Below are 44,661 nucleotides of genomic sequence, written 5' to 3'. Positions count from 1 at the left end.
ATTATTTTGGTTTTCATTTTTCCCTCAGCCGGTCAACACATTATTCTGCACGGCATCTAGAAAAATAACGCGCAGGAAATTCTCCATATATTTTGCGAAACATAGCAATTAAGCTATTCATAGTCGAGGTAACCCAAAGAAAATGATAGACCGCTCCAGCTAGAGCCTTTCTTTTCAATAATTTTCTGCGGATATCCACCATGCAGAAGTTTGTACTTTACTCATTGTAAACGACTAATCATGGCCTCTTAAGGCAACATTAGAAAACCAACCGTATTCACAATCCATAACTCCATAACTCATAGTTACACCGATGTATATCTAAGTGAGCTGAAGCTTCATTGCCCATCCAGTGCCCTTTGCATTTTTATAGCAAGGTAGCCAAGCACCATTTTATTACGGACCATTGCTGCCTGCGCTAATGCTTTTGTTTTGTATCGTAACTGATTTGCTTACTGACGTTCTTTAGTTGCACTCCTACCTTATTAAATGCCTTTTGAATAGTTGTGGAAACATGCTGGCGGCCCTCTCCTTCAAAAAAGTTAGCTCGATCTTGCTTCGTTTCGAATACACAGACTATTTCTAAACTTTGTGGAAAAGAAGAGAATTTGACGGTATGAGTCACCCAAAGAAAGCCATCGTAGCCTTTTAGCGTATCTTCACAAACTTCGGTCAACACTTCTCTAATTAGATTCTCGACCTTCTTATCTGATTTGCGCATGAATTAAACTGCCTTCCTATCTAACGCCTTTAATTAGGTCTCAGTCTACATTGTCTTAAACAGTATTTGGCAGTGGTATTTAGTCAATAGCCTGTAGATGAGGTTATTCGCACGAAGATTTACCGACCTACTCGCTTCGAACTACATCTTACGCTGTTAAAAATAAGCGCTTTGCAACTCTACAAAACGCTTCTAACTTATTAGATTATTTTAAGTGTGTTTCAAGGAATGCAGAAACCTTGTCCATTGCAATGCCGACTGCTTCTGGATGGTCATACAGTTCATAGTGAGACCAATTTTCCAAATTAACCAGCTGTCGGTCTTTTGATTGAACAGAGCGGCCATAAATTTCCTGCCCATCACGATAAGCACCAAACGCCCCGACTTTTTGCCCTACCACGGCCATAACAGGCTGAGTCAATAACGTTTCGGCAAATGCAAAGGCATCCCAGCTCAGTGTTTTCTGTGCATGTGAAAACAGCATACGAGTTGCACCACCTTCGGTTTGTCCACGTGATGTTTTGTAGTATTCAGTAGCTTCGAACACGTCTCGTTCTGTTAATCCATTTTCTTTTGCAAATTCAATATTTGGAGGAAGAAGTTCATCGATTTTCAGCTCTGAGCCGCGAGCTTCGGCTGTTCTCTGTGCAGCCATAGCTTCAAGATTGGCGATAGGGTCGTACATACTAAAGCCTTCACGGAACAAGCGGCCTAAGTTAACAGGCGTAATACCTACGACAGCTTTCAAGCGCTTTTCGGTTAGGGCTGAATTGATCATGTAACCACCACCGCCGCAGATACCGAGTCCACCAATTCTATTCTCATCGACATATGGTAAAGTTACTGCATAGTCGATAACGCGACTGATATCTTCAACACGTTGACTTGGGTCTTCTACGTAGCGAGGCAATCCTCCCGATTCTCCTTGGAAGCTCGCGTCAAATGCGATCACGACGTAACCTAACTCAGCAAGGGCTTTACCATAGACAGCGCTGGATGTTTGTTCTTTACAACTACCAAAAGGATGAACGCTTATCATTGTTGGGTAGCGTTTCGATTCATTGAAGCCTTCTGGAAATAAAATTAATGCAGACATATCCCAAGCCATATCAGCATTTCTAAAAGTGATTTTTTGCATATTCATAATCAATACCTTAAGAGTAAAAAGCCTTGAGAGCAGAAAGGCTCGAAGCAATTGAGCCTTTCATCGGGAATATTAAAGAGTGCGTTGGAAGAAAGATGCGAGTTGGGATACTGCGTCATCGACGTATTCGGCAACATCATAAAGCGACATATGGTTTGCACCATCAATGGCATACAAGGTTTTATCTGAACTCGCTGCACGTTCTATCAGGTCATCACTCATCCATTTGCTGCCTGCGTCACTACCAACGACAGCAAGAATTGGCTGAGTTAGGAATGCTTCCGCTTTGTGGTACGCATCGTAAGTAATGATCTGGTTTAAGTTACGAGTTAGAGCAAAACCCGGCGCATTTGGATGTTCACAACGTGGTGTGTGGTAATACTCCCAAGCTTCGCGTAGCTCTGCATTTGAGGCATCTTCTTCACGCATCGGAGCTAGAGGAATAGTCGCGAATTCTGTACCATTCGTGTCGGTTGTGCGAGCATTCGAACCAAATTCTAAGTAACCAACAGCGTCAGCATCGTTAACCGAATTATCCCAACCATTACGGAACATTTGGCCAATGTTTACGGCACTAACCATACCCAGTGCTTTGATTCGACGATCATTGATCGCTGCATTTGCACTATAGCCCGCACCAGCACAAATCCCCATTGCGCCAATTTTATCGTTATCGACGTACTCTAACGTTGTCAGATAGTCGACGACTGCGCTCACGTCTTCAGTACTCGTGTAAGGGTTTTCCATTTGGCGAGGCTCACCTGTACTTTCACCTTGATACGAACGGTCAAACGCAATGGCAATTATGCCGCTTTTTGCAAGTTTACTCGCATATAGGCCTGCGGTTTGCTCTTTTACGCCACCACCTGGGTGTGAAACAACAACCGCCGCATATTGTTTACTTGCATCAAAATCTGTAGGGAAGTTGATAACCGCTGAAATCTCAATACCTTGACCATTGAGATTTTTGAAAGTGACTTTAGACATAGCGACATTCTCCATTAGAGGTTAACTGTTCATCTCAGGCTGACCTAAGCTTCGAGGTAATATTAGTCAACACACTGTTTCGGATAAATATCGTTTTATCTACATGACTGTTTAGTTATACTTAACAAATGAGAATAGAACCTTCTTTAATTTCATCACTGACGTGGTTTGCACATATTGCTCGCCATCGCAGTTTCACTAAAGCAGCCTTAGAAATGGGGGTAACCCGTGCTGCCTTATCACAACACCTAAAAGCGTTAGAACAACAGCTACAAGTTCGGTTAATTAATCGAACCACCAGAAGTATGTCGCTGACGGAAGAAGGCCAACGTCTGCTTGATATTTTGCAACCTTCATTGGTGAACATTGAGCAGGTCGTTAACGAATTGAACGACTCTCATCTTGAGCCTTCGGGATTAATCCGTATCAGTGTATCAAGAACCGCTGCTCGGCTGCTTATTGAGCCCTATCTAGGTGAGTTCCTCTCTCGTTATCCTAAAATACGCCTAGAGCTAATCATGGATGATGGGTTTTCTAACATCGTCGCAGAAGGCGTTGACGCTGGCATTCGCTTAGGATTAAGCTTAGATGAACATATGGTTGCGATCCCTATTACTCCGCCGTTAACAACGGCAATAGTGAGCTCTCCTGAATACTTTAGGCAAAATGGACTACCTCAAACTCCTGAGGATTTAGAAGATCACAATTGCCTTGCTTATCGTTTTACCTCTAGCGGAACAATTGATCATTGGTCGCTAACCTCTCCAGATGTTGCAAAGCGCACCCTCGTTTTCGAGCCTAAAGGCAATGCTATTTTTAATGATGACTATAGTATGTTACAAGCTGCAATACAGGGTGTGGGTTTAGTGAAGCATATTGATTTATGGGTGGAAAAGCACATAAATGAGGGAAGATTGACCCGAGTTCTGACACCTTGGTGCAAAGAGTTTCCAGGGTTTTATTTGTATATACCTTCACGAGAGCATATGCCGAAAAAAATCCGCGTCTTGATGGATTTTTTAATCGAAAAGCGCGAAGCTCTGAAACCCAAAGAGTAATTGTCAAATTGCTTTAAGTAAAAAAAGCGAGCACGAGGCTCGCTTTTAACTTTCTGTTTTCGTTATATATTACAATAGCTCAACCGATTGTTTGGCTATCACAAATTCCTCGTTAGTAGGAATAACAAGAGCTTTGGCACCTAACAACTCAGATGTTGCAATAACACCTGCGTTACCAAATCTTGCATCTTCGTTACCTTTCTGATCTTCAACAAAACCTAACAGTTTTAGGTTTTTCAAGATTTCACGACGAATTGGTAGTGAGTTTTCACCAATACCACCAGTGAAGATGATGCCGTCTAATGAATCCAGAGCCGCGAGGTAGGATGTAATGTATTTCGCAACGCGGTAAGTGAAGATCTCAAATGCCAACTTCGCACGTGAATTCCCCGCTTCCATTGCTTCTAGTACGCCACGAGCATCACTTGTCACACCAGATACACCTAAGAAACCTGACTTCTTGTTCATCATCTCGAACACTTCGTCTTTTTCCCAGCCTTTACGGAAAAGGAACTCGATAACACTTGGGTCGAGGTCACCACAGCGAGTGCCCATCATTAGGCCAGCTAACGGCGTCAAACCCATACTTGTATCAACACATTCGCCATTTTTAACCGCACTCACTGATGCACCGTTACCTAAGTGCACAGTGATAAAGCTGCTTTCTTCAACCGGCTTATCTAGCATTTTCGCTGCTTCACGGCTTACGTAGTAGTGGCTTGTGCCATGAGCACCGTAACGACGCACTTTATGCTCTTCGTAAAGCTCGTAAGGAAGTGCGTACATAAAGGCTTTGGCTGGCATTGTTTGGTGGAAAGCAGTGTCGAATACAGCAAATTGAGGCAGTGAAGGGAACGCCGCCATTGCCGCTCTCATGCCTTCAGCGTTCGCTTTGTTATGAAGTGGTGCAAGTTCAGCAAGGCGCTCTACTTCTTGAATAACTGTTTCATCAACTTTCACAGTTCCTTTAAAGGTTTCACCGCCTGCGACAATGCGATGGCCTACAGCGACAAATTTTGAGCTCAAACCTAGAGTTTCGAGTAGTTTTACCACTCGCTCAACAGCGTACTGATGATGGTTACCGCCAGCTGGAATTGCTTCAACGGTTTTTTCTCCCTGATATTTCCAACTGATTTCAGCTTCAGGTAGGCCAAAACACTCACCAATACCTGATACCAAAGCTTCACCGGTTTCAGAATCAATAACAGCAAATTTTAATGAAGAGCTACCAGAGTTGATCACCAGTACAAACGAATTAGACATGAAATAGTTATCCTGTTGTAGAGCAGAGGTTGTAATAGCGCTTGTGCGCTGCGTACTTCTTGTTTGCCCCTCTATTATTCAATAATTTTTTAATCTTTCAACAATCTTTTAGTAAAAGCGATTTGATTGAACAAATTTTGTTGATCTGTAGCAAGTTTTGATTTTATTTGAAGACTAAAAAATATCACTTGTTAAACATAATTTATGAATAGGTCAATTTGTACAAAGTCAGATATATAAGCTACGTTGTTTATTGGGTGAACAAAAATAACAAACCAATCAATAAATCGGGGTAATAATGTGCCCACTATTGCATTTCTATTAGTGATCTTAGGTTTGATTTTGCTCTGCTGGGGATGGTAGATGACAAAAAACATCTGCTCGAAAACTGACGTAACCGGGTGGACTTTCCTATTATTGTTAATCAGCTGTTTCATTTTTGCTTATGCCGTTTTTTTGCACGCTATCATGCAAAAACCTATTACTTCTCTCTTAGAAACGGGGGTTTCTCTTATACTTTTTGGCGGCAGTATCTTTGTCGTGCTGGTGATTAAGTGGAGCAACGATTCGATATTAAAGCTTCATACTGTTGCTGAAAGAGAGAAGCGCAATGCCGTCCATGACGCTCTTACTGGGCTCCCTTATCGTAAATACTACTTTGAGTCTATCGAAGACATGACACAACCTGAAGGCCAATGACTGATTCAAATTATGAGATAACCTCAAAAACGTCGAAAGATTGATAATACGTTTCAAGGTAAGCTGGTTAATTTCTTTTCACAGCAAGCCGCACTGAAGGCTCCCGCTCTATCGTTGAGAACACGATTGCGCTAGCACATGGATTAGGGTATTCGGTCGTAGCAGAAGGCGTTCAAGACATGGACACACTGCATTTTTTGAGAAGTCGAGGCTGTGACATCATTCAGGGTTACTTGTTCTGTCCTGCCCTGCCCTTAGACGAAGTAATAAGTTGGGTAAACAAACACGATGAAAAGCAAAACCGTATTAGACGCGCATAAAAAAGCCGAGCGCTTTGCTCGGCTTTCAATTCTTTGTGTAGCAACTTAAACCGTCGCTTTAATCACTCGTGATTATGCGTCTGTACGACGGCCACGACCGTGACCACGTTCACCACGATGTGCACCACGGTGATCACCACCACGGTTGCGATCGAAACGACGTTCGCCACCTTCGCGATTGCCATCGCGGTTGCCGTCACGGTTACCGCGGAAGCCACCTTCGCGACGACCGCCTTCACGACGATCACCACCACGATTGCCGCCTTCGCGGTTGCCACGGTAACCACCGCCATCACGACGACCACCATCGCGACGACCACCGTCACGGCGACCACCACGAGACTCGCGGAAATCATCGAAGTCACATACTACAGCACCAACATCTTGTTGACGGATACGTAGTTTGCTTAGCTTGTTCGCCGCGTCTGAAGTCATTGCTTTAGGTAGCTGTACGAATGTGTGACCTTGAGCTAGTTTGATCGCACCGATAGAACCTTTACCTAGACCTAGTTCGTTTGCTAGAGCGCCAACGATGTCTTTAACTTGAACGCCTTGCTCACGACCAACTTGAAGCTGGTAAGTATCCCAGTCTTGGTTGTTGAAGTTACGACCGCCGTCGCGACCACCTTCACGGCGCTCTTTACGACGTTGCTTGTCACGCTCAATTGCTTCAACCATTGGGTCTTCGCCAATATAGAACAGAGGACGTTTGCCTTGCTGACGCTTAAGAAGCATAGCAGCAAGTGTTGCAGGGTCGATGTCTAGAGAAGTCTGTAGTTTCTCTACCAACTCAGCAAATTTGTCTAGTGCTTTGTGCTCTTTCTCTGCTTCAAGCTCAGCGCCTAGCTTAGCTAGACGAGCTTCAGCAACTTGGTCACGTAGAGGAAGTTGGATTTCTTCCATAGATGACTTAGTTACACGCTCGATAGTGCGAAGCATACGAATTTGGTTAGTGCGAACTAGAAGGATCGCTTTACCCTTACGTCCAGCACGGCCAGTACGACCGATACGGTGGATGTATGACTCAACATCAAATGGGATGTCGTAGTTGAATACGTGCGTAATACGTGGAACGTCAAGACCACGAGCTACAACATCAGTTGCAACTAGGATGTCAATAACACCTTGTTTGATGTGATCAACAGTACGTTCACGTAGAGACTGAGGAATGTCACCGTGCAGTGCAGCTGCTTTGAAGCCACGTGCAGATAGCCAGTCAGCCAGACGCTCAGTATCTTGACGAGTACGTACGAATACGATTGACGCGTCAGTTTCTTCAGTTTCAAGAAGACGAGACATCGCTTCATCTTTCTCTACACCTTTCACTACCCAGAACTGTTGTTGAACTTTGTCTACAGTGTGGTTTTTACCAGCAACGTCAACCGTTACAGGGTCACGAAGGAAACGTTCAACGATCTTCTTCAGCATTGGAGGCATAGTTGCAGAAAACAGAACGCGTTGTGCTGACTCTGGAGCGTGCTCCATGATCGCAGTTACGTCATCTACGAAACCCATGTTTAGCATTTCGTCTGCTTCATCAAGAACGAAAGTACTAACTTCGTCTAGGTGTAGACGTTCGCGATTGATAAGATCTTGAACACGGCCTGGAGTACCGACAACTACATGAGCGCCACTTTTAAGAGCACGCATTTGGTCGACAATAGATGCGCCACCGTAAATCTCTAGAACTTTCAAACCTTTGATATTTTTACCAAGGTTTTTCATTTCCGCTGCAACCTGAATTGCCAGCTCACGAGTCGGAGCAAGTACAATCGCTTGCGGTTTGCGTTGGTTTAGATCGAGTTTGTTGAGAAGAGGCAGAGAGAACGCTGCTGTTTTACCTGTACCTGTTTGAGCTTTACCCAGCGCGTCAGCACCTTCCAATAGGTGTGGGATTGCCGCAGCCTGAATTGGAGTTGGTGACACGAAACCCATTCCGTCTAGAGCAGAAAGGATAGAATCATTCAGAGATAAATCACTGAATTGAATAACAGAATCTTGCATTGGGATCCTACTTAATTAAACAAAAAAACAGTCCCATATGCTCTTCCAATTCGATACTGATCCATCCAGATACTGATTCCATTCAGACGGGAACACAGCACAGTACACAACCGCGATAAGCCATTAGGGACGACTAAGGGAGGCGGATTATTCCTTAAAAGCATAAAAAAATCCAGAAAAAATTGAATTACATCACAATTTATTCTCAACAATGGTATTTTTAGCATATTTTTCCACCAGCCCTACCATTCCCCGTAGATTCGCGTAACTCACAGATGAGAATTTCATCAATATTTAAGCCAATTTCTCGTGGTTAAATTGGCAAAATTCACGGCGAAATTACGCTCCACAGGTAGTAATAATAGCTCGCAATGATTATAGTGTGCCCAACTCCATAGGTAATTTAAGAAAAGATGTTTCAAGATAACCCACTACTCGCTCAGCTTAAGCAGCAAATCCAAGAAAACCTGCCTAAAAAAGAAGGCTCAATAAAAGCCACAGATAAAGGCTTTGGCTTTTTGGAAGTGGACAGTAAGACGAGCTTCTTCATCCCGCCTGCGTACATGAAAAAGTGCATGCACGGTGACAAAGTCGTCGCCATTATCCGCACCGAAAATGAACGCGAAGTTGCAGAGCCACAAGAGCTGCTAGAACAAGCCGTGACTCGCTTTATTGGTCGAGTAAAAATGTTCAAAGGCAAGCTCAACGTAGCACCTGATCACCCACAGCTTAAAAAGCTGTCTCTTAAAGCGAAACTAAAGAAAGGTCTTAAACCTGACGAGTTCGCCGAAGGTGATTGGGTTGTCGCACATCTTATTCGCCACCCTCTAAAAGGCGATAACTCTTTCTTCGTAGAAATTTCTGAAAAAATCACTGACGCGAATGATAAAATTGCGCCTTGGTGGGTAACGCTTGCTCAAAACGATCTACCAAACTCTGAGCCATCAGGCATCGATAACTGGGAACTGAAAGACGACGCGGAGCTAGAACGCGTAGACATGACTCATGTTCCATTCGTCACTATCGACGGTGAATCGACTAAAGATATGGACGATGCGCTGTACGCGAAGAAAACCGTATCTGGCGATTTCGAACTCACCATCGCTATTGCGGACCCAACCGCCTACATCACACCTGAAGATGAAATGGATAAAGTAGCACGTGAGCGTGGCTATACTATTTATCTTCCAGGCCGCAACATCCCGATGTTACCTCGTGATTTAGCGGACAACCTATGCTCTCTGATTGAAGGTGAAACCCGCCCTGCTATTTGCTGTACCGTAACGGTAAGTAAAGATGGTGTGATTGGCGACAATATTAAATTCTTCGCGGCAAACATCAAATCACATGCACGCCTAGCATACGATCACGTGTCTGATTGGTTAGAAAACGGCTGCTCTGAAGCATGGACGCCATCTGAAGAGATCGCGACCATCGTTCGTGATCTTTATGAGTTCTCTCTTGCTCGCGCTGAATGGCGTGAGAAAAACGCAGTGGTCTTCCCTGATCGTCCTGACTACCGTTTTGAGCTCAGTGAAGATAACGATGTAATCGCTATCCACGCAGACATGCGCCGCAGTGCAAACCGCCTTGTTGAAGAATCCATGATTACCGCAAACATCTGTGCAGGTCGTACATTACGCGATAAATTTGAAACAGGTGTCTTCAATACGCATGCAGGTATCAAGAACGAGAAGATTGAAGAAGTGGTTCAACTTGTCAATCCAGAAGGCCAGTTGGAGTTCACAGCGGAGTCTATTGCTACACTAGAGGGCTTTGCAGCATTGCGCCGCTGGTTGGCTGCTCAAGAAACGTCTTACCTAGATAACCGTATTCGTAAGTTCCAAGCATACAGTGAAGTGGGTAATCAGCCTCTACCTCATTACGCAATGGGTTTAGACATCTATGCAACTTGGACATCACCAATTCGTAAATACGGTGATATGATCAACCACCGTATGTTGAAGGCCGTCATCCTTGGTAAAGAACCTGTACAAAAACCAGATGACCAAGTAGGCGAAGAGCTAGCTCTACATCGTAAACATCATAAAATCGCTGAGCGAAATGTCTCAGATTGGCTATATGCACGCACGCTTGCTGATGAGCCGAGTAAGAAAACTTGTTTCACAGGTGAGATTTTCGATATTAATCGTGCAGGCGCACGTGTCCGACTTCTCGAAAATGGCGCAGCAGCCTTTATTCCTGGTGCACTAATTCTTGATAATAAAGAAAGAATTGAGTGCAATGGCGACAACGGTACCATCTCTATCGATAAAGAGGTCGTATACAAACTTGGGGATACATTGGAAATTGTCCTTACGGACGTAAACCAAGAAAACCGCAGTTTAGTTGCAAAGCCAACCCAGGTATTCGCTGAACAACCAGCAGCACAAACAGAACAGACTGTAAGTGAATAATACCGAATGAAGTTAAAAGGCGCTCTATTGAGCGCCTTTTTTATTTGTTATGTAAAACGATAAGAACGAGTATGCCGAACATTGAGATCATTCGCTTTAATCACTTCACTGCGCGCAAAAGTGAGCGTTACACTGCAACACATAATGGGTTATATATTGTTGAAGAAGGTGCCCTATTAGTTCATCAACCTAATGGTGAGCAATTTGAACTTAAAGCCGGAGATTTCACACTCTATAACTCCGCAGATCTGAGCAGTGCAGAAGCCGTCTCTAATGACGGAGGCTTTAAAGCATTGGCTTTAGTCTTCAACCCAAATATATTCTGTGACTTTAAGAAAGCGCACCCGATGCTACGTTCCAAAACGGAAGAAAGGCGCTTCTATCCTTTTTCAACGCAATCCAGTAGCGAAGTAGCACAATTGAAGGACATGTTGGTTAAGTTAGCGAGTCGCAACGCTCCAGACTACACACAAAGCCATATCGCAATGGCATTGCTGTCGTTGATGGTTGAGGTAGAGCCAAACATCCTATCTATCATAGATGATGCAAGTAGCCTGAGCGACTCTCAAAAAGCCATTAAGTACATTGAGGGTAATATTGAAAAAGACATCACGCTAGAAGGCTTAGCGGCTCATATGAGCATGTCCATCGCGACCTTAAAACGTCGCCTCGCCGCAGATGATCTTTCGTTTTCTCAGATATTAAAGGTGAAACGGATAAACTTCGCAGCAACCCAACTGCGCAAGTCAGAAAAATCAATAACAGAAATAGCGTTTGAGTCTGGTTTTAAAAGTGCAGCGCATTTCAGTACAGCATTTAAATCAGTTTACAACATGACCCCCAAAGACTTTAGAAACCAAGTCGTTAAGCCTAAAGTATAAATCATGTCGGCATTCGCATCCGTTGGGCTCACCCTATTCCCAAAAACACGCTTGAGGATCACGCTCCAATTCGTTGAGTAAGTCCTCAAGCATTCGGCTAAATGGAAGTGGCTTATAAGGCACCCACCTTAACAGCTCGTTGTGATATGTGGGAACATAGAAATACCAAAGTTGGTTGTCCTCATCAAACATGATCTTCGCGACGGGAGAAGTATACTCGCTATGCTGGGAGTCGAGGAGAAAATGCGCCCGATGAAGCTCAACGCCATTTTCTACTAGCTCATAGAGGCACTTGCCCTGTTCGACAGGCAAGTTAGCATTACGCGCAGAGCAGAGCGATTGAACTGATTTGTATAAACGACTTGTCGCCATTTGGGACACTGACATCAACGTTCTCCCGATGGATGATAGTTAGAGCTGTCGATCCTAGTATATAACCTTTACATCATCACCGATGGTAGTTATCTACCTAACTCAAGTATAAGATAGCTATATTATCATTTGCCCAGATTATCATCTCAATCCACTTGGAAACGCTAGCTCCATCACCTCTTGACTAGAAACAATTCCCCTGTTTAGCGCTAACAGTTCACAAAAGTGTAACCTGAACGCAATATCATAAACTCTGCTTTATCCCGTATATGGAGTTTAATATGTTACGTTTTACTGTGGCGACGTTATTGGCCATAGCAGTCTCCCTCCCTACCATTGCAAAAGAAATCAACATCTCAGGGTCAACGTCGGTTGCTCGCGTGATGGATGTACTTGCTGAGGAATACAACAAAACACACCCAGACGATTACGTTGCTGTTCAGGGCATTGGTTCGAGTGCTGGTATCACCATGGTCAATAAAGGAGTAGCCGAAATAGGCATGAGCTCTCGCTATCTGACTGAAAGCGAAAAAGGTGAAGATCTCAATGTATACCCTATCGCTTATGATGGCCTCGCTGTTGTTGTAAACCGTACCAACTCTGTAGAAAACCTTTCTCAGCAACAGCTGTTTGATATTTACAAAGGTAAGATTAAGAATTGGAAAGAGGTCGGGGGCGCAGATCAGCCTATCGCGGTGGTTACTAGAGAAGCGTCTTCAGGTTCACGTTACAGCTTCGAAAGCTTGCTGGGACTGACCAAAATCGTTAATGATCGCCTTGTCTCGGATATCAGCCCAAACAACTTGGTTGTAAACAGCAACAGCATGGTAAAAACCATTGTTAACCATAACACTCGCGCCATTGGTTTTATCTCTGTAGGGTCAGTAGATCGCTCGATCAAGGCGATTCAGTTAGATGGTATTGACCCAACCTCGACAAACATTAGCAATCATAAGTACAAGTTGGCGCGACCATTCCTAGTGCTATACAAAGTAGATAAGATTAGCGATGCAGGTAAAGGTTTTATCGCTTTCCTTCGTTCAGAGCAGGGACAAAAAGCGATTGCAGATTACGGTTATACGCCAGTAAAAAACTTTAATCAGTAAAAATGAAAAAGAGAGCACCTTGATGCTCTCTTTTACTATGTCGTGTTCTATCCGGTTTCGGAATTAGAAATGCAGTTGAATTACAGAGACCACAACCGCACCAGGTCGACGAATACCTTCAATTTCCACTTTAATTTCGCGCTCTATCTCCAAACCTTTTTTGATTGGCGTTACTTTTGTTAACGTGCTGACTGCACGAACATTATTGCCTGCTTTGACAGGGTAAGGGAAACGGACTTGGTTTAAACCCAAGTTAACTACCATTTTAGCTGTTGGGAACATTGGCTTGTCTGGATCGACTGAATCCGTCAGTTTAGGCAGCAATGCTAATGTTAAAAAGCCATGAGCGATAGTTGTCTTAAATGGAGATTCAGTTGAAGCACGCTCTGGATCAGTATGAATCCATTGCATGTCTTCCGTTACCGCACCAAATTGGTTAATACGTTCTTGAGACACATGAACCCAATCACCAGTGTGAATAACTTCGCCAATTTTTTCACTTAACTCGTCATAAAGCTTTTGAGCCTCAGGTGCCATTACGATCGGTGCAGGTTGAGGTGCAACTTCTTCGTTGACGGCTGGCTGCTGGTGATCACGAACTTTTGAGAAAAGAAAGCTATTTTGAGCTTTCCCCAAAAAGTCACTCCAATAATCGCGTAACGTTGGAGACATCCAATTCATAAACTCGGATTGATGAGCAGAAATCGCATCAACTTTGTCTTTAAATAGATTTGTGACCTTCATAAACACCCTTAAGAATTCTAAGCACAACTGGCTATACCAGTTAATTTTGAATTAGTTCACAAAGTCTTGCAAATACTTTCGGGCGAACACATGTACCCTAAAAGCATGTTATGTCTTATATATCAGCAAGATAACAATAAAACACCATTTTATTGACGTGCGCCAATATAAAGTAAAAACTCTATAAATTGGTACTTTTTGTCCCTTTTTCACTCCGTTTTCAAACTGTCCAACATCAGATCAGTGATCATAAAACAAGCAAACAGTACTTCTATTATAATTCAGCACTTTACAAGTCGGACTATGCTCCTTATTATACCGCCCACAACGGAGAGATGGCTGAGTGGTTGAAAGCACCGGTCTTGAAAACCGGCATACGTTAATAGCGTATCTAGGGTTCAAATCCCTATCTCTCCGCCACTTTGTGACGAAAACGGGAACCGAGAATTCGGTTCCCGTTTTTGCGTTTGCAATCAAGTATAGAACGGCCATGTTAGAGCCTTCAAATATCAACTTTTTTGCGCCCTCTACCACCTTCACACTCGTGACTGTTGAAAGCATTAATTGCTTAATCTTCTCAACGTCAGCGTCCATCAGGTATTCCTGCACTGCAACTGCAAAGTCTTGCAGCCTAGCATCACCGAAGTTCTTAACGGGAAAGTTAATTCTAACCGACAACCGAGCCAACTCGTGTTCTAAAGCATCTATTTGAGCGGAGATTTCAGACAGATTTTTGTTTATTCGTTCGTCTGGAGCTAATTCTCCGTCTGCGACCATCATGATTAGACGGGAGTAACGTGTTTCCAAATTGCTTTTTCTTTTGGATAGTCTGCTTTTGTCACTCACCAGTGTTCTATTAGCATCCTTGATACGGAGCCTTGTACGAGTATGGATTTTTTTCAAGTGATCTTCTTTGAGCAATTCACCAATGAACTTTTGCTTTACAACACGTTCGACAATATCGCGCCGAATTCTTTTAGAGGTACATGTGTCTGGCGCGTGTCTAACTTGTTTGCTGCACTGATAATAGCTGTACTTGCCACTTTTACCGCTTGTAACTACCATACTTCCGCCACATACTTGGCACTTCAACAACCCAGTTAATAGACAATGTGACCTAAGCCTTCTTGACTCAGCAGAGAAGATATCTCTTGACTTCAAACCATCCTGTACATTATCGAATTGATTCCTGTCTATAATGGCGGGTATTTTTACTATAATTGGTTCCCTTCCTCCCGAGTTATAAACGAAATCTCCGATATAGGCGGTATTTCTCAATAATCTAGATACAGAATTTCTATTCCATTTAGTCCCTCTTCGATATTGTAGTTTCTTGTTCAACATCTCGGCAATACTCTTAACTCCAAGTGGTTTTCCATTAACTCCTTTTTCAGACAAACTAAATATCTGTTTGACTAGATCGGCCTCTTCTTCAAAAATTTGCAGTTTTTTCCGACACTTAGACGTTACGCCGGAGACAGTAATTGAACAATAACCGTAAGGAACAGGGCCGCCTGTGAAGTAACCTTTTCGAGCGGTGTCTCGGAGTCGATCAGTTACAACCTTTCCATTTTGTATACTATAGTGCTCGTTCATTAACCCTAGAAGAGAAACCATTATAAAGTTGTCTTCTTGATTAGTGGGCAAAGCTTCTGTAGCAGATACCAACGTTATTCCTTTTTTCTCTAATAGTTTTTTAGCTTCTAACTGTCGTAACAAATTTCTACTAAATCTCGAAAGGGAATAAACTATCAATCTATCTGCTTTCACAATGTCATTCTCAAGCTCATGCAACATCAATTCAAACTGATTTCTTTTCCCTTTGAACGCGCTGACACCATCATCTGTATACCACCTTAATATATTGCCACCTTTTGCTTGCACCCAATCTATTATCGACTGCCGTTGTCCATCTATAGAGTCTCCAAGTTCTTTTTGGTTATATGACGATACTCTTAAATATGCTACACAGTTCATTCTAAGTCTCCTTTCTAGCCTTTGATAAATGTATAATCGCCGCACTAATTGAACCATACGTCGTTACTCATAGCCTTCATCCTGCGACGGTTAATAGAACACCCCCAAATACAGTATATTTTATTAAGCTATTCAAACGTTAAATGAGGAAATAAAAATTCAAGATTGTAAAGTGGTAGAGTATTTGGAAGATTTACAAAAGCAGTTACTTTATAAAAGCCCACTTTATCGCTATTAAATAAATTAACAAAGTGCCTTCAGAATATGACTAAACCTCAACGAAACAAAATAAAAACGACACTGGGTTACCACAAGAAAAATACGTTAAATTTAAACCTTAAAATAGATGGTACAACTTTAATATAATAGAAAACTTATGTGACAAGACAATAATCGCTTCAGTTATACTTAACGATTTCAATCCATAGTTGCGGTTTCTGTACTAACTTTCTTTCGTTATTGCTACTCACCCGCCTATCTCCTTTACCATGGAACAGCTAAAGCCCTTATGTGTTGTGCGATCAGCATCGCCTTATCGGGGTTGTCCGTAAGGTAATCTAAGGGGGTCTGGCTATAGAACGGGGCATTATAATTAGCCTTTCTCATAAAACCGCTTTGATTAGAAGGATTGTCAAATACCACCATAAGCATATCTCGGATATGCTCTAAATCTCCCAAATCAACTTTGACTGTGATAACACGAACATGCCTGTCACTTGCTCCCCATGATGACAAAATAACCTGTTTTCTACACATACTAAGTCCTTATTTTCCTATATAGGAAAAATAGCGTCTCAACGTGCACCATTTAGCTATATAAGAAAATGTAAAAGCAATAACAACACGAACGAGGTAGCCTGCAAGTTAATGTTGAAATACAACTATACAATGGTGGACGTATTTGAAACCTCATAAAATCGTTGTTCTTCAATCAGTGTCGAATAGTTGACTTACATTCAACACACCAAAACTTGAGCAATTATCATGACGACAAAAATTACCTTCTGACATAATCATCTTTATAAACCCGTCAATAAAATCATCTGGGATCATATCAGTGTTAACCTCGAAATAAACAAGATCATTTTCGAATCTTAAATCTTTAATCGATTTTGACATAATGACATCTCTGTGACGACCGATAGTACTATTTAATAAAGTACAAAGTAGGTTAGATATCAAACATGTTCTTTTGACAGAGTATAAGCTCAGTTAGCGGTAGTATTATAATGACCAAGTGTGAGCTTCAATATGCTAATCGAAAAACTTAACTTTCAACGCAATGATATAAGAATATTAATCGATTATTGCAGCTCACTATTTTACCACACTCAATTATTCTATTAATTTCAAAAGTTCATTATATTGCCACAAAAAACAAGAATACTTAACTTTTATATAACCTGTAGATATATTAAGAGTAGTTTGCGTTCAAATAAATCTATAGGAAACCGTTAAGAATAGTTACTCTAAACCCATTAGATCTAGTCCAGATCTCAACTTTTCTTGTGTTCTCGCTCTCCCATCCAGCAAGAACTCGTACAACAAAAGCTTCAAAAGTGTATGACCATGCACTTTTTGAGTTAACTACTGCTGTTCACCAAGACCAACAGCTTGCAGTTCAACCAAACTAATAAGAAGAAGCTCTTAAGTATGTCTTAGATCACAGAAAATTTTGTACTAACTCTATACTGTTGTGCGTTTAAGTCTCGTTTTATCATATGGTTAGCTAATGTTTGACAACGGTAAACTAAGCCTTTGGGATGTGTTCAATAACCTATCCATCGGACTAACAACACTTTTAGTCTCCGCGTATCCGGTTTTTTTGTACATTGATTTCGATAAGGTAAAAACGTTTGAGCTGCTTTCAAAGTTCACAACTGTCCTTGTTATTTTACTACCTGTTCTTTTACTTCTACTCGGGATGTTTGTCGATGCCCTATCAAATAGGCTTTGTAACATTCAGAATTCTTTTTATCGAATCAATAGAAGAATCCCTAGAGATCAACCTGAAATAAAGGCAAGAGTTAGAAAGGTCGTCCCAGAAGACATATCAGAAAAAACTATGTTTCGTTACTGTAAAGCTTATGTTCTGCAAAACTGCAACAATACAAATGTAGATATCTTTCTAGCTAGATTTGGTTTCTATAGAAACTTTTCTTTTATTCTATTTGTTGTTTCATTTGTTATCTACATTCCGTCTTCTTCACTTATTCTTTCTCTCGCAATTTTTTTCGTTTCTAGAGAGTTAATGAAGAGGTCATTTCACTTTCATTGCCACTTGGAGTCAGAGGTTTATTACAATTATCTAGTAGCTAAGATTGAGAGGAACTCTTAAATGTTAGATCAATCAATTAGTAAAGCAAATATTAAAAACTTGTCAACAAATACTTGGTATAAGAGGAATTCATCAAAAGATTTTGATACGTTCTTTGAGGAAAGTTTTGAAAGATTGGAGGCAAAGCTGTCAAGGGATAGTTACTCTTTCAGCAACTTTAAACTGTTTAACCTAATGGACAAAGATACATACGATTTTACTTGCCCAGAAGACGAAATTGTATGTAAAAAGCTCAATGATAATATTCGTCGACTTTTCAAGATTTCTACCTCAGATAGGCATTCTATTGTTAAGCAGGTAATTTCTCTACTAAAAGACACTCAACCAATTAAAGTTTTAAGGCTAGATATTAAGGAATTCTATGAGTCAATAGATAGAGAAAAAACTCTGGACTACGTAATTAATGAGTGGCTACTTTCTCACCAGAATAGGTGTATTTTGAAGTGTTGGGATAAGAGCTTGACTAGCTTAAATATTGAAGGTTTACCGCGAGGTATGTCTTTAAGTTCAACTCTATCTGAAATACGAATTCGTCCATTTGACCGTGAGGTAAAGAAACTTTCCAGTGTATATTATTATGCAAGATTTGTTGATGACATACTGATTATGTTCACGGGAGATTCAGACGAGCTAATTTCAAATTTGAAAGAGATACTCCATAAAAACTCTCCTGAGTTGAGTTTTAATCATAAGACAAAGCTGATCAATCTAAATAGCGGAGAACAAGCAAACTCTAAACTTGACTACTTGGGCTATGAAATAGAGAGTTGTGGAATTGTAAATCAGAAGAACAAGCATAGACAAAGGAATGTAAATGTCAGGATTAGCAATAAGAAAATAAACAAAATCAAACATCGAGTCAGACGCTCGTTTTCCTCCTATGCTAGCAATAGAAACTACAAATTACTTATATCTCGTTTGAAGTTCTTAACAGGAAACCAATATATAATCGGTGACATAGATAGGACAAGGCTGAAATCAGGAATATATTACAACTATCCGTTAATTAATGACCATAGTCAGGTTAAGGAACTTGATAATTACTATCACAAACTTATAAACACAAGCCACGGCAAGGTCAAGAATGCCATTAGTCACATTGAGAGCTTTGATAGTAAAACTGGCGGCAGTAGGTTAAATCAGGTCAAAAAGCTTTCATTTTATTTTGGTTTTAAGCATAGAGTTATGAATTCTTTCAATCGTAAAGAAAGCAGAAACATCAAAAGGTGTTGGTAATGTCAAAAGTAAAAATAGATAAACATGATCATCTCAGGGTCATGTTGACCGATACTCTACCCTATGAAGTGCCTATCACTTTCCTTAATGAGGGGGCCTACTTTTATCTCAGAAGTCAAGATGAAAAAAGCAAGTATTTTCAGAAAGTTGACCCTAGCGTTAAGAAGTTCATTGATAAGTTTTTCTGTCTAGAAGGTTACACTTCTCCTTATAATTATAGGATTAGCAAAAACTCTAAGAGCAAACGACTACTATCCGTACCCCACCCATCGATACAGAGAAGAATCACAAAGCTCTATGGCGAGTACGACTCTTTAATTACTGAACTGTGTAGTAGAAGTCCTATAAGCCTTAGAGCACCAAATAAGGTAGCTTCACGCTACTATGAAAAAGAACTCGCGTCATTCTCCATGTTGGATAAGGAGAGCGGTGTCGAGACTGAAAAAGATGCATTTGAAAAGACTTCCGTTTACGCAAGCTCCTATTTTACTTATAAAAAGTACAATTTCCTGTATAAATATTATGATTCATATGAATCTCACAGAATAGAAAAAAAGTTTGACCACCTCACAAAATTTGATATTTCGAAGTGTTTTCACAATATCTACACTCCAACTTTTAATTGGGCTGTTAAAGGAAAGGATTTTGCAAAAAAACACTCTGACTACTTCTCATTTGACCTACAGTTTAGGAGCCTAATGGAAGATTCAAACGAGTTGGAGTCCAGTGGAATTTTAGTCGGGCCAGAATTTTCTAGAATATATGCCGAAGTCATACTTCAAAACTTAGATATTAATATAATTGCACGACTAAAAGATGAGCACAATCTATATTTTGAGTCTGACTATACGATCAGAAGATACGTAGATGATTATTTTCTATACACAAAGTGTTTATCAACTTCATCTATCATAATGGATGTGGTTATTGATGAATTAGAGAAATATAAACTCTTTATCAATGAATCTAAAACCGAACACTATGATGTACCATTTATCACTGGATTAACCATTGCTAAAATGGACTGTAAGAAGCTTGTAGCAGAGTACTTTGAACTGATAGTCGACAATAAATCTGAGGTCGAAGACATAAAATTCATATCATCTATAAATCCCTCTAGAAAAGCCAACTTATTTATCCGAGACTTAAAGAGATTAGTAAAAGTTAACTCTGTTACTTATGAAGGGCTTACGGGCTACGCTTTGGGTGAAATTAGAAGAAAGCTGTTTAGGATTATAGAAGATGAACGAGTAACCAAAGCGATTGACGATAAAGAAACCGACCGAGTTACAAAGTTATGTCTATTCGCATTGGAGGTGTCCTTTTTTATCTATAGTATGGATATTAGGGTAAGGACTACTTATATAATCACTCAGCTTGTTGTTGCACTCAACGGCTTGACCGAGCGAGCTTCTGTTGAATTTAAAGATGTGGTTAGGAAGAAAATTTATGATGAGTCTATTCTACTTTTAAGTAAAATGAAGGATAAGGGTAAAGCTAATAGTATTGAAACACTGAACCTTCTCATCTCCATAAAAACAAACTTCCAAGACTACCCAATTAAGCAGAGCACTTTGCTAGACTTATTTGGTATCAAGCAAGTAGGCGAAGAAGTAATTGAACAAGGCAAAAAACCCCTCGGTTACTTCCAAATAATGGTGCTGTCTTGGTTTAACGGAAACAATCACGTTGAAGTAACCAAGTTTTTGCAAGATGAAGTTATTCGAAAACTTAATGAGTGTGATTCAGACTCAATAGCGCAGTCAACGGAACTGACCTGTTTGATTTTCGATAGTTTTAGTAACCCCTACTTCTCTGATGACTTCAAATACCATTTGATCGAGATGTTAGCTGAGCGGCTTCAAATAACACCGTCGAAGAAGAAAGTTGTAGAGTTTTTGAAAGCTAGGGAGTGGTTTTTTACATGGAAAGAGAACAACTTAGCTCAAGTTTTGATGAAAAAGGAATTGCGCAGTCCATACTAGTAAGTTACTGTACTCTAGTACGGGTGATGCGCTTCGAATACATGTATATGTATTACTAGTGGTTGCTAATCACTAGTGTTGCCAAGAGCAGCTCACACGCTATGTCGTGCAGACTCCGTACAACTAATTTATGGCCAGCTTGTCGTTAGCTCTTTTTGAATGTGCGTTCTTTATGCGAATCATTCTGGATTTTGATGACTAAAAATACTAGCCAGAAAGAGCACCCTCACAAGGGTGCTTTTTTGTTTCTTCACAACGTAAACCTGTGCGTGTAGTGCTTGTTTCATGGCTGATATGATTAGAAAAGCTTGGCTTAGCAAGCTAGTTTGTAGAAAGTAAGGAGACCATTGTCTTGAAGAAACTAATTACGCAGATGGACGCGGATGAAGCAAAGAGCTTTCTTCTCAAGCACAGCAGTTACACAAGCTTAAGCCTACCCCCTTACTTTGATTTTACAGAGCTGCTAGCAAATATTGATGAAGCCCTACTTGTGAAGCCTAATGGCGCAAAAGACATTGGACTTGCACACGCTAGAAAGCACCAGAGATTAAACTATACACTTCAAACAAACAAAGGCGGACATTATGCATGGCGGCCAATTGAGTTAATTCATCCCGCACTATATGTTCAGCTTGTACACACTCTAACTAAAGTAGATAACTGGCAACTCTTAAAAAACAGATTCGAAGAATTCTCTTCCAACCCTAAGATATCGTGCGCGAGTATTCCTAGGGAGTCAGATGATGAAATAACATCTGATGCTGCGGAAAGTGTTAAGGGATGGTGGGATGACTTAGAGCAAGCATCGATATCACGCTCTCTCGATTATAAGTATTTATTTTTAACTGATGTGGCTAATTTTTATCCTTCTATTTACACTCACTCGATACCTTGGGCAATACATGATAAAGAGTCCGCAAAGACAAAGAGAAATAGAAATGACTGCCTAGGCAATGAAATAGATTATCTGATTCAAGATATGAGGAACGGACAAACGAATGGTATTCCTCAAGGCTCAGTTTTAATGGACTTTATTGCAGAGATTATAATGGGTTATGTCGATATCTCTATCTCTACCGTACTGTCCCAAAACAACATTGACGACTACCACATCGTCCGATATCGAGATGATTATAGAATTTTCACCAACTCCAAAGAGTCAGCAGAACTTATAGTTAAACATCTTACTACTGTACTTCAAGGCATCGGCCTTCAGCTCAACGCTTCAAAGACATATCTGAGTGAGGACATAATCTTAGACTCTCTTAAGCCAGATAAGCGTGAAGCTTTGATGTTGTTCGGTAAAACGGTAACGGGGACTACGATCCAAAAATCATTGCTCAAGTTGTCTATTTTTTCTCGAAAGTATCAAAACTCAGGCCAACTCGAAAGATATCTGAGTACGCTCAACCGAAGGATAGTTGGTCTGCGTGAGCTTAACGAAAATGTCGAGCCAATCGTGAGTATCCTAGCAGATATCATGTACCACAACCCAAGAGTATTTGCGACAGGATCTCTCCTATTGAGCAGCACATTCAAGTTTGTAGATCATGAAATGAAATTAGACCTTATCGCAAGAATTCAAAGAAAATTTGAGCCTCTGCTAGGCACTGGCCCCTTAGACATATGGTTACAAAGACTCTCTTATCCTATTCAGCAGGACATTGAGTACAAAGAGGTCTTATGTAAAGTTGTAAGCCAAGTTTATGACTCACCAAGTGAAGAAGTGTGGAACTCAGACTGGATAACTGATTCTAGGTTTAAGAAACGGATTCTAAGTACAAGTTTTGTGAATAGTGAGGTTCTAACGAACCTTGATAGTATTATCCAAGAAGAGGAGGTTGTACTGTTCCCTTACTTTTCCGGTGAGTCTTCAAGCAACGACTAACGCGCAAATAGTTTGACAGAAAATCTCATTGTTGGATAAGCCCCATAAGCTAATTATGGAGCTTATTTCTTGAGTTCCTAATCTAAGTTATGTCGTCCCTTGGATCTGTATCAGTAGCTAACTACCAGATTCCAGTTCCCATACTCGTCCCATGCTGCCCGCCACTTATTTAGAGAGCTCGCATTTATTGCGAGCTCTCGTCGTTTTAGCTCTTACAAAAACGAGATTTAGAAATCCTCGCTCGTAAGCGAATCCAGCACTTCACTATATTCCAGTTAAAAGCCCGCTAATGTTTAGCGGGCTTTTAACTTCGATTTTCTAAAGTTTAAGCAAACTTCTTAATCATTTCAGACAGGTCATTGGTGCAATTTTGCACTTTGGTGTTCATATGATTCGTTTCAGTCATCAGTTCATACGATTCACTGTACTTTAAATTAAGCGACTGGATGTTTTCATTTATTTCATCCGTTACATAAACCTGCTCTTCTATCGCGACCGCAATTTGTTGGTTTCGTTCGACGACGTCCTGAACAAGGGATTCCAATTGTTGAATGCTATCCAAAGCAGTACCTAGCAATGTTACCGTTCCGGTCGACATTTCATTACCTTTCTCTAACGCAGAAACCGCTGATTTGCTCCCATTTTGAATCCCTTCAATGGCCGATTTAATCTCTGTTGTCGATTCCTGAGTTCTTTTAGCTAAGGTTCTCACTTCATCTGCTACAACGGCAAACCCTCTGCCTTGTTCGCCTGCCCTCGCGGCTTCAATTGCAGCGTTCAACGCTAATAAATTAGTTTGTTCGGCAATACCATTGATGACTTCAACAACGGTTCCAATTTGCTCGGTTTGTTGGTTCAAACGTATGACCACTTTAGATATTTCGCCGAGCTCACCCACCAGCTCTAGTACCGATTGGTTAACATTATCGATAACGCTACGGCTGTCTATCATCGTATTTTGCGCTTCTAACGTAGCCTCGGCGGTCGCTTGAGCATTATTTGATATCTCAGATGAAGAGGCTTGCATCTCGTTGACCGCTGTTGCGACCGAGTCAATCTCCACTTTCTGTGCGCTTAAGTTCTCCGTCACTTGCTGGCTATTTGTCGCAGCACTGTTAGCACTTGCGCGCGTTTTTTCGCAAGAGTCTTTTACAGACACGCCAACGCGCCCCAATAGCGCATTGGCAAATTGCTTACGCATCTTCATACCCAGCTCAATCTCAGCCAGATCGTTGATTCTTCCGCAATAAATATATTCCATGAGTGGATTGTTGAAGTCTTGCCTAGCCTGTTTAGCGAGCTTCTCAACTGGTCTGGTTAATACATAAATAGAGAAAACGGAAAGTAACGCAACAACGCCAAACGCTATCACTGGTGATTGATTCATTTGTAGAATGAGTAAGCCAAGAAGGTTTGAAATTAAAAGGAAGAAGGCCGATCTCATCCACAAACGTGTACGAGGAAGATACATTTTCCACGGCTTACGATTATTTCGAAGCTTCGAATACGCTTTTTCCGCTCGCTGGATGTGTATACGCTCAGGTTTAAATCTCACTGATTGGTATTCCACAACTTCACCATTAGATTTTATAGGAGAAGCAAACGCGTCAACCCAATAATAGCCGCCGTTTTTACGTCGATTTTTGACCATTCCCATCCAGTGTTTGCCAGTTTTCAGGTGAGTCCATAAATCTTTAAAAGCCTGTTTTGGCATATCAGGATGACGCACAACATTGTGGGGTTTACCGATAAGCTCCCCTTCATCAAACCCCGCTACTTCATTAAAGTTTTCACTGGCATATTTGATGTAACTGGAGGTATCGGTAATGGAAACTAGGCTGTAACTCGAAGGGTAATCGTATTCCGTTTCACTCATAAACATGTGTCCTTACATTGATTAATTAACAAACGGCAAATATGAATTTATCAGCATAACATTTACATGCATAATGATAGATTGATTCAAAAATAAAACAAAATTATTGACAAGCTTACTTGTTACTTAATGACTCTAGTCGCATTTTTATCCTCTAATACAAGGCTTCGTTGATATGCACAAGACTGAGCACTGTTCAAAATTAATACACAAAAGCGCTTCCGTACTGAGTTCGTAAATTGTTATAAGTAATCCACTAAAACGAAAACAAGGAAGACAAACACAATGACTATTCACTTTCGTCAGCTTGCAGCTAAGAGAAACACGACACACTTGTTTATTGACGATTGGAAAATTAACACTCAGCAGTCTTGGGGGATATTCAGCGCGGATGGAGATATTGGCTCTCTGCTTGGAGACCTTATTTGTGATGAAATGTCACCAAATAGTGGGGAAATTGAGCTAAATGGGCTATCCGTTGCGCAAGTGTCGTTATCAGAGCAACAGCGATTACTGGAAAGAGAATTAGAAAAAGATGATACGGATTTTCTTAATCGTATCGACCAAGGAAGCACTGTTTATTCATTAATCCTAGAGCAGAGCCAAGACACTAACTTAACTGAACAGCTAGTTAATGATCTCGACCTAAGCCATCTTAGAGATAGTGGCTTCCGTGTTCTCTCTACCGGAGAAACCAGAAGAGTAATGCTCGCCCGAGCTTTAGCCACACAACCTGACTTAGTATTACTCGATAATCCATTTACTGGCTTAGATATTGCGCACCGAGCTGCTCTCGCTCGCTATTTACACTCGCTTTCTCAAAATGTGCAACTACTCATAACCTTCTCTCGCGAATCTGACATGCCTGAGTGGATCAATAGCATCGCGCTTTTCAGTGCAGGAAAACTTGATAGTACAATGGATAAGTCCAGTTGGGATAATCATCCAATCATTGGACAAATTAAATCTCAGTCAGAACAACAGAGTGAAGAAATGATGAGCTTGATACGTCAGCATCAGCACTCGACGCCATTCAACAACCCAATATTTGAACTAAAGAATGGGGCTGTTGAATACACCGATAAGAAGATTTTTACTGACTTGAACTGGCGCATAGACAAGGGCCAACATTGGCAGGTCAAAGGTCCAAATGGTTGTGGAAAGAGTACCTTACTTGGATTGATCTTTGGCGATCATCCGCAATGCTACAGCAATGACATTGATATTTTTGGTAAAAAGCGTGGTACTGGCGAGACAATCTGGGAAATTAAGCAGCATATCGGCATGGTGTCTTCAGCGCTACACCTCCAATATCGAGTCAATTGCAGCGCATTAGAAGTCATTTTGTCAGGATTTTACGATTCGATCGGGTTGTATAACCAGCCAACTCGCAAAGAGATGGATATTGCAAACGAGTGGCTCGATATCTTACATATGAGCCAGTACAAAAAAACCTCATTTAAGCAATTAGAGTACGGCCAGCAGCGACTGTTACTGATTGCAAGAGCCATCGTGAAACAACCCACATTATTGATTTTGGACGAGCCGTATCAAGGGTTAGATTTTTTGGGTAGACGGTTAGTTAAGAACACACTTGAACTCATCGCTAGAGAGAATTTAAGCCAACTATTGTATGTGTCTCACTACCAAGAAGATCGCTTAGATAGCATCAAAAATGAGTTAGAGTTTGTGTTTGATGAAAATGCTCAGTGTTATAGAGCTAACGTCTACCAATCATAATGACTTCGCTGCGCAAGCTGCTCATAAGGTAATGGTTTGGAGTACAGGTATCCCTGATGATATCTCACTCCCATCTGCTTTAAGTGTTCAGCTTGCGCTATGGTTTCCACGCCTTCAGCGATCAATTGTACTTGTAATTCTTCCGCGAAGTGAACCATCGCTTTTAAGACAGAAGCACTAAGGCTAGGAATACCAATGGTTTCGACAAAGCACTTATCGATTTTTAAGTAATCTATGCGCATGTGCTGTAGAAATGCTAACGAGGTTTGGCCAGTTCCAAAATCATCGATCAGCACATCAATACCATGCACTCGCAGTGCTGCAATGCATTTTCTCGCCTCTGAATCAATGAGCTGACGCTCCGTTATCTCTACCCCTAATGAGACTTTGTTTCGGCTCAACTGTCTGTCGAGCAATTGAATTTTTCTGATCGCGTTTGGTCCGACTAAATAACCAGGCGGCACGTTAATACCAAGGTGGACAGGCTGATCAAAGCCTAATTTACTGAAGTCCTCTGCCGCTTTATCCAGAACGAAATCAGTAAGTAAAAAAACCAATCCACTTTGCTCTGCCGCAGGGACAAACTCATCCGGAGAAATGAACCCCTTACTTTGATGCTCCCATCGCACTAGCGCTTCAAACCCGAATAACTGGCCGGTATCAACGTTAACTTGCGGTTGGTAATACAGGGTCAACTCTCCTCTTTTTATCGCTCTTTTAAGATCCAGTATCAAATTGCGATGAGGATCAATAAACTTATTCAACGCATACAAGCAAAGGTAGATCACGAAAATAATTGGAATTGAGTACAAAAAATAGGAAAGTGTTCTCTGTTTGACGAAAAGATCGCTGGCTTCACTCAAAGCTTCATACTCAAACATTTGCGACGATTTGATACCGATAGGATTACTTCCCGCTCTTAATGCTCCTTCTGGTGAAACTTGATCATGGATAAACAGCGCAGAGCGTTTTAGGCGTAAATCGTTGTTAAACCCTATTGTCGCATTAAAGTAGTCATGATCGATAATCGTTACGGCTTGATAACCCCGCTCTCCTTCCGTTACCACAAGCAAGAACTGATCGTACAAGCTATCAACACTACCAAGCGCTAGCGTTTGTCCCTTGGGAAAGGCGATGTGCTCAGCTAACGGTTTAGAGATACTTCCCAATTTCGAAGAACAAGTAATGACTCCCTCTTTCACAATGAGCATTTCTTCAATATCTCGTTCAAACATTAAGCTTTGCTGGAGCTCTTCACATCGTTCAGGGTGTAGCAACGCCGTGCGGTTTTCTGTCTCTATTTGGAATAAAATTTCATCTGCAATTTGCACATTTTTTTCTAATAAATGATTGAGATTGTTTTGCACGCTTTCACGAGCTAAATACAAAACCTCTCCAATAACCAAGGGAATAGGCAGAAGAAAAATGATGGCTTTTTTAAAAATCGCCTTATTCAGCATATAAAAGTAACCTTTTATAAAACCGATTTACTGAGATGGTACCTCGATTCCGATACCCGCTAGCAACTCACGTTTTTTAACATTATTTGTTTGGATTAACTCAGTATGCGAAACGCTGAGTAATACCGCAAACTAAACAATGTCTTATTCACTCCTGTTCCAATTTAGTATCAAGCGCCTCAAACCTGAGACTTTAATTCGACACCATGTTATGTCTATCGGTACTTGCGAAAGTCTTTACCTGTCTGTTTCTCATCATGTAAGAATTACCCATTAAAATTATTTTTCTTTTCTCAGTGATTAAGAATTATATTTGTCGTAACTCCTACAACACGTTACAACACTCTCATGACGACAAACAAAGCTAATGCTAACCAGGTAAACGAAAAATCACTGCAGTTGTTAATGCAAGTTGCAGTTAGTCCGTTCCCAGTTTCTGCGAAAACGCTAAGCGAGCAATTGAACGTTCCTTTAAGCAGCCTTTACCGACACTTAAAACTGCTTAAAGAATGGAACTTGATCGAAGAAAGCGTTCACGACAAGACATTTGTCGTTGGTCCGGCGGCATTATTACTCATGCACAGCTATGAGACCGCGCAACATGGGCTCGACATGGTCGAAACCATACTGGCTAGGTTGGTACAACAAACCGGGGAAATGGCCGCTTATATGGTACCAGCGGGTTATCGTGCGCTTTGTGTCAGACAGAAAGAAAGTATGCAGGCGCTGCGTTGCAGCTTCGTCCAGGGTCAAAGTCAACCTCTGCTGCGCGGTGCCTCATCTAAAGTGATGCTCGCTTTTATGCCTCAAAGTCGATGCGAGAAAATCTTGAGATATTTTAATCAAGATCACCGACGTGACGAGTGGGAAAAAGAGCTCACAACCATCCGTAAACACGGATATGCCGTCAGTACTTCTGAGATTGACCCTGGTGTGTCAGGTATTAGCGCACCGGTAATGAAAGGAAGCAAACTGATTGGCGCAGTCTCGGTGATGGCTCCGGCCCACCGAGTCGAAAAGGACAAGCAGCGCATTATTTTACATGTACTGCAAGCGGCAAGGGCACTACCACCAGAAAGGTAATTCATCATGTTAAGCTTTTTCAAACGCTATAAACTCCACCACACCGTGAAACAGCCGCAGCATTACCCTTTTTCTTTTATGACAGTGTGTGAGTATTTGCCACCCATGTCTAAGGGCGCGTTTGAATTAGCTGATCAAAGTTTGGAAAATGCTAGTGATTGGCTTTACCAACAACACGATCATGAAACCGCTGAGAACTATGGGCACTTCAACCACGACAAACTGGAGAATGGCGAGTTTCAGGAAGCGTTAAGCCTTTCGCTTTCTCGCCACTCAATTCCTGTTTTAGTCACTAACTGTACCGAGGCAATCTTGTCCATGTTACCTGTGGTCGTGTCCTATCGAGACGAAGTGGGTGTGGTAAATATTGGACATGACATGAACTTGAAACCAACACTTGAACCACGTTTAGGCTCGGCATTCCATTTTGCTCTTTCTCGCTATCAAAACGTGCGATTATTTTTTGCTGGTGTTAGCGAACAAGATACAAAGCAAGAAACGTGGGAATACGCGGAGGATCAAGGTTGTGACTGGGTAACCGATAAAGAGTTTTCTTTTCGTCATCGCAATAATGTTAAGCAACAGATCGGCAATTACCTAGACCACTGCGACCAAATAATCATTAGTATCGACCTTGGATCTCTAAAAACCAAAAACAGCCTTGATGGCGCGTCAGAAATTGATATCCAAATGGTTCTACGCACGATTAGGCAATGTTTGGTTGCAGGTAAAGTGAGAGCAATTCAGCTCGTTGGCGATCGAGATTGTCTGGTGTATTCGAGACAAACGAAAGCCATACTAGAAGAGTTATATCAGATGGCTCCACTCATCGTTCACGCTGCCTAGCGTTATAAACGTTCAGAATCAGGATCGCGTCCTTCCTGATTCTGAACCAACATGCTTACTTATTATCCTTAACTAACAAATAGTTACACATATAAATCGACACACATCACACTTGCCTCTTGAACTAACCTGACACTTACGTTGTAATAAGGCAGCTAAACTTTGGTATGACATACGAAATAAAAAATAACCAAAGTTCAATAACTAAGCGGCTTCAGAACAAAAAAGTACCGCAGCTATTCCAATTTCAGTGAGCATTTGCTCACGCTCGCTTGATGCCATCTTGTTCCACTCATTAGGACATTTGATGATGCGTCTTTGCAGTATTTTCACTGCGGTTCTTTTTTTACCGCTAACCTCACACGCCACCACTTATGACGTAAAAGATCTATCTGAGTTAGGTCAACTTTGCTCACACAAGAGTTTTAGTATCGAAAGCGATGGCACGACTTATCGCTGTACAGGGAAACTAGTCCTACCCGCTGGTGATAAAATTGTCTCCTCATTACCGGAAAAAGAGATAACATTAAAAGCAGATTATGGAATTGTGTTAGAGGGGAATAATACAATTGGTGAACCCAATAAACGTATCTCTCTACACGCCCTCGCTACCGGATTAACGGTTAACAATGAGAAAGCATCAAACCTCGACGATTACCAAAACAAGCACACTGTTATCTATGGTGATCTTCTATCGGCTTATCCAACAAAGCTGCATAACGTTCTCATCGATGGGGATATAGAGCTAACAGGTGAGGCCCTTCATATTAATGGTGAGTACAACACCATTATTGGTGACATTTTGACTCACAGCACGACCAATATATTTAATACAAACATCTGTGGTAAGGTCGAATCACAAGGCGAAACACTACACCTAAAAACAAACCATCCTTTACAAGACCATTTTGTCGTCGGTGATGTTTCTGCGCACAAATCTCTGATTATAAAAGATATGTCGATCTATGGTACGGCTGAATCTGTAGGATCGTCAGCTACATTAAGTGGCTCATTCTATAGTTCCACCGCAGCAATTAAATACTTCCAAACATTGAACTTCAACAACGCTCCAAATCAGCCTAGTCAAGTTTGTGGTGAAATCCAACAAACGCCAGGAAGTGCACAAACGAAAGCACAAGACAACAAATACACACAATACTGTGGATTGGGCGAGGCTGATTGTCACTACTCTTCCCAAGTCTGTCCAATCACCCCTCAAGATGTTCCGAATTGCAGCATGCAGCCTCCATCGGAGAACGACTTAAACCTCAGCGTCACACCATCGGACAACATGGCACTGATGTGCGGCGACGATCTTCCGCAATTTACAGCAACAACAACCAATAATGGAGAAGTTGTAAGCGCAGAAGTCAGTGCTGTCCTATCACACCCTGACTTGTTCACTTTAGAGGTGGTTAAAGGTCAGCAGACATTAGGAGCCAACCAATTTATATCTGACGAGAATGGTGAACTTGTTGTTCGAGTGGTTCCGAATAATATTGATACGATCTCGTTAGATACCAACTACACACTAACTTTCACTATGGCGAAAGACACGAGCAAGCATCAAACTGTTCGCTTTATGTTTACGCCATTTATGTTTGAGGCCTACTCAAAGACGAAAAGCGCAACTTTAAATGAAATACGCGTTATTGCAGGTAAACCAGAAAACGTGCATACGCGATTGCTTGCTTGTGCCTCCACCGGCGAACCTGTAGTGGCAAGCAACTACAATGGTACGCCTAAGATTTTTCATCCATTGGTTCAACCATTAGGAGGAAGTGAAGGAAACTTTAGCTATTCAGCGGAATTTAAAGACGGCTTGTCTGAACATGGTCTTATCACGAACGAGTCCGGCATATTTGAAGTGACATTGTCCGATCATTTTGAATGTGAGGGATTTGAAGAATGTCCAGAAGAAGGCAAAGTGGAAGTGAAAGGGACATTTAATGTGCACTCGCGACCATGGACACTCGCTATTTGTGACAACCAACGTGCTTTGCCTTCTGGCACCTCTGAACAAGGAGAAGGGTTTCTTGCTGCCGGAGAACTTTTCTCTCTAACGGTGAAACCAATCATTTGGCAACCTGACGGCTCTGTAAGTGGGTCTGTTGAATCAGCACGCTATTGTGATGCTTCTATCACCCGTAATTTTACGCTTGATGACGCTCCAGCAGCATCGGTTGTCTTGTCGAGTGAGCAACATACGCCATCAGAGACAGCGAACCAAACCTCAAAATTGCTAAAAAGTAGTGACTCACTGGCTCAGGCGCATAATTCAGCCAAGAATGATCAATTCGTCTTTAATGGATTATATTGGGAAGAAGTCGGGAGCTTGAGAGTAAAAGCAAACCTAGAAAGTAAATATCTAGGTATGACTGTGAACGAAGGCTATCGTTACGTTGGTCGTTTTTACCCAAAATATTTTCAAGTGCAAGACCAAGAATGGCACTACCCACATGGCCAAACTTTTGCTTACATGAATCAACCTTTTGAGAAAGTCACTTACGATGTTGTCGCACTCAATGCGAATAAGGAAAACGTGAAGAATTACGTCCACTTTTCGTCTAACCTTCAACAACATTTCGATTTAGGCGAGCTAAGCTCATACTCCGATCGGTTTTTGCCGCCTAAGCCTAAGAAGGTAGACTGGAAACTACTGGGTAGCGCGAGTGTTGGAACGTTTGTTATAGAGAAGCCCTCGACCAATGCGACTTGTAACAATAGCCCATGCTGGAAAAAGAACACGACAGATAAGCAATATCCTGATGGTCCATTCAATACCGAGACTAATAGTGATATCAGCCAAATAGGTTTAGTCTCAGTAAAAGCCGTTGATGAGGTAAACTTCTTCGACGATAGCGAAGTGCTCACAAAACAACCAGACATTCGATTCGGTCGTTTGAACTTTCAAGATGTAGGTGGCAACCAAGGCATGGTGATCAAAGTGCCACTTGCTGTAGAAACTTGGCAAAACGGTCGATTTACGACTAACTTCGATGACAGCTCAACAACGGCGAATGGTGAATATTACTTCAGCACGCCAATTTGGTCTCATGCGCCAGCAAACAACGCCCTGCTTTCTGGAGTTGGGACAATGCATGTTGGCAGAATGACCGACATCGTTGCAAGCCAAATTGACTCAGCGCGAGAGCAAATACAATTCCACCTAGATTTAGACAGCTCAGGCAATCGCATCCCTTGGCTGAAATACGACTGGGATAGCTCTACAAGTGAAGAGGAAAACCCACCCGTCATTGTTACGTTTGGTATTCACCGAGGAAACGATCGCATTATTTATCGTGGTGAACCCAATATGCTTGGCCTAAATTAACGCGAAACGGCAAACAAAAAGAGCCCCTCAATTGAGGGGCTCTTTTCATCACAAACTGATGTAATTTACTTTGCGCCACGACGCGCTTTCAGGCGCTTCACCATAGCAAGACGACGCTCTGCCGACCCTTGGTCTGTTGCCGACTGGTTCGGATTATTACGACGACCTTGACGATTCTTAAATGCTGGTTTTGAGTGCAGCTTTTCAATGTAAGATTCACGCTGTTTTGGTTCATAGCCTGCAAGCTCAATACGGCGAATGCGTTGCTGGATCAGATTTTCAACCTGAACCACCGTGAGCTCTTCATCTCGATTTACAAATGAAACAGCATGGCCTTGCTTACCTGCACGGCCTGTACGACCAATTCGGTGAACGTAATCTTCCGCTAAGAAAGGCATGTCATAGTTCACAACATGAGGTAAGTCTTCAATATCTAGACCTCGAGCAGCGACATCGGTAGCCACCATGACACGTGCTTTACCGGACTTAAACTCTTCTAGCGCACGACGACGAGCGCTTTGAGCACGGTCACCATGACAAACCACCGCTTTGATACCATCAAGTTTCAGCTCTTTTACCACTTCGTTTGCGGTCTCTTTGTAGTTCACAAATACCAACACTTGTTTCCAGTTCTTACGACCAATCAGCTCCGAAAGCAGTTCCGTTTTTCGCTCTTGATCAACTGGATATAACACGTGAGCAACTGTCTGTGCTGTCATATTCGCTCGCTCAACTTCAATACGTTTAGGCTTACGCAGGATATCTTTTGCTAACAGATTTAGTTGGCTCGAAGTCGTTGCGGAAAACATCATAATTTGCGGATCAGTATCCACATCTAGCATGATCTTACGTACTGCGTGAATAAAGCCCATGTCCAAGATACGGTCTGCTTCATCAAACACTAAAAACTCTAAGTGTGCGACCGAGACATTACCTTGTTCAATGTGCTCTTCCAATCGACCAGGTGTAGCCACTAGGATATCTACACCGTTTTCTAATGCCGTTACTTGAGAAGACATTTTACGGCCACCGAAAGTCGCAGCCACCGACAGGTTCGTGTACTTCGTGTAAGCTTTGATGTTATCAGCAATTTGTTCAGCAAGCTCACGAGTTGGAGCCAAGATAAGTGCGCGAGCAGTCTTACGAGAAGCGCTACGGTTACTGTCTAGCAACTGCTGAATCATAGGCAGAGAAAACGCAGCCGTTTTACCAGTACCTGTTTGTGCTGTAGCGAAAATATCATGGCCTTTGCGAGCCATTGGAATCGCCTTCTGTTGAATTGGCGTTAACTTTTCATAACCGCATTCTGCCAGTGCTTTAACCACTTCTGGCGCAAAACCTTGAGATGAAAATGACATTGAGCGTATTCCTTAAACAAACCACTAAAAATAGCTTTAAAAATTTAGCCGTGCACTATACCCGAATTTGAGTGATTTATCTCACTTTTCTCATTGAAATCCTACAAAAGAAAAAACGGTGAGCACAGATACATTAATGGTTCACCGTTTTCGTTTAACCTTTGTGCGATCTAATGTTTGATGCCAGATAACTGAAGGAGAATTCGCTCAAGCTCATCCCATGGCAACAGCTGAGAATCTATCACTTCTAATCGTGATTCAAAGCCTTCTAAGCTGATTTCATTCACCGACACGACTCGGTTGGCAACATTAAACGCGTAACAACCTTGATCCGTATTGACCACCGCTTTAACACGCTCTGCGGTCAAGTCCGAAAGCATAGAGAAAAGCTTTTCAAAATCAAACTTATACTCTGCCCCAAACAACCACCCACAACTAAAATAACCCTGCCCTTTGTTCTCTTTGCGCACAAAGGCTTCACCAGGCGCCAACTGGAATTGAGGCTCTTGGTGAGCATGGTCATGATGATGTGACTCGATATGGGAAGAAGCGCTGCCGTAAACCCGTTCGATATCCAAGACTTCTATCGGTAACTCACCATCATGAATAAGCTTACTGAATACTTTTGAGGGAGATTGGTCCGTCACCCAGTCATTAAACACATCAATGTCGTGACTGGTACAAAGGTCAACCTTACTGCCTATAACCACATCTGCGCTGTCTAACTGGTCCACGAAATTTTGGTTAGAAAGATATTTTTCATCACTTAAGTTACGCGGATCAACCAGAGCGATCGTCGCTTTTAGATCAACGTAAGGTTCATACTGCTGTGAGGTAAGCGTCGCGATAACCTGTTTTGGATGACCAAGGCCTGTCGGCTCAATCAATAAACGGTCCGGTTTTTGGCGCAGTAACGCGGTAATACCGACCGACATTGGCACGCCCGCCGTACAACACATACAGCCACCCGGCACTTCTTTAATCAGCGCACCTTGGTCGGTCATCAATGCACCGTCGATGCCAATCTCACCAAATTCATTGACCAAAACCGCCCAGTTTTCGTTTTCCGGTTTGTTCTTCAGTAGATTTAAAATCGTGGTCGTTTTACCGACACCCAAAAATCCGGTCAGTATGTTGGTTGGTACTCGATTTGACATGCTTATCTCCGACACGTTAGTGCATTAATGCTCCAGCAAAGTATACGGAGAATGTGACTCGCTTCAACGCTTTTTATCGCGCTCATCAAGCTCATTGCGTGATGCGTTGGCACACATTTTTCGAGCTTGTTTGGGTTGACTTATCAACTCTGAACGCTTCATATCGGACAAGTACCTACCGGTATAAATAACGCAGGTAAAAAACGCGATAATAGCGACTACGATGGGAAGAACTCCGAGCGTGTTTTCGAATTTAAGCGCAGCGATAGCCAATGCGAAAACAACGACAGAGATAAGTGCGATAGACTTACTTTTGTTGCTTTTCATGATAACTCGCCTTTCGTAAGGGTAGCCCCTAATACCTCCTGTATTAGGGGAGTGCCAGTTTGAACAACATCCAACCTGACTATTCAATGCTACTCCTTTCGCTACTTGTGAAATTTGACAAAGCTAACATTTATTACAACATCAAACGATGAACTTATTACTAGCTTTCAGACACTTAGTGGACTGTAAAGCACTTACTAGCAAATCGACCCGCCGCTGACCAATATGTCGTTTTCATTGGCAATACAAACTTGCGCCACCAGCCTTAGCCCTTCGACTATCATCTCCAGAGACATGGAAGGCTGACTGCCATCTACTGCTTGTTCTGGCAATAATGGGATATGAACAAACCCATGACGAATAGGTTTGTCTTTTAGATAATGTTGGATCCCATAAAAAAGGTGGTTACATACAAATGTTCCGGCACTGTTGGAAATCTGGCTAGGTATCCCCTGCTTTTGCAGCGTTTGAACAATACGCTTTATCGGCAGTGTCGAGAAGTAAGCATCAGGACCATCAGCCACCACGGGTTCATCAATCGGCTGATGCCCAGCGTTATCTGGAATACGAAAATCATCGACATTAATTGCGACACGTTCTGGGGTTATCGCGCTACGCCCGGCCGCTTGCCCTACAGTAATTACACAGTCTGGCTGGTGCGCTTCTATTGCTTCAATAACGACTTTCACCGAGTCATATCGAACTACGGGGACTGGGCAAGTAACTATCACACCGCCTTTTATGGCCGCAGCCTCTAATTGCTTGACCGCTTCTAAGGCGGGGTTAATGGCGTCACCACCAAAAGGTTCAAAACCGGTAATCAGGACTTTCTTCATAACAGCCTTTAGGAAAAGAGTTTTACAAATTATTGCACTCCCCTTCACCCCATCCAATAGCAAAAGTATTGATGAGATAAACCAGACAACATTATGTGACTCATGTCTAACCAGAGAGTGTTTTCTGCCCCATTGAATCTAGGCAAGTTCCGGACTATCGAGACTAACTTATTGATGATTAGTGGCAGGGCAAAGTTCTCTCATTACATGACGCACGTAGAAGCTTGGTTTCCACGCTTAACTTAGGTAGAGTACGCGACCGCAATGCAATTCGAAGAGATTGAATACAATGAATATTGATAACCATGTAATCGAAACGATTGAAGAGTTGGAGGCATTTCTGCATTTAGTAGAAAGCGGCGCTCTAGGCCTTGAAGGTGTCACTGGCGTTGCGCTAGCCACCTCTAATACCGATGGCCGTCCATTTGTTGCCGTATTAGGAGAAAAACACCAATTGCTCCTTGGCCGCTGGGTTTCGCAGCACGTATATGACAATGGTAAAGACATCGTTCGTAACGGCCCAACCAGAAAACACTAAGCGCTCGACGCCACCTATAACATCACGCCGTCTTATACACCAAGCGTATGCTTTGAAAGCAATGCGCTTGGTGTACTCAAAAAATAAAAAAGAAAAGGCTAGCCTTTATTAATTTTGTCGGTATACTGCACATCAGCTCTTACGGAAAGAGCTATTAATGTAATTAAAGATCAAAGTTTCTCTCAGTTCCACATCGAATTCCTCGTTTACGTTCCTGCGACAAAATAGTTATCTCTAAAATCATATAGTAGCACTTGATATTAGCTAAAAATTCAATATTTAAAACAATCAAATATAGAGGTATCTATGTCTAATAAATTAACTGGTTCAGTAAAATGGTTCAACGAAACTAAAGGTTTTGGTTTTATTTCTCAAGACAATGGCGGTGATGACGTATTCGTTCACTTCCGTTCTATTGTTTCTGAAGGCTTCAAAACTCTTACTGAAGGCCAAAAAGTATCGTTCGTTGTTGAACAAGGTAACAAAGGTTTACAAGCAGCTGAAGTAACTGCACTGTAATTCTTTGTGTGGCATCAATGTTGTTGGTGCCACAACCCCCTTCCACTTGTTACTGCCCTTACTATTCTCTATCTAAGTTTATATAGCCAAATCACTTACCTCTCCCACACCATCATTAATCACTTTCAATAAAGTCACTTTGGTATACATCTTTAGGTAATCACACAACCTACCTTGCAATTCCAGTTTGGAATTAAATTAATCTCATTCATATCTGAATCACTTCGCCTCATGCTTTGCTCATAAAAATAAAGTTTATAAAATAAAAGCGATTGGCGAATATAAGAGAAAAAATGAAATTAAATATATCTGCTCAATCAATAAATTCTAATAACTACGAGCACATAATCCCTAGCTGAGAGATTGAGTTTGCACTGAAATGTCATTACATGAAGCCATTTATCGGACAACACTTCATAGGGACAGCGTGTGGAGTCACACACTTCGGGGTATTTGTTGAGTTAGAGGAACCGAAGGTCTCATTCCTTTATCAACTTTCCAAAATGGTGAGTTCGAATTTGATGCAGTCAAACAAAAAATTTCTAGCCAGAGCACCACGTTTACTCTAGGAGCTAAAGTGCACGTGTTGGTTAAAGACGTCGATTCGAAATAAAGAAAGATCATGTTCAACTTAAAAGATGCGGAACACGCGGTAGGTTAGCCTGTTTTAGGTTACTTTCTAATCCATTAATCAAAAATAAAAAATAAGCTTTTAATACCGCAATTAACTTGTGACATTTCGCTGACATCGACTCATTCTAAAACCCTAATATCTGACAAAGGAAACGAATCTAATTTTTGTTTCCAGACACCATCGCAGAGTGTATTTCCAGCACTCTGTTTGCCTCGAGAGGTTCTTATGACAGCCTAGGATCTCTCGGGGCTTTTTTGCACCTATTCAAACCACCTGATTCTACATCCCAACTATTATCCCCTACCCAAGCTGTACTTTTTAACTAGTTCACTAGATCGACAATTGTTATTTAAGCAACTGATCACACAACCTCTTCCAAATTTTGGGTATAAAGTATCAATACTTTCGTTAACTAGGATGTAAATAATGAAAAACTCGTTTGATCTCACTATGCCCAACGAAGAAGGATACTTTGGTGAATACGGTGGTAGCTTTGTTCCACCTGAGCTTGAACAAATCATGCATGACATCAACGCAGCTTATGAGGAATGCAGCAAAGATCCTGAATTTAAAGCGGAACTCGCTCGCCTGTATAAGCACTTTGTTGGACGACCTAGCCCAATCTTCCATGCGGAAAACTTGTCTAAAAAATACGGAGCAGACATCTACCTAAAGCGCGAAGACTTAAACCATACAGGCGCACATAAAATTAACCACTGCTTAGGAGAAGCCATTCTCGCTAAAAAGATGGGTAAGAAGAAACTGATTGCTGAAACTGGCGCAGGACAACACGGTGTTGCGCTTGCTACAGCCGCGGCATTGGTTGGCTTGAAATGCGATATTTACATGGGTGAAGTTGATATCGCCAAAGAACATCCGAATGTCGTCCGCATGAGAATCCTTGGTGCTAATGTCATTCCTGCCACTCATGGGCGCAAAACCCTCAAAGAAGCGGTAGATTCTGCATTCGAAGCTTATCTGAAAGATCCTGATACACAACTTTATGCGATAGGCTCTGTCGTTGGCCCTCACCCATTCCCTAAAATGGTGAGAGATTTCCAATCAATTATCGGTAACGAAGCACGAGTTCAATTCAAAGAAATGACCGGCAAGTTACCCAATAATCTCGTCGCATGCGTTGGAGGTGGTTCTAACGCGATGGGGCTATTTACTGCTTTCTTAGAGGATGAACAAGTCGCCATTCACGGCGTTGAACCAGCGGGCCGCTCTTTGCAAAAGGTTGGCGAGCATGCTGCAACACTCACACTCGGTGAGCCAGGTATCATGCACGGATTTAAGTCTTACATGCTTAAAGATGCACAAGGTGAACCTCAGGAAGTGTACTCTGTAGCAAGTGGCTTGGATTACCCATCGGTTGGACCTCAGCATAGTTACTTAAAAGACATTGGCCGTGTCAATTACGGCTCAATCAGTGATGACGAAGCGATTGATGCCTTCTTTGAGCTGTCTCGTGAAGAGGGAATAATTCCGGCTATTGAATCCTCACACGCTGTCGCTTACGCAATTAAACTCGCGCAGCAAGGAGAAACCGGCTCGATTTTGATCAACTTATCAGGCCGTGGTGACAAAGACATTGATTTTGTCGTTGAACACTACGGCGCAAAATACGGCATTGAATCACTCATATAGCCTAACTCCGTAGCCTAACCCTACATGCAAAAAGCTACCTGGTACTAGGTAGCTTTTTGTTTTTGTCTACTATTTTAAGAAGCAAGTCCCTTTACTCACTGTTCTCACTATACCTTTAGAGCATAATTCGATTAACCGATAAGAGCTGGAATGCCTGGAAGCTGACCAACAATAGCAAGGGAGCCTGCACAAACGATAAACGCAGTGCCAGGAATCAGATATTTATCTTTGCGCGATAGTTCGTTAGCACGCTCATGGTCGCCGATAAGCCCGAGGTTATCCAACAGCATCGTGATTGCCCAACCGAAGACTGGATTAACGAATGCACAGGCAAAAATACAGATACCTGCACTGAGTGAATCTTTATGCTTATGGATCATCTGCATACCCGCTTCAAGAAGTGGTAAGAATACACCGACAATCAAAGCAACGCGCAGAACAGGTTCCCACATTGCTAGATCCATTGGGTAGCCAATTACCGCCGCCGCAATACACATGAAACCCGTCAACAGAGCGCCACCTGGAATAGGACGCTTGGCAATTGCGGCAGGAATCATGTACGTTCCCCAAGAAGAAGCTAGGTTTCCGCCCCCTAAGAGTGAACCAACCCCCTGACGAACAGATGCTCCGACCATCGTGTCATCGACATCCATGAGTACACCTTTCGCTTCTTTTGGGTAGTTAAGTTCTTGAAACACACGATGGCCGAGATAATCAGGGGACCACATAGCGACTGCCAGTAGAGCAAATGGAGTCACGGCAATAAAGTGCTCTAGGGTTGGCCAGCCTAGCTGCCAGCCTGTATCTTCCCCCCACCAGTAGAATGGACTGAAATTAGGCAGGCCCGGCTCTGTGGTAAAAGCAAACTCAGCGCCCATCAAATAAGCAACAATACCCGCGAGTGCAGAGCACAATGGGATAGCGAGCCAACGTTTATTGATCTTGGCTAAGTAAGCGTAAACCATAACGGTTAGGCCTATGACCACAAACGAAATGTAACCTTGGTCCGTACTTGCAGCCCACGCTTCCGTCTTATTAATTTGCCCGAGCAACCCAACAGCACCAAGGTAGATCAACAACCCTCCTCGAACCCCGATACCAGTCAGAGTCATGAGTTTAGAGCCACCTTTGGTTAAGGCGAGAATTAACCCAAAAACACATACCATCAAACCTAGCGCGAGAGGGTGCCCTCCTGCAGCTGCAATCATAGGAATCAGCGGTATCATTGGGCCATGGGTTCCCGCTAAGTTTGCATTCGGGTTTAGGATGGCAGAAAACAGGATGACGAACAGGGCTCCAGCGATAAGTAATTCGTAACGCACGTTTTCTGCAATGAATTCCGGAGATAAACCAAACTGAGCAGAAAAAGCGGAAACCATGGCAGTGACCATAACCACTTTACCAATGGTTGCTGCTAATGCCGGTACCCAGTCTTCGATTTCAATACTGTAATCACGTGAGGGCAAATGAATTCCCCAGCGACGGAAACTCATGACGGTTAAATCATGATTTAGAAAGTCTTCTCGGTTTTCAAATTCATGCGGTTTTTTGCGCACATCCCTGTAAAAAGTCTTACTTTTGTCAGACATTGAGTCATCCTTTTATGTTTCAACGTTGAACTACGTCAACTAGAGTTTCGCTTGGTAGACAGGCCTTCGACCAATACGAGACAACACCCACATCAAACTTCTAGGCCATACTAAGAAAGCGGCATGAACCAATTTTGATTTTGAGCTTATTAAGCATGTGTTGCTATGGGTAGGAATATTAGACATTAGTAAAAGAACAACAAAAATCTCACTTATTACACAATAATTTAACATCGAACTAGGACGCTTGAACTTTTATGAGTCATTTTTGAGCAGAGAGCCAAGTAGAACGGCCAATTCCGATTTATACTTTCAAGGTAGAGATCACTGTGCTCGCATCCATCGCAAAGTAACTATAGATATCTCTGCATTGTATACTTTGTTAAACTCCGCCCTTTAATGAGTAAGGCCCTTAAAAATGATGACTGACGAAGAGAGAATCGAGCTGCAACAGAACAATCCACTGCACGGATTAAAGCTAGAGACTATGTTGCAAGAGTTAGTGGATTTTTACGGCTGGGACATTCTAGATACAGCAATGCGTTTTAATTGCTTTAACACTAAGCCTTCGATTGCAAGTAGCGTGAAGTATTTAAAGAAAACCGAATGGGCGAGAGAAAAATTAGAAAACTTTTACCTTTATCGCTTTAAGCGCATGCCACGCGCGAGCGAAGAAGAATACAACTTACCACCAAGAGCTCGTACCTTCCCTCATGGCCTTGAACCTAAAGAGCCAATGCCGCTAACCGTTGACTCTATTCTTAAGTCACAAGCCAAAGCAGCGTCTGCATTTAAAAAGCGTTCACCTCGCGGACGCCCTGCTCGTCGCCAATAACACTATCTTGAAAAGCAATAGAGCCCTACTGGTAGCTCCAGCAGGGCTCTATTGTTCTTTAAAGGAATGGCTAGAAGCGAAGACTCAAGCTAGTGAGCATTCCCTTTCTCTAACAACTCCCGTAAGTAAACTCACATGTAGTTTACGTTTTCTATTGATTACGCTTTTTCTTCTTTTTACCCGTACCTGCCGGCTTCGCTCGCGGCTTCATTGGTAAAAAGTAGGCTTCACTCTGATCGTCTTCCACTTCAAAACCGACTACCTGCTCGCGTTCAAGTTGGAACTTATTTTTCTTTTCTATCACTTTGAAATGGTGGTAGTCGTCGTAATCGATAAGAGATAATCCTAAACCTACTTCACCAGCACGACCACTACGACCGATTCGATGCATATAATCAGCAGGGCTACGCGGAAGATCGAAGTTAATCACCACTGGAAGTTTTTCAATATCAAGGCCGCGTGCTGCGATATCGGTGGCAATAAGAACTTGAATCTCGCCAGACTTAAAACCGTCAAGGACACGAGTACGAGCGCCCTGCCCTTTATCACCATGGAAAACTTCAGCGGTAATACCGCGTTTTGACAACTTTTGAGCTAAATGGTTACAGGCATTCTTAGCGTTCACAAAAATCAGAGTCTGTCGCCACTGATGCTGTTTGATTAAGTGCGCGAGTACCGCCGTCTTCTCACCTTTATTTACGCTAAACACGCGCTGCACCAAAGTGCTGGCTTCTGCGCTCTGCAACTGAACTTCAACAGGGGCGCGGAGCAACTGCTGAGCCAGCGTCGTGACTTTATCAGGGAAAGTTGCAGAAAATAACAGCGTCTGTTTCTTCTCTGGCAGTAACGCAAGAATCTTATTCAGTTCTTCGGTAAATCCGAGGCTCAACATTCGGTCGGCTTCGTCAAGAACAAGCGTTTTTACTTGGTCCAACTTAATCGCGTTACTGGATACCAGATCAAGTAATCGACCCGGCGTTGCAACAATGATGTCACAGCCACCACGAAGCGCCAGCATTTGTGGGTTCACCGATACACCACCAAATACGGCAACCGTTTTGATCTTATCTCTGAGATGGTATGAGTAAGATTTGACGTTATATGCCACCTGTGATGCCAACTCACGAGTTGGTACTAAAATCAGGTGGGAAACGAAGTTGCCACGGCGATTGTTTGATTCGTCTTGCTGAACAATTTTTTGCAAGATTGGCAGCGAAAAAGCAGCGGTTTTACCAGACCCCGTATTGGCACCACCAATAATATCTTTCCCTTCAAGGATATCAGGAATAGAACGGGATTGAATGGGCGTCGGTTGGCTGTATTCCAACGCTTCTAGTCGCTCGACTAATGTTGGAATCAGGCCAAGATCGGCAAATGTCGCTTGCTGTGTTTTATCTATCATTACGATGAGTGGCTCAGTGCTAGTAAAGGCCGTGTATCTTATGCTATTTCGCGTCTGGATGTTAGAAATAATGGGCCAAACAGAAGATTGGTGAAAGAAGCACTATAGGGTTCAGGAATTTCCTTTCACTAACATGAGTTAATGGTTTCGGTAACCAATACTCTACGACCAAGATGGTAGCGTTCGCGACGAATCTATTATCCACTTCGAAATTGATTTCAGCTCATTTGGGGTAGAAAAATGTTATAACATAACAGTTAATCTTTTCAATATTTACCTTTTTTGATTAAAGATAATTAGGGGAACATCATGAGCATGCAAGCACGGAAATTATATT

The 44,661-nt window shown here is 42.1% G+C and carries 32 protein-coding genes, 1 tRNA gene and 3 pseudogenes; 19 read left to right on the top strand and 17 right to left on the bottom strand.

The window, feature by feature from the left end:
* Positions 1–418: 418 nt before the first annotated feature.
* The 3 genes from R7044_RS22645 to R7044_RS22635 form a co-directional block, all read right to left on the bottom strand.
* On the bottom strand, positions 419–721 hold the full coding sequence (locus R7044_RS22645; protein WP_005375707.1) for a hypothetical protein: 303 nt from the start codon (positions 719–721) through the stop codon (positions 419–421).
* Positions 722–926: 205 nt separating this feature from the next.
* The gene (locus R7044_RS22640; RefSeq protein ID WP_005375705.1) at positions 927–1,865 is read right to left on the bottom strand and encodes an alpha/beta hydrolase; all 939 of its coding nucleotides are present in this window, start codon (positions 1,863–1,865) and stop codon (positions 927–929) included.
* A gap of 72 nt (positions 1,866–1,937) precedes the next feature.
* Entirely contained in the window at positions 1,938–2,852 is a 915-nt protein-coding gene (locus tag R7044_RS22635; protein ID WP_017821078.1) for an alpha/beta hydrolase, read from the bottom strand.
* Positions 2,853–2,980: 128 nt separating this feature from the next.
* Here R7044_RS22635 and R7044_RS22630 point away from each other — a divergent pair, with 128 nt between their 5' ends.
* Positions 2,981–3,910 (top strand): LysR family transcriptional regulator, encoded by a 930-nt coding sequence (locus tag R7044_RS22630; protein ID WP_017821079.1) that lies wholly within the window; start codon positions 2,981–2,983, stop codon positions 3,908–3,910.
* Positions 3,911–3,979: 69 nt separating this feature from the next.
* Here the strand turns inward: R7044_RS22630 and R7044_RS22625 are convergent, their stop codons facing one another.
* On the bottom strand, positions 3,980–5,173 hold the full coding sequence (locus tag R7044_RS22625; protein WP_017821080.1) for an acetate/propionate family kinase: 1,194 nt from the start codon (positions 5,171–5,173) through the stop codon (positions 3,980–3,982).
* A gap of 468 nt (positions 5,174–5,641) precedes the next feature.
* Here R7044_RS22625 and R7044_RS28635 point away from each other — a divergent pair, with 468 nt between their 5' ends.
* Together R7044_RS28635 and R7044_RS28630 are read left to right on the top strand one after the other, a co-directional pair.
* Complete coding sequence (locus R7044_RS28635; RefSeq protein ID WP_224721257.1) at positions 5,642–5,872, top strand: hypothetical protein; 231 nt, start codon at positions 5,642–5,644, stop codon at positions 5,870–5,872.
* Between the two features lie 71 nt (positions 5,873–5,943).
* Positions 5,944–6,192 (top strand): annotated as a pseudogene (locus R7044_RS28630) (EAL domain-containing protein); the annotation flags it as partial.
* Positions 6,193–6,264: 72 nt separating this feature from the next.
* On the opposite strand, the gene R7044_RS22615 reads toward R7044_RS28630, so the two are convergent.
* The gene (locus tag R7044_RS22615) at positions 6,265–8,196 is read right to left on the bottom strand and encodes a DEAD/DEAH box helicase (RefSeq protein WP_005375680.1); all 1,932 of its coding nucleotides are present in this window, start codon (positions 8,194–8,196) and stop codon (positions 6,265–6,267) included.
* Between the two features lie 413 nt (positions 8,197–8,609).
* Between R7044_RS22615 and rnb the strand changes: the two genes are divergently transcribed.
* Positions 8,610–10,613: an exoribonuclease II gene (rnb, locus tag R7044_RS22610; protein WP_225455817.1), complete on the top strand. Its 2,004-nt coding sequence runs from the start codon at positions 8,610–8,612 to the stop codon at positions 10,611–10,613.
* 71 nt (positions 10,614–10,684) lie between these two features.
* Complete coding sequence (locus R7044_RS22605; protein WP_225455816.1) at positions 10,685–11,494, top strand: helix-turn-helix domain-containing protein; 810 nt, start codon at positions 10,685–10,687, stop codon at positions 11,492–11,494.
* Between the two features lie 33 nt (positions 11,495–11,527).
* Here the strand turns inward: R7044_RS22605 and R7044_RS22600 are convergent, their stop codons facing one another.
* A complete protein-coding gene (locus R7044_RS22600; RefSeq protein WP_017635751.1) occupies positions 11,528–11,881 on the bottom strand; it encodes a DUF3024 domain-containing protein in 354 nt (117 codons plus the stop codon).
* Positions 11,882–12,147: 266 nt separating this feature from the next.
* On the opposite strand from R7044_RS22600, the gene R7044_RS22595 reads away from it, so the two are divergent.
* Entirely contained in the window at positions 12,148–12,972 is an 825-nt protein-coding gene (locus tag R7044_RS22595; RefSeq protein ID WP_017635752.1) for a phosphate ABC transporter substrate-binding protein, read from the top strand.
* 63 nt (positions 12,973–13,035) lie between these two features.
* Here R7044_RS22595 and R7044_RS22590 read toward each other — a convergent pair whose 3' ends face one another.
* Positions 13,036–13,716, bottom strand: coding sequence for a MaoC family dehydratase (locus R7044_RS22590; RefSeq protein ID WP_005375670.1), 681 nt, complete (start codon positions 13,714–13,716; stop codon positions 13,036–13,038).
* Between the two features lie 329 nt (positions 13,717–14,045).
* On the opposite strand from R7044_RS22590, the gene R7044_RS22585 reads away from it, so the two are divergent.
* A tRNA-Ser gene (locus tag R7044_RS22585) sits at positions 14,046–14,136 on the top strand.
* Between the two features lie 525 nt (positions 14,137–14,661).
* Here the strand turns inward: R7044_RS22585 and R7044_RS28625 are convergent.
* Together R7044_RS28625 and R7044_RS22580 are read right to left on the bottom strand one after the other, a co-directional pair.
* Positions 14,662–15,693: pseudogene (locus R7044_RS28625) on the bottom strand (recombinase family protein); the annotation flags it as partial.
* A 483-nt stretch (positions 15,694–16,176) separates the two neighbouring features.
* Complete coding sequence (locus R7044_RS22580) at positions 16,177–16,449, bottom strand: hypothetical protein (RefSeq protein WP_213906673.1); 273 nt, start codon at positions 16,447–16,449, stop codon at positions 16,177–16,179.
* A 1,582-nt stretch (positions 16,450–18,031) separates the two neighbouring features.
* Between R7044_RS22580 and drt3a the strand changes: the two genes are divergently transcribed.
* The 3 genes from drt3a (at position 18,032) to R7044_RS22565 (ending at position 23,140) form a co-directional block, all read left to right on the top strand.
* Positions 18,032–19,267, top strand: coding sequence for an antiviral reverse transcriptase Drt3a (gene drt3a / locus R7044_RS22575; protein WP_213876091.1), 1,236 nt, complete (start codon positions 18,032–18,034; stop codon positions 19,265–19,267).
* The gene (gene drt3b / locus R7044_RS22570; RefSeq protein WP_213876089.1) at positions 19,267–21,252 is read left to right on the top strand and encodes an antiviral reverse transcriptase Drt3b; all 1,986 of its coding nucleotides are present in this window, start codon (positions 19,267–19,269) and stop codon (positions 21,250–21,252) included. Before drt3a ends, drt3b begins: the two co-directional genes overlap by 1 nt.
* Positions 21,253–21,604: 352 nt before the next feature.
* Positions 21,605–23,140, top strand: coding sequence for an RNA-directed DNA polymerase (locus R7044_RS22565; protein ID WP_225455815.1), 1,536 nt, complete (start codon positions 21,605–21,607; stop codon positions 23,138–23,140).
* Positions 23,141–23,465: 325 nt separating this feature from the next.
* Here the strand turns inward: R7044_RS22565 and R7044_RS22560 are convergent, their stop codons facing one another.
* Positions 23,466–25,016 (bottom strand): PAS domain-containing methyl-accepting chemotaxis protein, encoded by a 1,551-nt coding sequence (locus R7044_RS22560; protein WP_025768974.1) that lies wholly within the window; start codon positions 25,014–25,016, stop codon positions 23,466–23,468.
* 285 nt (positions 25,017–25,301) lie between these two features.
* On the opposite strand from R7044_RS22560, the gene modF reads away from it, so the two are divergent.
* On the top strand, positions 25,302–26,756 hold the full coding sequence (gene modF, locus R7044_RS22555) for a molybdate ABC transporter ATP-binding protein ModF (protein WP_222716913.1): 1,455 nt from the start codon (positions 25,302–25,304) through the stop codon (positions 26,754–26,756).
* Here the strand turns inward: modF and R7044_RS22550 are convergent.
* On the bottom strand, positions 26,744–28,216 hold the full coding sequence (locus R7044_RS22550) for an EAL domain-containing protein (RefSeq protein ID WP_005386194.1): 1,473 nt from the start codon (positions 28,214–28,216) through the stop codon (positions 26,744–26,746). The genes modF and R7044_RS22550 overlap by 13 nt on opposite strands.
* 348 nt (positions 28,217–28,564) lie before the next feature.
* Here R7044_RS22550 and R7044_RS22545 point away from each other — a divergent pair, with 348 nt between their 5' ends.
* From R7044_RS22545 to R7044_RS22535, 3 genes are all read left to right on the top strand, one after another.
* Positions 28,565–29,299, top strand: coding sequence for an IclR family transcriptional regulator (locus R7044_RS22545; RefSeq protein WP_005386192.1), 735 nt, complete (start codon positions 28,565–28,567; stop codon positions 29,297–29,299).
* 6 nt (positions 29,300–29,305) lie between these two features.
* Positions 29,306–30,145 (top strand): arginase family protein, encoded by an 840-nt coding sequence (locus R7044_RS22540; RefSeq protein ID WP_005386190.1) that lies wholly within the window; start codon positions 29,306–29,308, stop codon positions 30,143–30,145.
* A 307-nt stretch (positions 30,146–30,452) separates the two neighbouring features.
* Positions 30,453–33,479: a DUF6701 domain-containing protein gene (locus R7044_RS22535; protein WP_225455814.1), complete on the top strand. Its 3,027-nt coding sequence runs from the start codon at positions 30,453–30,455 to the stop codon at positions 33,477–33,479.
* Between the two features lie 65 nt (positions 33,480–33,544).
* Here the strand turns inward: R7044_RS22535 and R7044_RS22530 are convergent, their stop codons facing one another.
* The 4 genes from R7044_RS22530 to pcp form a co-directional block, all read right to left on the bottom strand.
* Positions 33,545–34,837, bottom strand: a complete 1,293-nt coding sequence (locus tag R7044_RS22530) for a DEAD/DEAH box helicase (RefSeq protein WP_225455813.1) — start codon at positions 34,835–34,837, stop codon at positions 33,545–33,547.
* Between the two features lie 170 nt (positions 34,838–35,007).
* Entirely contained in the window at positions 35,008–35,994 is a 987-nt protein-coding gene (locus R7044_RS22525; protein ID WP_154203929.1) for a CobW family GTP-binding protein, read from the bottom strand.
* Positions 35,995–36,057: 63 nt separating this feature from the next.
* Positions 36,058–36,321 (bottom strand): hypothetical protein, encoded by a 264-nt coding sequence (locus R7044_RS22520; RefSeq protein ID WP_213876080.1) that lies wholly within the window; start codon positions 36,319–36,321, stop codon positions 36,058–36,060.
* Positions 36,322–36,518: 197 nt separating this feature from the next.
* On the bottom strand, positions 36,519–37,157 hold the full coding sequence (pcp, locus tag R7044_RS22515; RefSeq protein WP_025768981.1) for a pyroglutamyl-peptidase I: 639 nt from the start codon (positions 37,155–37,157) through the stop codon (positions 36,519–36,521).
* 289 nt (positions 37,158–37,446) lie between these two features.
* Between pcp and R7044_RS22510 the strand changes: the two genes are divergently transcribed.
* The 4 genes and pseudogenes from R7044_RS22510 to trpB all read left to right on the top strand — a co-directional run bounded on the left by R7044_RS22510 (position 37,447) and on the right by trpB (position 40,498).
* The gene (locus tag R7044_RS22510) at positions 37,447–37,695 is read left to right on the top strand and encodes a hypothetical protein (protein ID WP_005375646.1); all 249 of its coding nucleotides are present in this window, start codon (positions 37,447–37,449) and stop codon (positions 37,693–37,695) included.
* A gap of 306 nt (positions 37,696–38,001) precedes the next feature.
* Positions 38,002–38,214: a cold-shock protein gene (locus R7044_RS22505; protein WP_005375644.1), complete on the top strand. Its 213-nt coding sequence runs from the start codon at positions 38,002–38,004 to the stop codon at positions 38,212–38,214.
* Positions 38,215–38,573: 359 nt separating this feature from the next.
* Positions 38,574–38,827 (top strand): annotated as a pseudogene (locus tag R7044_RS22500) (S1 RNA-binding domain-containing protein); the annotation flags it as partial.
* 447 nt (positions 38,828–39,274) lie between these two features.
* Positions 39,275–40,498 carry a tryptophan synthase subunit beta gene (gene trpB / locus R7044_RS22495; RefSeq protein WP_005375643.1) on the top strand — a complete coding sequence of 408 codons (1,224 nt, stop codon included), beginning with the start codon at positions 39,275–39,277 and terminating at the stop codon, positions 40,496–40,498.
* Positions 40,499–40,629: 131 nt separating this feature from the next.
* Here the strand turns inward: trpB and R7044_RS22490 are convergent, their stop codons facing one another.
* The gene (locus R7044_RS22490) at positions 40,630–42,087 is read right to left on the bottom strand and encodes a DUF3360 domain-containing protein (RefSeq protein ID WP_025768982.1); all 1,458 of its coding nucleotides are present in this window, start codon (positions 42,085–42,087) and stop codon (positions 40,630–40,632) included.
* A 418-nt stretch (positions 42,088–42,505) separates the two neighbouring features.
* Between R7044_RS22490 and R7044_RS22485 the strand changes: the two genes are divergently transcribed.
* Positions 42,506–42,922 carry a VF530 family DNA-binding protein gene (locus tag R7044_RS22485; protein WP_005375544.1) on the top strand — a complete coding sequence of 139 codons (417 nt, stop codon included), beginning with the start codon at positions 42,506–42,508 and terminating at the stop codon, positions 42,920–42,922.
* 151 nt (positions 42,923–43,073) lie between these two features.
* Here the strand turns inward: R7044_RS22485 and R7044_RS22480 are convergent, their stop codons facing one another.
* Positions 43,074–44,324, bottom strand: a complete 1,251-nt coding sequence (locus tag R7044_RS22480) for a DEAD/DEAH box helicase (protein WP_025768983.1) — start codon at positions 44,322–44,324, stop codon at positions 43,074–43,076.
* Between the last annotated feature and the right edge of the window lie 337 nt (positions 44,325–44,661).

The sequence above is a fragment of the Vibrio sp. 1402 genome, assembly GCF_033340275.1.
The sequence above is the reverse complement of the archived record's forward strand: the minus strand, read 5'-3'. Positions and strand labels throughout refer to the sequence as shown.

Coding starts and splice junctions, on each gene's coding strand:
- R7044_RS22580 (WP_213906673.1), bottom strand. CDS start 16,449: ATGTGTAGAAAACAGGTTATTTTGTCATCATGGGGAGCAAGTGACAGG.
- R7044_RS22510 (WP_005375646.1), top strand. CDS start 37,447: ATGAATATTGATAACCATGTAATCGAAACGATTGAAGAGTTGGAGGCA.
- R7044_RS22590 (WP_005375670.1), bottom strand. CDS start 13,716: ATGAAGGTCACAAATCTATTTAAAGACAAAGTTGATGCGATTTCTGCT.
- R7044_RS22625 (WP_017821080.1), bottom strand. CDS start 5,173: ATGTCTAATTCGTTTGTACTGGTGATCAACTCTGGTAGCTCTTCATTA.
- R7044_RS22560 (WP_025768974.1), bottom strand. CDS start 25,016: ATGAGTGAAACGGAATACGATTACCCTTCGAGTTACAGCCTAGTTTCC.
- R7044_RS22605 (WP_225455816.1), top strand. CDS start 10,685: ATGCCGAACATTGAGATCATTCGCTTTAATCACTTCACTGCGCGCAAA.
- R7044_RS22640 (WP_005375705.1), bottom strand. CDS start 1,865: ATGAATATGCAAAAAATCACTTTTAGAAATGCTGATATGGCTTGGGAT.
- modF (WP_222716913.1), top strand. CDS start 25,302: ATGACTATTCACTTTCGTCAGCTTGCAGCTAAGAGAAACACGACACAC.
- R7044_RS22485 (WP_005375544.1), top strand. CDS start 42,506: ATGATGACTGACGAAGAGAGAATCGAGCTGCAACAGAACAATCCACTG.
- R7044_RS22635 (WP_017821078.1), bottom strand. CDS start 2,852: ATGTCTAAAGTCACTTTCAAAAATCTCAATGGTCAAGGTATTGAGATT.
- R7044_RS22525 (WP_154203929.1), bottom strand. CDS start 35,994: ATGTCAAATCGAGTACCAACCAACATACTGACCGGATTTTTGGGTGTC.
- R7044_RS22520 (WP_213876080.1), bottom strand. CDS start 36,321: ATGAAAAGCAACAAAAGTAAGTCTATCGCACTTATCTCTGTCGTTGTT.
- rnb (WP_225455817.1), top strand. CDS start 8,610: ATGTTTCAAGATAACCCACTACTCGCTCAGCTTAAGCAGCAAATCCAA.
- trpB (WP_005375643.1), top strand. CDS start 39,275: ATGAAAAACTCGTTTGATCTCACTATGCCCAACGAAGAAGGATACTTT.
- R7044_RS22615 (WP_005375680.1), bottom strand. CDS start 8,196: ATGCAAGATTCTGTTATTCAATTCAGTGATTTATCTCTGAATGATTCT.
- R7044_RS22645 (WP_005375707.1), bottom strand. CDS start 721: ATGCGCAAATCAGATAAGAAGGTCGAGAATCTAATTAGAGAAGTGTTG.
- drt3a (WP_213876091.1), top strand. CDS start 18,032: ATGTTAGATCAATCAATTAGTAAAGCAAATATTAAAAACTTGTCAACA.
- R7044_RS28635 (WP_224721257.1), top strand. CDS start 5,642: ATGCAAAAACCTATTACTTCTCTCTTAGAAACGGGGGTTTCTCTTATA.
- R7044_RS22600 (WP_017635751.1), bottom strand. CDS start 11,881: ATGTCAGTGTCCCAAATGGCGACAAGTCGTTTATACAAATCAGTTCAA.
- R7044_RS22535 (WP_225455814.1), top strand. CDS start 30,453: ATGATGCGTCTTTGCAGTATTTTCACTGCGGTTCTTTTTTTACCGCTA.
- R7044_RS22530 (WP_225455813.1), bottom strand. CDS start 34,837: ATGTCATTTTCATCTCAAGGTTTTGCGCCAGAAGTGGTTAAAGCACTG.
- R7044_RS22630 (WP_017821079.1), top strand. CDS start 2,981: ATGAGAATAGAACCTTCTTTAATTTCATCACTGACGTGGTTTGCACAT.
- R7044_RS22595 (WP_017635752.1), top strand. CDS start 12,148: ATGTTACGTTTTACTGTGGCGACGTTATTGGCCATAGCAGTCTCCCTC.
- R7044_RS22540 (WP_005386190.1), top strand. CDS start 29,306: ATGTTAAGCTTTTTCAAACGCTATAAACTCCACCACACCGTGAAACAG.
- R7044_RS22545 (WP_005386192.1), top strand. CDS start 28,565: ATGACGACAAACAAAGCTAATGCTAACCAGGTAAACGAAAAATCACTG.
- R7044_RS22490 (WP_025768982.1), bottom strand. CDS start 42,087: ATGTCTGACAAAAGTAAGACTTTTTACAGGGATGTGCGCAAAAAACCG.
- R7044_RS22505 (WP_005375644.1), top strand. CDS start 38,002: ATGTCTAATAAATTAACTGGTTCAGTAAAATGGTTCAACGAAACTAAA.
- R7044_RS22480 (WP_025768983.1), bottom strand. CDS start 44,324: ATGATAGATAAAACACAGCAAGCGACATTTGCCGATCTTGGCCTGATT.
- pcp (WP_025768981.1), bottom strand. CDS start 37,157: ATGAAGAAAGTCCTGATTACCGGTTTTGAACCTTTTGGTGGTGACGCC.
- R7044_RS22550 (WP_005386194.1), bottom strand. CDS start 28,216: ATGCTGAATAAGGCGATTTTTAAAAAAGCCATCATTTTTCTTCTGCCT.
- drt3b (WP_213876089.1), top strand. CDS start 19,267: ATGTCAAAAGTAAAAATAGATAAACATGATCATCTCAGGGTCATGTTG.